A 54,037-nucleotide genomic window follows, 5' to 3' on the forward strand; every position below is an offset into this window, starting at 1 on the left:
ATGATATTTCCATTAAAATCATAGGTCAGGTTTTCGTTAAAGTTGTAGTTATACGGATTGGTAGATTCAGGTTCTGTATAGACAGCATCTTTTAGCCTATTCAGATTGTCATAAACATAGGAATACCTTTTCAAGGTACTTTCTGCAGCATTTTTCCAGTCTACCTCTGCAATATTCCCGTTGTATCTTCCCGAAGTTAGGTTGGTAAATTTAGGACTGTTATATCTAATTTCATATCCAAATAGTTTTCCACTCAGGTTGGCAGGATCATTAATCTGGGTCATCCAGCCTCTGATATTGTACTTATAATCGATCGTCTGGAGCCCCTGAGAAGAGGTTCCTCCCACTTTCTTGCTTTCCAGCTGAGAAAGTTCATTGTACTTATTCTGGGCCAGAATTTCCACGGGATTGGAGTCTACCTGATGCTTGTGTACCAGCAGCCTATTTTGGTGGTCATATTCGAAATTCTCTGTGATTATCCTTTCCGTATCCGTATTCAATCTTTTATGCTTGGTAACAACAGTTTGGGGAACTCCTGCAAAGTCCAGCTTGGACTCCGTCCTGGTATATCCTCCCAAGTGATTGATGGAATGGGTGGCAATGGCCCTGCCTCTGGTATCATAATAGGTATAGCTCTTTGTCCAGTTATCATCCTCAATGTTCTTCACCAGACTCATCACGGGAAGTCCCTTGGTGCTTTTCCCGTCAGTGGGAACATCCGTTAGAGGAGCTTCTCCCTGAATAGATTGTGGAAATGATGGATTGAAGCTATATCCCTGTGGGTAAGTATCATAATAATTGACACTTAGAATGGTTGGGATCTCTCCTACAAAATAGACATCTGTGTAATAGATTGTCATTCCGTTTCGGGTAAATCCTGTGGAACTTCTTTCTTCGGCAATCACCAGGTTATTGATCTCATTTTGCCTGCCTGCTCGTTCCCCGCCTGATGATAAAAGTCCTGTATAGGTAACCCGACCTAATCGATCGTACTTGGTAATCATCCATTTATTCTGGGCCTTAAGGTTGGTATCCTGGGTCAAAATCAGTCTATCTGATTTATCATACACCATATACTCCCAGCCTTTGCCTGGAAGTTTCTTTTCTACCAGTCTACCTTTTGTGTCATAGCGGTACTGGTAAACTAAAGCATTATGTTCTTCTATATTCCAGTTTGAAAGTTTAGAAACAAGAGGGGGGAGAACAAAAGCAAGCTGATTGTATTCATTATAGACGTAATAGGTATCGGCATTTTCAGTCGAGTTCACCACTTTTCTGACCAATAAGGTCTGCCCTTGTCCATTTTTAAATTCTATAGTTGAATTACCATCTTCATCGGTGACTGTATTTTTATACAATTCGCCCTCTCCATAGATTCCATTATTAACGATATCAGATTGTGTTGCATTGTTTACCCAAATGCTAGGAACAGTAAATTTTCTTACTTTGTCTGCTGTAGCATTGGCCTCATATTGAAACCTTACAGGTTTTGTATTCCAGTCATTTCCAACCTGTTTTTGCTCTAAAACTCTGTCTAAAGGTGATTTTTCCAATAATTTTTCCGAATAGACTTTTTCTGAACCATAAGGAGTATTAGTTACATTGGCTAACGGATCAAGAATAATGGCTCCATTCAGGGTTCCAGATTGTGGTACAGGAAGATAATCTTGAGCCTGTCTTCCAAATCCATCATAAAGGATGGGGGTGACAACATCCTTGCCTAGTGGGGATGCTTTTACATTAACTACTTGCTTTGGGCGCCCTAATCCATCAAAATACTGTACTGTTTCTAAGGATTTTGCAGGTGCTATACCATTATAATCCAAATATGTTTTTGTATAAATGTAATTTTCCGTATTGGAAAGCTGGGCATATGTTAAATTGGATAAAAGTAAAGTTCCTATTGGTATTATAAGTTTTTTCATCAATTTAGTTTTTATAGTTATATTTCATTTCCTTTACAACCTGTCCATTTACATCTACTATTTTCTGAAGTCTGCCTGTCGAATCATACAAATAGTTTTCTCTAACTCCTGAGGGAGGCGTAATACTAGTTACTCCAATCAAAGGATCATAAGTATACGTAGTAATTGGATAGTTCTTTAAGGAAGGATTATTTCTTATCGTATTTAATTCATCAATCAAACTTTGTTCAGAAGCTGCATCCACATCTGAATTAGATTTTGTCACAATACTGAGGTTTAAATAATCTGTAGAAGATGTCGGTTGTCCTAATATTTGCATGAATTGTACATAAGTAAGGCCTGTGATTTTCAAAATAGGGAATCTCTGCTTATAGCCATAAATAGTTACCGCTGGAATACCTGACTTATCTGTTACCTGAATATAATTAGCCTTATTATCAATTAAATCATAATTTATTTGATCAACAGTCTTATCCACACTAATCTTATAGTTTGTAAAATCTAAATCTGCATCTAGTTTAGAAGTTCTGATTTTTTTAGCAACAATTGGCAATTCATGAAAAAGATTTTCCTTTAGAGAATATTTATTATTCTCATTTTTTATAATTTCTATAACAGGATACCAGATATTTGATTCAACCATTTTTGAGTAATTAGCGAATTGGCCTCCTACAATAGTATTATCATCAGAACATGCTGTAAACCCTGGACATCCTCCTTTCAATTCATAGGGATATAAATACTTCTTAATACTTGTTCCTGATGATGTCGTATTCTCAATCTGTTCTGGATAAGGATGCCAGAAATCTTTGAATTCTCTATACTTTATATTTGTTTCTGCCGAAACTTTCTTATCATTAAAATAGTCAATTACTTTTTCTTTTTTCAATAAATAAGGAATAACGGGAACATACATGGTATAACTTCTCGTTGGCACTCCGTTTTGTATATGATTTTCCTCAATTTCTGTATAAACATAGTAATTTTGATCGGAAACCTTATAAATACTGCTGTCATAAAAACCTATAAAATCAAGTAGCTCACTTTCAGGCTTTAAAAAATTTTGATATTCATACTGGTGTTCTTTTAATAATTTATTATTAGAAGCATACTGCATTTTTTTCATTAATTTACCCCTCTCATATTCTCTGTTTCCTCCATAAAGAGTATAACCATAAATAGTATTATATCGTCTTACTGAGTTAATATCAGGATTGGTAATGAAGTCACTAAAATAATATTCTATATACCCTTTGTTGCTAATTTCTTCAGTTACCTGACTGAATTTTATTTTCGACCACGATTCTATTCCAGAACTAGTATTATCGCCAAGTTTATATTTATAATTGGTTGTATAACTATTCTGTCCGTCAAAGTCTATTTTGGAAGCAATTCTGGTAGTAGAACTATAAGCTGGGTTTGAATTAAAATTAATTACTTGAGGATTAAATGGAGCTGTATCAGAAATCCGATTTTGTTTAGAATAATCACTTTTTTCATAATTGAAAATAGTATATCCTTTAGTAGGATAAGTCACTTTTTTTAATAAAGCAACATCTAAAAAATTATTTGTATCTCCCGCACCCAAGTTGTTGGTTCCATTCCAAAATCCAAATCCATTGGTTCCATAACTAGTTTTTGTTGGTAGGTTGTCCGTTTTATAATAATCAAAAGAGTAAGTTTCGTTATTTTTACTGACAGATGTCAAAAAAAACCTAGAATTTACCCCTCCAAAAGGAGTTTGATTCAAAACTATATTTTCACTTCTTCCAAAATAATTTAAATTGATACCATTTAAATGTATAAGATTATTAGCATCCTTAAAATAAGTATAATTGATGTTTATATCTTTATTTACAACTTCTATACTTTGAAGTATTGCTCTTTTCGTATAGTTAACTGTGTTGATAATACTTTCTGTACTTCCTACATGATGTTCAACTGATTTGGTTGCATCAGTATTTGATGTAGCTAGTTGCTGATTAGTAGGGTAACCAGTTGAAAACATGGTGCCATTTGTAAGGTTTTGTTGCATAAAAGGATTAAAAACATTTGGATCACCTTGTTTATAATTTGCCAAAATAATGTCACCATTCCTTAATTCTACTTTTTTTAGAAACCATGATATTATATAGTTAGCTCTGGTTGCAGAATAATAACTTTGAACTATACTTCCCGAAGGAGCGCTGCCTTTATTAGTATATTCTGAATAATTAACATCTAAAGCATCATATGAACCACCAAAATAAAATGTATTTCCTTTATCATCTAGTATTCTAATTTGGCTAATATTTATATTATCAAATGGAATAGGGCTTCTTACAGAATAGCATTTAGAAGCGAAAGAAGCGGGCCCTAATATTTCCAATTTAGCATTCTCACAAAATACCATAGGTGTACCTCTATTATCAAATATAAAATACCCTTTATATCCAAAAAAATCAAAATAGAATTTTTCAGGTTTATAATCTGTTTTTACATTTGCATTAGGATTTTCTAAAATTTGTTTTTTTGTAGGTGTAAAACCATAATTGAGGTCTTGTTGCTGAATAATACAATCTGTTGTAGCTCTTGCTTTGAGCTCATCAGATGCGACAATTCCATAAAAGCCATTGAGAGGATCAGCAACAAAAAATTTTGAGAGTAAAAAATCTCCATTTACTTCTCTAGTAATGCTTCCTATTTGATTTCCATACCAGTTTAATCCAAAGATACTCTCATCAACTCTAGGTTTAAATCCTATTGCATTATTTGAAATTTCATTAGATAAGGTCAAATTTCCTACAGGAATATTGAATAGTGGAACAGTTGTATTAACAGCTCCATTATATAAATCATTATTAGTTGTTAAATTATTTATCATTGACAAGCTTTCTTGTGGTCGATCTTGTGCAATAACATTTGTTCCCAAGCATATCCCTAATAAAAGGATACTTAGTGTTATTTTTTTCATCGTGTTTTATTTTTTAATCAGCTTAGCATTCGCCGTTTTGTTATTATCAGTCTTTATCGTTACCAAATAAGCTCCCTGAACCAAAGCCTGTGTATTAATCTTCGTTACCCTATTTTTCGTTTTCAGGTTTTGTAATTGTCTTCCGCTCATGTCATAGACCAGAATATCAGCCTCCTTGAAGTCAAAGCCGATTTCAACATATGCATAATCGGATACGGGGTTGGGATAGATCTTGATGTCATATTTTTCAATTAAATCATTCACCTGCTTATCACCCAGCTTGACAATCTTCCAGTTCTCTTTTCCTAGTTCTTCAGCACTCGTTCCTGCCAGAATAATGGAACCATCTCTGTTGAGTCTTAGATCTGAAAGTCTTTCCTCTCTTTGTCTGGATTCTCCCTTGATGTGCTTTCTCCAATGCTCATTTCCATTTCCGTCCAGATACAGCATCCAGAATGTCTCATCATCCTTTTCCACTCTTCCCTCAGCCTGTGTATAGCCACCCAGGAGGATTCCCTTGGTTAGGTCTTGACTCTGGATTACATTCATCCCCATTAGAACATCCCTGTTGCCAAAGGTGTAGGACTTCTGCCATTGTTCATCCCCACGCTCATTTAGCGATATCAGCCAAAGGTCTGTTCCCTCTTCAACTCCCACGGTCTTGTTTCCTGACCTTTCCGATCTGGATTCCCCGCCAATGATGTAGCCATTGGAAGTCAATGCAAGGGTTCTGATGTGGTCGTCTCCCTTTCCGCCAAGGTTCTTTTCCCATTCAACCTTTCCGTTCTTATCGAGTTTGATGACCCAATAATCACCTTCTCCAAAGTTTTCGCTTTGCTTGGAGGTTGTAAAGGGGTGATTGTTGTTAGCCGATTTTTCATTTTCGGCATTGCCACCGTTATTGACAATTCCACTTCGGGAATAGACGCCCAGTAATGCGCCGCCATCTTTTGTGGGAATCATTTTTTCAACCTCGTCAAGACCTCTTCCGCCTAAAATAAGTTGGGAGATTTCCTTACCGTTTTTGTCGAGCTTAACCACCCAGACATCCTTAGAACCATATCCTTTAGGGGAGTTCTGGATATTTCCTGCCAAAATGAATCCTTGGTCCTTGGTTTGGATAATGGCCCTGGTTTCCTCATCCGAGGAACTTCCCATAGTTTTTTGCCACAGCTCATCTCCAAATTCATTGATGCGGATGAGCCATACATCTGAACCGCCTTTGGAATCATCCTTTTTATCAAGTCCCTTACCTGAATATGAGGTTCCCGCCAAGAGGAATCCTCCATCCTGCGTGGTTACAGTCGCTGAAAGGTAATCGTGGTTGTTTCCTGAGAAGTATTTTTCCCAGGCCTGCTCTCCCTGCTGGTTCAATTTGACCAGATGGAAGTCGTAGCCATTGTTTTGTCTGTTATTCTGTTGGAGTTTATTACTCTGAATGGAGCTTCCCGTGATAAGGTATTGCTGATCGATGGTGGTGGTTACCTGGCTTAGAAAGTCCTGGGTGGAGGACTTGATGTCCCTTTGCCAGATCACTTCCTGAGAATAAAACAGGCTAATAGTGCATATCGTAAATGCACTCATGTAGAGTTTTTTCATATTTGTGTTGTTTTTAAAATTTTTGTGAATATAATATAATTTTCAATACACTTTAAAACTTTTTCACTATCATATCTGTTTGGTTTATTAATAATATAGCAAAGGTGAATCTACAGAGCGACAAGACACGTCGTATTATAATTGATCTTATTTTTTTTAATGTCCGAAAAATTCAGTTTTTTTTTTGGGGGGGAAGATTAAATAAGTTTGAGATTGGTTTAGAGTATGATATAGGAGTAGAATAATTTAGTATATATAGGTACTATCTTGCAGATTCTTCGTCAACCCTTTTGTTAATAAGTATTTACAGAAATTAAAAGCATAGCCATCAATCCTTAGAAGTCAAGGCTCAGGTTTTTGCTACAATTTTATCAAGTCAACCCAAGCTCCGTTGCTTTTCCACTGAATCTGAGCTGCTGAAACTTTCCTGAACTCAAAACTTTGTGTTGTGGTTGTGATATTATATTTAACTGTGAAATTATATTGAGTACTGCTGTTAACCGTTTCGTCAACACTTCCACCATTCGGACTGGCTTTGATTGTTCCCGTCATACTATGCTCACTTACGTTGGTAAGCAAGATAAAATCATCTGCTGTAAATCTGTAGAGCTTATTTGTAATAGTACCATTGGTTACACCCCAAGTGCCTTGAATCCATACTGGCGGATGAAAATAAGGGGTAACTTGCGGATTAGATGGTTGTGGATTGTTTACAGGTGTATCATCATCGTTATTGCTATTAGAGCAGTTTACAGTTAATGATGATAGTGCTGTTAACAATAATGCTGTTAGAATTGTTGTTTTTTTCATAGTATTAAGTTTAATATGCTTCAATATCTGTTTTAAGAACCCAACCTTTGCTCGTTATACCGTCTGTATTCGTAAAAGAGGTATATGCAAAATATCGGGTTTCATTTGAGACAAGTATTTTTGCACCATATAATAAATAAGTGTCTTTTCTGCTGTTCTCATTAGGTTTTCGATGGAAATATGCTTTTGGTTGAATTATAATATATTCCTGATTATTACCGAATGGTTGTTGTTCTTCACTGTGATTGTTATCTGCGTTACGGTTGTTTTGATTGATACCTAGCAAAATTTCCCTTCTTTCACTGGCTTTTGCATAACTATCAAAAGTTAGAATATATCTTTTGTCAACGTGCTTTAACTCAAGATCAATCATAGCTTTTTGCTGGGCTTCGTCTATTATTTTATATTCTTCATCTTTGTTCATAAATACATCCGTTTCAAATATCCCTGTAATTACTTTCTTTTGCCCTTCATAAGAAAAAAAGCCATCCCCCTCAAAAATCACAAAGGAATGCTTTTTAGGCTGTATTTTCGGCTTAGGTGGATTTGGTGATGTTGAATTGTTTTGAACTGCTGTATCGCCTTGTATTGCTGTTGTGTAAGCTTTTTCCTGCACGATCTTATTATCACAGCTCATAATGCTGATCGGGAGTATCAAAATCAAAACCTTTAGACGGTATCTCTTGAAAAACAAAACGATTAGCGTGTATGCTAACCAAAACAGCAGCAGATATTTGTAATCGTTGAATACGGCTTTTGCATACAATACAACTTTATTAGAGTATTTTCTGAAATCGGAATCAAACAGTAGCTCACTGCACATCATTCCATTTGTCGGTAAATCTATCTTTGTTCCAAAAGGAGTTGTTTGGTACAATGCACCTACAGGTGTTGTGCGGGTGTCATACTCACCGCTTATCACAATCTTATGACCATAATCTATGGCAGGTTTACCAAGTTTGGGGATATAAGAAAATGTACTGAAATGCTGGATTACAAAAACAGTTACAAACGATAATACAAAACCTATCAATACTGATTTGGGTATACTACGGTCTACCTGAATAGTTTTCTTTTCCATAGGATTATTGGTTTTTGAGTTGCGTAATCATTTCTAAAAATATCTCAAAGTAATCTGAGTTTTTCATAAAAGTTTCTCGGGATATATTGTAGATATTTTGACGATACATCTCGTAATGACTTTCTGTTCCGAATTTGTGGTCGGCATAAGCTGCGTTAATACAAACTTGTTTTAGACTGTTTTCGTTATAAACTTGAGATATGACTAGCGGTAATACCTCTCTGCCGCCTCATTAGTGGGCTGTTTTTTGATGTCTAAAATAATAGAAGTGCTAATTCAGGCTGAAAGGAAGTCTATGAAGGGGATTTGAAAAGAAAACGGAATCCTGATTTCTCTTCTAATAACAAAAAAATCATCCCTAGGAACCAAATTATCGATTGGTCTAAAATTGAACTTTTCATCCAATTTTGCCGCACTTCGCAAAGCCTTTTTCCGTTGATTTTGCAAAGCAAACAACAAAACCCTACCCTTCGACCAGCTCAGGATAAATTCCATCTTCGTTCTGCAAATACAGATTTATCATAGAAATATTTTAAAGAGATAGAAGAGACTTTCATAAGAGTCTCTTTTTAGTGGGTGATGATGCACGAATCGTTACATTTCCACAAAAAATAAACTGTCATATAATTACAAAAATTCATATCTTCGTAGCTCAAATTTTATCGATAACGAAAAAGCGTTAATAATTATTCTGTTACTGGAATCTGGTAAATTCAAAATGTGATGCAGAATGATAAGTTGAACGCTCACGTCCATATATTACGGGGCGTGGGTTTCGCTTATTTACATCACAGGTTTACCAGAACCTCAGTAATAAATAAGAGTTACGAGCCTACGTCCTTTTCTATATAATAACCAAACAATACACTTTAGGCTCGGGTGATACAAATCGCTCATGAAAAAAGTCTTTATTTCTCTCCTGCTGTTTACAAGTATAACAGTATTCTCACAGGAAAAATTCGAATGCAACAATCTTTCTAAAACAGATTATCTCAAGAAGTATCGTGAACTCCGAAGTTACGGACTTGATAAAATCACCCTCAAAGGCTGTAATGAGCTCGACATTTTAAGTTTTTAGGATTTTTAGGGAGTTGTGCAACGGTTACGCTTGTTAGTAACAGTTATTTTCAGTTTTTAATTGTTCGTTTAAAAAATTCGTCATATCGTCTGTTTCCAATGTTAATGATAACTAAGTTTTGTCTGCAACGTGTAATTGCCGTGTAAATTAGTTCGTCTGTTGTAAACTCGTGTTCTTCATCACTTTCATTTTCTACAAGCAAAAATAAAGTTGCAATTTCCCAACCTTTGAAACTGTGGGTTGTAGAAAGTTTTGTTGTTCCCGAATTCATCCAAAAGTTAAACTTTTTATTTCGTCTTACAATTTCAAGCTCTTTTTTCAATTTTTCTCCATCAGTCGCAAAGTCAGCTTTTAGTTTCTCATAAACTTCAAGAGTTTCAAACATTGTGTTTGTTTTCTTGTGTAATCTATCCCGAATATCTTTATCAATAAGGCGTAAAATATCAACTCGTGAAGATTGAAAACAAACATCATTGTCATGAATTGCTGTTTCAGTAATGACTGAATTATAGATGTTCATAATTGCTGGAATGTCAGCCGTGTCCAAATAGTGATATTTGATTAAAGATGTGTCAAATAAACTTCGTTGAACTTGTATTTCATCATAGTCATACTTTTCGATGAAAAAAGTTCGTTGAAATTGCGTAGCAAGATTAGCGATGTCAGTTGTTACACGAAAAGATTTTTTTAATATGTTCCATTGTCCACCAATACTTGTGTATGGCTTTTTTTCTTCTAATGCTCTTTGATAGATATTTTGTTTTTCATCTCCGTAAACAACAAATTCTCCGCCTTTTACTAAAAACTTTTTGACGTTTGAAATCCATTCTCTTTGATAGTCTTGAACTTCGTCTATAATAATTGTCTGAAAAGTTGTTCCGTCTGGATTTGTTGTTTCATCTTCATCTATTTTGACAAAATTTACGTTATTGTTATGAGCTTTGATGAAATGATGATAATGAAGAATGGTAAAATTTTTCCATTCAAAGTTTTCTCTAACTTCGCTAATTCTATCGTGTATGTAGTTTCGTAACGAAATGTTGAAAGTTAGTATTAAAATTTTGCCTTTATGTCGCAAATGTGCATTTACAGCTCTTTTTGCCAAGGCAAGTGTTTTTCCGCTTCCTGCAACGCCTTTAACTTTTTGTTGGCTTCCTGCTTTACTTTCAATTATTCTTTGTTGTTCATCGGTATAAGTAATGGTTTTACCTTGTTCAATACTATGCGTTGATGGTTTCAAATATCGCTTGAAACTTTTGTAAAGTTCTTCATCAAAGAGAAATGATTTTTTGTCAAGCCACCTTTTGGAAATAATTTTTTGAAAGTTATCTTTTGACAAACTGTCAAAGCCCAAAATTTCAAAATGCGACAAAAATTTCAAGTAACTTTCTTTGTCTTGGTTTCCGTTAGTCAGAAATTTGTCAATTTGATTTTTACTTGCATTGTGAAAATAAACTGCACAAGTTACGATTGACAAAAACTTGGGATTTTTAATTCTCTTTTCTAAAAGTGTGTCAATATGAAGATTGTATAAATTCTCTTTATATTCAAATACTTGTTGAATTGGCGACTTTACTATTTGCTTTTTGCCAATTGGATTATTTACATTTTTGAGTTGCCAATGTCTATTTAGGCTTAATTGATAGCTGTCTAAATCCCAATCTTTGACTTCAATAATCATAACGCCCGAATTTTCTCGTAGAATTATGATGTCTGGGTTGTCGCCATTAAGAAACGGTTGAAAATATACTTCATATTTGTCGTCAAGTTTTGAGTTTAGGAAATGAAGAAGTTTCCGTTCTCCGTCAGTCGGCTTTACTTTTAATAAATCAATTTGTTCTAATGTCGGGAAAATTTTTGCCATAGACGTTGGTCACTATAATTACTGCTGACGGTTTGCGGCTTGGCGTAGTGGCGGATTTTTAGCACAAAAGTTCAATCGAAGAACTGCATTTGAATCTACCACAAAACTGTCATACGAAGCACAGCCATTACGCTAAATCGATGTTGCCAGCCTTTATTTTTGTTCTGCCATCACAGCTTCTTTAACTTCCATTGTGTCCATTTCGTCAAATGTCACACCGTTTAATTTTGTTTTTAAGTCAGTCAAAATGTTGTTTACTCGACTTTCTATAAACTGGTCAATTGCATTGTCATGAAAAGTTCCATTTCTCGCCCAATCCAAAATGTCGCTTGAAAGTAAGTGTGAAGGCAATATTTCTTCAAACTCAGGCTTGTCATAGTCCTTCATATACTCAAGCGGATTTCTGTTTGTAATGTCAAGATTTGTTATCTGAGTTATATAAGCAATGTTCATCAAACTGTCGCTTGTAATTTTGTTTTTGTGTTGATTATTCAGAACATATTCTGAATTGGTTGGAAAAATGTGGTGCAAGTTTGGTTTGTCTGTTGAGAAGAAGAAGTTTTGAACCAGTACTTCTCTGTCGCAATGTTCCCAATCCTTTGGTTGAGCACTTGAATACAAAGCCAAAACAGCTCTACTCATTCGCCCTTTTGAGCTGTAAGTTGCTGTGCGAAGTTTTTGCTTGTCAATTAAGAACCTATCAAACATAACTGGCTCGTTGGCTTTTCCTTTATTCAAGAAATCTATGTGTTGACCTAATTGAGTTGTATTACTCAACAAGTCGTCATTATGAAAACTGTTGAACCAAAAATATTTTTTGAGTAAGCCATAGTCAGGCGAACTGTTTTTATAAAAGTATGCGGTAATTGTAAAATAGAAATAGCGGAAAGGAACTAAATAAGGTGTTTTTATATGCAAATGATTTTCAAAGAAGTCAAATGTTTTAAGCATTGCTTTTTTAGTCTCTTCCCAAACCGCTAAAATGTGGTCAGTCTTTATCTCATTTAGGTAACGGTCTGTAATGTTTCTTACTCCGCTATTCGGAACATTATGATTGATAATTACTGCTAAAATTTGCAGATAGTCAAGGTCGTTGATTTTTAAAAACTCGCTGTTGTTGTGATTTCTAAAATCATCAATCAAATCACGTAGATAAAATCCGTTGTCGGCTGGTGTGGTTGCTATTTTTTGAGTTGCAGGTTTGAATGTCTTAGCTACTACAATATCAAAAATATTAAGAGGTTTACCTGCTTGATTTATTCGTTCAAAGATTTGGCAAACTTCTGAAACTTGAATGCCTTTAACTTCTATAAATGAAATACGGTAGTTGTCAAGAACACCCTTAATTTTTGAGAGTTCTGCTAAAATTGGGTGGTTAAAATCTTTATTAACTGTGTCGCTGTTAAATACACTCGTCTGAATAGTTGTAAAATTGTTTTTTATGTCAATCAATTTCACAATCAAACCTTCGTCAAATCTTTTCTTCTTACCAATATTCGGTCGAATTTCTCCATTACGGTCATCAATTTCTGTCCAAAACAAAAAACGGTTGCGATAGCTTTCATCATCCGTATCGCTATCAATTGGAACAGTTAGGTCAACGTAAAGCAATGGGTTAAATGCTGGTCGCCCTTCAATGCTACCGCCATACAATGAAGTAAGAAGCGAAGTCGTTCTTTGCTGTCCGTCAAGTATGTATTGGTATTCTGTCCGACTGAAGTCTGTATCAGTGATTTGGTGTCCACCGATTTGTCTGTGGTTTTGAAGTTTTAAATCTGTTTTCCAAATCAAGATACTGCCCAAAGGATAAAACTTGTAAATGCTGTCCCAAAGTTTTTTTACGTTTTCTTGTTCCCAAACAACGTCACGCTGAAATGTCGGGATTTGATAATTCTTTGCTATTAACTCGTCAAGGTAAGTTGTTAGTCCTTTGTTTGTTGGAAATATCCTGTCTGTATAATTCATATTTTCTGCTTTTCGTTTTTAGCTGTGTCGTATTTTATAATGGCTGGTAACGCCTTAATTTACGCATTGTGTCGATAATAACAATATATATTGCGCCAATTTTTAATCTTTATGAATTAACTTTTGTAATAATTTGATTTTCAGGGATAAAATATGCATTTTTTGTATGTGCGCATATTATGTTATTTATGATTAAAACACGCTAATGGAAATTATATCATATCTGTACTGTGAGAAACTGAGAATATGACTGTATCTGCAAGAGTTTTATAATAATTTACAATTTCCTTTGTTTATACATTCGCTGTAAACTACAAAATTTGATTACATTTTGTAAATTGTTACAAGTCTATCGTGACTTAGGTAAGTAATCTTTACGGTTGTGACGGGGTGTAAAAAATAGGAATCATAACAAGTGTACTTTTGTCAATATATATCTACCTATTTACCCCAAAACGAAAAAAGTCCCTCAATGAAACGAAAGACTTTGAAAACACAAATGATGCAACTTTTTGTTGGTTCGTGCAATCTTAACGTGTAATCTTTGCAAACTACTATAAACAGATGGGTTTTCAGCGTTTCTGCAACATATTACCAATATATACTATAATTATTCTATTAATTATTCTATTAATTATATCACTCTCTAACAATCTTAAATAATATTTCTGGGTTTCTTTGGGGTAAACAATATGTGGTGTATTGAGTAGGGTAAAGTTTTTTTTCTATTGCGGGCTGAAAGACAAAGTGTATAATACTTAGTTTGTTATTTACACCAACCCAATCAATATCTGTTATAAAAAGTACCCCCGTATTTCACAATCAAAGTTTTTATATATGTATCGGGTCTATACCTACTAAGTAGATTTCGTACCCCCTCAAGGTTCTTTTTTCGAAATACCCCCGCTGGAAGGTTCTTGTTTTTCTCAAACTTGTTTTACTTTTCTTGTGCTTCGAGTGGTTAAAAAGTTTTTAACAAGCGTTGATATTTGGGTTAAAAACTGTTTATAATCCTTGTGTTTATCAGCTTTTTGTTGTATATTTAATACAGCTTTACAAGCTATTTTCTACCAAATAATACCTTGTTTCTATGTGTACAAGGTTCGATATAAAACAAAAATGCCTAGAAGTGCGGGAACACAACTAGGCGACATCAATAAATTTTAACATACCTAAAACTTATCAACATGACAAAGTTAACAAATTGTCTTGATACTGCTAGTATCTACGTAGGAACGTACGCAAAGTACAACAACGGCTCACTATTTGGGAAATGGCTGAACCTTTCCGATTATTCTGATTATAACGAACTGCTCAGTGCAATGTATGAACTTCATAAAGATGAACAAGATCCTGAATTTATGCTACAGGATTATGAATGTCCAATTCTGGAAAAGCTGGGATTATTGAGTGAATGTTATATATCAAAAGATATTTATGATGTTCTGGAACAAATTAATGATTCAGGGCATGACGTAGAGGTGTACGAAGCCTGTTTGGATAATCTTGGGAAAATGGATTTTCAAAGCTTGTATGAATATGTAAACAATTTTTATTACGGCGAATATGATAGCGATGAAGATTTTGTACAATGGTTGTATGAAGATGATATGTTTAATATTCCAAATTGCATTGTAATAGACTGGGAAGCTACAGCAAGAAGTATAATGTTTGACTATTATTATTTTAAATCGTAGTATATTTGCATTATAATAAACTCAGTTGTAACTCTTAAAGTTCAAATAGGTTTAATTAAATTCAAACAGATTCAAAAAAGCATTTTTCAAAAGTTTGAGTACAATTTTGGGTACAAAAACAAAAAAAAGAAAATGTAATTATTTAATTTTCAATAATTTGCAAATTCTCTTTGATTTGAAAAGTGGAGAATACGGGATTCGAACCCGTGACTTAGTAAAAGCTATAGGTTAACCTTAGCGTACGATCTTGAAAATATTGAACCCTATTTGGCGCATCAGATTTTCTCTCTATTGAGATCAGAAAGCCTTTTTCATCGTAAGTCATTTCCAGTTCACTTACTTTTTGACCACTCCAGATATCTTCCATTAGAGTAAGGTTCTTGTTTTTATCATATGTATATTTTTCGATTTTGGACTCAGGGCTGGACGGTGCATCTGTGAGTTGTAGCAAAAGACCATCCTTGAATTGATATATTTCAGAGGGTAATTTTTTTGCAGCACAGCCGTCATGTAGAAACAAACCTGCGGGAAATCCATTCAAATAGTAATAAGTCCTTTTTTGATAGCAAGTTTCTACATCACCACTTTTTTTCTGAAAATTAAAATGTTCTGTACGTTCTTCTGCCTCAAATTTATTTTCGGTATAATAGCGATATTGCCAGGAAGAAAATTCATTTTCAGCAGTCATTTTTTTCCAAAGACTTTCATTGGGCAACGATCCCTGAAGAATCATTTTGTCTACATCGGGAACTGGCTCTCCCTGCCAGTCACTGTTTTGTTGCCTATTAGGCATTTGAGAATTTAATGAGAAGATTCGGATGATATCAATTTTGTTTTTATTATTGTATTGGTAATTGCTGACTTTTACAATGCCATCTCGATAATCTATTCTTGTTTTTTTATCAATTAATCCTGATTCTTTGTAGTAATATCTTGTATAAAAAGCCGTATCTGTTTTTTCTTTATCATGGCGTATGGTGGTCATACTCTCTATAAAACCGCTAGAATTAAAATTGTAGATGTATTTTGTCCCAATTTTTTCGTCACTCTTAAGCAGAATACTTTTTACTTTATTATTCTTCATAAAAACAGGGTTGAACGGAAAAACCGTTTTTGTGAAATAATCATCGTCTTCAAATGGTGAAACGGTATAGAAAGCTGTTACCTGCGCTTTGCCTATAATCATGGTACAACAGAGCAAAATGAGAGTTAAAAAAGAGGACAATTTATATTTTGGATATATCATACTATTTTTCATATTCTTTATTTAAATCATTGTAAAATTTAAATTAGTATTTTCAAGCATATTGCAAGCAACATTAAATTCAAATATAGTAAAATAAAGAGCTGTTATATTGTTATTTCTTTACCCTTAAATGAGATAAGATATTTAGAATTAATGGGATGAGGTTTCTTTTAAATATACTATTCATATTTAATTTAAGCCTAAAATATAGAATACCTTTTATTCTAAAGAAAATTTCATCAAAACATTTGCATATACCAATTAAATACTTACTTTTGTACCACTTTTAAAACGGGGGATTGGCGCAGTTGGCTAGCGCGTTTGACTGGCAGTCAAAAGGTCACGGGTTCGAATCCCGTATTCTCCACTTTGTGTAAATGAAGAAGTCTTCAAAATATGCTAAAAGCCGATTAATCCTGCAAAATTTATTTTTTTGCAGGATTTTTTTTGAAATAAGTAAATAAAAAATTTCACTAGGTTTATCTATAGGGAAGATTTGAAGCTCTTCATAGTATATACATCTCTGATTGTAGATAGCCATGTCTCTATGATTTCAGGGGTAGCACGGTCGGCTTTATCAAAAAAGAAATGCTCTTTGACCTGAAAACCACAATAAGTATAGATACCTTTATCGGAAGTTAGCAATAACGCCTTGTCCATCCCGATAGAAGTATATTCTTCATTAGATTTTCCATGAGTGTTTAGAATTATCGCCTGTTTTCCAGCTAATAATCCTTTCTGTATTCCCTGATCATAACGATAAGCAAATCCATAGCTAAATACCCTGTCAATGTATCCTTTCATAATTGCGGGCATACCTGTCCACCAAATCGGGTAGATAAAGGTGACTATATCTGCCCACATAATATATTCCTGTTCTATTTTGATAAGCTCATTAACAGTGCCTTTTCGCTGCCCTGTCATATCTTCCAGAGACAACACGGGATCAAATTTCTGACTGTAAAGATCTCTGACTATTACTTCCTGTTCCTGCTGTTTTAGAATTTTTTCAATTGATTGTTTGAACTGTTCATTCAGACTTTCCTGATTGGGATGGGCATAAATAATAAGGTGTTTCATTTTGTTACTTTTAATTGATTGAACAATACAAAAGTAAAATAGGGTACACCGGAAAAATTGTAAGAAAACGAAAATGACTATTCGTTGGTTGCTTGGCAGATGTCCTGCTGGAACTTTAGGTAATTTTTAGGAGAAAGATTGATGAAATGCTTAAAATCATGAATAAGTTGGCTTTGATCATAATAGCCACACTGATTGATGATATCAAACCAGTTTACTTTTTCGTTTGTAAAATCTATCTGATGAATCAATTCAATGGCTTTTAAAAAACGTTGATACCGGTTGATTTCTTTTGCACTGAATCCAAAGTGTTTTTTATGTATTAGCTGAATATTTCTTTCACTTTGCTTAACTTCTTCAGCAATGGATTTAATTGGATTTATGCTATCCGATTTGAAGTTAGCCAATAGGCTAGAGGTACTATCTTGCTGGTCGAGGTATGGCTTGCAGAAATTGAGAATATGATTTACTTTTTCTTCTACCGTATCAATATTATTTAATTGTAGCCATAAGTGATTAAAACAATTTTCCCCCATAGCTTCGTCGGGATGGATTGGCAAATGATCAAAGAGAAATATTTTACCAAAAAAACGATAAAATGCATCATCCTTGAAATTGGAAACCAAAATCTGTGCATTTGGAGGAAGATTGTATTCAAATGCAGATTTAATAGGACCAAGGATTATACATTTATTTACCTCAATTCTTATTTTTTGTTTAGAAACCAGATAAGCTTGAGTCCCAAAATTAAAAACCATAATTGTTTGAAAAGAAAGTAGGAGAGTTTTGGTTATTGTTGTTTCAGAATTATTTTCAGCAAAATAAAAATGAGAAAATATCATTTCAAACTCTTGAGGAGAGGGAATTCTGTAGTCATGATATGTTAATTTATCTTGTCTCATCTTTATATTTTACAATTTAATAAAAAACAAATAAATTTTAGAACCATAATCTAACTTATTTATAATTACCCTATGAAGTCTATTATTTTAGAATGAGAAGCAAAACTGGGGACCAATTAAAGCCATTTTATGTTTTAATTATAAATTATTGATTTTCATTAATTTAAGTATATTGTTTCTTTCGTTGTTCTTTAAATTAATTTGCCATACATTTGAAACATAGTCTTTTAAGAGATTCTAAGTATAACAATTACGGAAACTTAGTTTTATATAATGAAGAATAACAATACAACAGATCCTATAGAAATGCGTAAACAGCGGATAGCCAGGCAAAAAGGAAGTCAGGGTGCATTGTTAGGTATTTTGATTGGACACGCGATGATCTTATTGGGCGGAGTATTGATAGCCCGTTCTATATTTGGCTTTTTAGAGCAGGATATGACAAACTCAGATGAGCCTCCCTTAGCAATCTTTGGAATGATTGTCGGGCTGCCATTCATTATTTTTGGTTTCTTTGTACATACTGGTGCCTGCCGTAGATTCACTGGGAAATTACTTTCATCTCCTTTTGTAGGACCTGTGCCTGTTCTTTTTATAGGATTTGCCGTTGGTGCATGGTGGGGTTTACTATCTTTATCAGCAAAGGGAATATTCTGGCTTATTCCAACAATCTTGAGTATTATTGCCATATTACTTTTGTTAAGTAATATTTTATTAAGAAAAAGTCGATCTGCGAAGTATAAAGTTCTTACCCGTATTATAACTGAGGGAAAAATAACTCCAGCACTCATTACAGATATCCCGGAAATCGATCCTAGCTCAGGCGGTCTCATTGGAACAATTACTGTAAAATTCACTGACATGGCTGGCGTTGATCGTTGGGTACAGAAAATAGGTCAATGGAAGCGTAGCGATTTGCCAAAGACTGGTGATGTTGCGACTATACTTTATGATCCGCAACATCCGGAAAATGTTTCTACAATCTGGGTAGGGCCTCAAGGCTCAACTACAATAGCAGATTTTACTCTTTGGCATTCATAAGTTGTATGCCTATTCTACTGTAAACTCAACTCACAAACGTGTAATTTAAATAAGCCTTTCAGAAACTAACATTTGAGCTTTTTAGAAAGTAAAACTTATATTTTATTTTCTGAAATTTGTACTCTAATATTTTACTAATGGATATTTTAAAAATAAGTACAGAGTGGGCAAGAGCAGAGCTATTCTCAGCGAAAATAGTGGGACTGCTTAGTCTTATAGTCTTGTTAACCGCTGTTGGATTTGCTTTGTGGGGCAAAACAGTAATGGCAAAAGCATTTATAATTCCAATGATTGTTGCAGGGCTCTTTCTTCTAGCCGTAGGAATTGGTTTGTATGCAGCCAATAAACCTCGTATTGAGCAATTTAAAACCGAGTATAACACAGATGCCAATAGCTTTGTACAAAAAGAGATTGCCCGAACCATAAAATCACAAGGTGAATTTCAGACAGTATTTAAAGTTTTGCCTGCTATTATCATTGTAGCTGTTATTTTACTAATGCTTTTTCCAGCTGCTAATTGGCGGGCCATAACACTTACTATTATTATAACTTCTGCTTTTTTAATGCTTATTGACAGCAATACAGAAGCCCGTAATACTAATTATCGCGAACAACTTTTAAAATTTAAAAAAGTATGACCAGCGTGATACCACAGACCGATGATTCGTTCGTTTATTCCTGTACTTCAAAAGACCAGTGGGGATACGAACAGTTTGTATCAGAACATATTTTGGCATTCCAGTTGTCGGGTGAAACACATATTTTTCATCAGCAAGGAACCTTTATATTGAAGAAAAACCGCGTACTCTTAGCCCATCGAAATCAGTTTGCAAAAACACTGAAAGTAACAGCTTCAGATATCGAATACAAAGCTGTTTCCATTATTCTGAAAACGGAAGACCTGAAAAAATTTGCGACACTCAATAATATTGTTTGTGATAAAAAATATTCAGGAAAAAACAATATTGTATTAAAGCCGGACAATTTTCTCAAGAGTTATTTTCAATCCTTGGTTCCATATCTGGAGCAACCGGAAGATGGCAACAAAAGAATGGTATTTTCCAAAATTTCAGAGATTGTAGAGCTATTACTGAACATCAATCCTGAATTTAAAAGCTTTCTGTTTGATTTTAGTGAACCACATAAAATAAATCTCGAAAAATTTATGCTGGATAATTATCATTATAATGCTCCGATTGAAAATTTTGCAAAACTTACAGGCAGAAGCCTCGCATCATTTAAACGTGATTTTGCAGAGACGTTCAATACACCTCCTGCAAGATGGTTGAAAGAAAAACGTTTGGAAGAAGCCTATCAGCTTATTCATCAGGAGAACAAAAAACCGGCTGATATTTATTTGGAATTAGGTTTTGAAAACCTGTCACATTTTTATACATCATTTAAAACTAAATATGGCGTAACGCCAACCGAAAGTTTAATCATTAAAAAATTATAAATGAATATTGAACAAAAAATAATAGAAGCAGAAGACAGACTTGCCATTCGTGAATTGGTAGACCGCTATGCCTATTGCGCTGACACAAGAGATGCACAAGGGCAAATGGATCTGTTTACAGAAGATACCAATTTTGAAGTGTACTATGATCCAAAATCAGGGGTGCCATCTCAGGTTGTGAGCAGCAAATCAGAATTGTTTCCTGTATTTGATAATTTGAATTCTTACGATGCTACAATGCATTTCAACGGACAAAGCACCGTAAAATTAAATGGCGAAAATGCTACAGGAATTGCCTATTGTATGGCTCATCATTTAACACTTGAAGATGGTCAGCAAAAATTTATGGTTGCAGCCATCCGTTACGAAGATAAATTTGTAAAGGAAGACGGAAAATGGCTTTTTGCAGAACGTAAATTGTTGGTAGACTGGATTGAAAATAGATAAGTAAGTTTAGGTAATCAAGTATATATAACCATTTCGGAGCAATCGGGATGGTTATTTTTTATGATAAATTTATGAGCCGTACAAAAACTAATCTTTGAGCCATACAAAAAGCAGTTTGAGATTGATATTTTGGAATTTTGTAAGACAAAATGAATTATAAAATGAAGACAATTAATAAAATTTATGTCAATGGCGAATTTGTTACGCCACACGGCACAGCCACTTTCGACTTAATCAACCCTACTACAAACGAAAAAACAGCAGAGGTAGTTTTAGGCGATGAAATTGATACACAAAATGCAGTAGCAGCTGCCAAAGAAGCCTTTAAAACATTCTCTAAAACAACTAAAAAAGAAAGAATTGTTTATTTGGAAAAATTACGTTCTGCAGTTGACCGCAGAAAAGATGAATTAATTAATGTAATGATTGATGAATACGGTGGAACACATCAGTTTAGTTCAATGGCAGTTCAGTTTGCCATAAACGACTTTACAGCGATGATTGATACGTTAAAGAATTTTGAATTAGAACCCAACGTTGGAACTTCAAAAGTACGATTAGAGCCTGTAGGTGTTGTGGGGATCATTATTCCGTGGAATATGAGCAACGGATTTATTTGTACCAAAATTTCTACAGCTATTGCCGCAGGTTGTACGGCTGTAGTTAAGCCAAGTGAAATGAGCGCCCAACAGACCCAGATACTGGCAGAATGTTTCCACGAAGCAGGTCTACCCAAAGGTGTTGTAAATTTTATAAATGGTTTAGGAGATGTTGTGGGTGCAGAAATGACCCGTAATCCTGATATTAACAAAATTTCATTCACTGGTTCTACCGTAGTGGGAAAAATTATCGCAAAAGGTGCTGTGGATACAATGAAAAGAGTTACACTGGAATTAGGTGGAAAATCACCAAACATTATCTTAGACGATGCCAATTTGGAAGAAGCTATTCCGACAGCAATTATCGCTGCTTTTCTGAATAGTGGACAAGCCTGTGCTGCAGCAACAAGATTACTTGTACCAGAAAATAAACTGGAAGAAGTAAATATTATCGCTAAAAATTTTGCAGAAAATTTAAAAGTAGGAAATCCGAAAGACTCCGATACGGCAATTGGCCCAATGGTAAGCCAAAAACAATACGAACGGGTTTTAGATTATATAAAAATTGGAGAAAAAGAGGGCGCAACATTGTTAACAGGCGGGACTGAAAAACCGCAAGGGCTGGAAGCCGGAAACTTTGTAAAGGCAACTATTTTCACGAATGTAAATAATAATATGCGAATTGCCCGGGAAGAAATTTTTGGTCCTGTTTTGTCCATTATTCCATATAAAGATGAACAAGATGCTATTGCAATAGCCAATGATACTCCCTACGGATTGTCCGCTTATATCAGTTCTTCCGACAAGGAAAGAGCTAATCGCGTAGCTTCTCAAATAGATGCGGGAAGGGTTTGCATCAATGGACTTTCACACGATCCACAAGCGCCATTTGGAGGTTTTAAACAGTCTGGTATTGGTCGTGAATACGGTGTATTTGGTTTGGAGGCCTATCTTGAACCGAAAGCTATTTTGGGATAATAATCTATTCGCTCTCCTGCTAATTATTTGTCAACTTATAAATCCTGTAATTCTTTAGAAATACAGGATTTTTATTTTTAAAGAAATCAGGAGATAAAAGTACTATATTGCTATATAATGTAACTGTTTTATTGAGCTTTCCTGAAATAATACATTAAATTTTTTCCAAGCTTTTTATAAAAACTGAGGGGGTTACCACCATTTCTTTTTTAAAGGCCTCAATAAATTTACTTTGTGTTGAAAAACCAGCTAATTCAGCTAAGCTCACTATTTTATATTTCAGATATTGAGGCTCTGTCCTGATTTTGTTGACCAAATGCTTTATCCTCAGTTCATTAATGTAATTGTTGAAGTCTTTTTGTTTGTGAGCATTAATAACTATAGAAAGATATTTTGTATTGGTATCACAGTAGGTAGCCAATGCAGATAGAGAAACATTTTTTTTGAGAAACATTTCAGAATTCTCAAATACTTCCAGTTTTTTCAGGATTTTTTTTTCAACATGAGGCTTTATCGTTTTGATATTTTCCGTAGTCTTGCGGTTCACTTTAGTCATATTCTTTAAAGAACTTTCTAACTGTGAGATTTTTGATTTTACAAGATTACTTTTTTTATAATAAAAGAAAGATAAAATACCTAATAGAGTGAGGGTACCACCAGAAGCTAGGATTAAAAAAAGGTTATTCTGATGCAGAGTTTTATTTGTATCCAATAATTTGGTTTGTTCACTATTAATAAAAGTATTTTTTTTCTCCGAAATAGCTTCAGAAATTACATCTTCTTTCTTTTTTAATTGACTGAATTTTTCAATATTATGTTCTAAAATATAGTATTCCTGGGACGTTTTATAAATTTCTTTTTTCAAATCCAGATACTGGGTTTTTTCAGCAATCTTTTGGGTAAGGTTAATATAGTTTTTGGCCTCCTTGATATTTCTTTTTTTGATGTAGACAGCAGATATTCCATTGTATATAAATCCTTTCAGAAAATTATCCGGAAATTTATTCAACAGTTTCAATGCAGTAGTATAATGATGGAGAGAAGCATCATATTCTGTCAGATAATAGAGGCAATCTGCTAGCAGTCTCTCATTACTTGCTAAGAACAACTCTTTGTTTGCTTTATTCTTTATGAAGCAAGCCTGGGACTTTTCAATTAATAGTATTGCTTTTTTATAATTCTTTTGATCAATTTCATAATTGGCATGTTCCTGCATTATTAACCCGGTAATAGTATTCCTGACGTTAGTATCTTCTATATACCCTGCCTGCTCCGAGGCTTTCTGTATATATGAAATGGATTGGTCATAAAGCTTTAATCTGCGATACTGGGTTGCTAAGAAGCCATAGATTTCAGCACTTTGTACATGATCATTAGAGTTTTCGCATATTTCCTCTGCCTTTGAGGCATAATCTACTGCTTTTTTTACTTCACCAGCTTCCTGTAGGAGGGTAGCCGAGAGCATCAGGCTTTTAGCTTTAAAATAAGGTTCTTCAGAAGCTGAATACAAGGAATCCGCAATACTCATTGCTTTTTTGAAGTCGTTATGAGAAATCTTTATATAAGTCTTTGAATAAACCTTATTAAAATCATCTCTGTTTTGAGCAGGTAAAGCAAATGATGCTAAAAAAAGAAGAATAAAAAGTATAGACTTCATATAGAGGGATCATAAGGTACTTGATAAAAACTAATTATCAGCTGAATAACAAATATAGCAAATTAAAGTATCCATCTGTAAATAGCTAAAAGTATTTCTTTTCAATTTTGATGATTATTCTGTTATAGGCTCTGATTTTTTCGATTAATCAAAATGGTACAAATTTGCATTTTACTTCAAGTTAGATGAGTATAGTCAGGTTTGAATCGACTTTGATTTTAAAATTATATTTCATAATGTCAAAAACATACAACATGTTGAAATTCAATACAATATCGTTTGTTTTGTTATTCCCTTTTTCCGGAAAAAGGGAAGATTATTGTTTTTATCTGATATAATATCACATTAGGTTTGGGGGAAGATATTATACGTTGACATATTAATTGAAAAAACATAAGCTGAATAGTTATAGCTATTCTCGTTTTGCTTGTCAACAATAATTTAGGTTAAGAAATTATATATGCATATTATGAAAAAGTTATTATTTTCTTGTTTTATGTTACTGACAATTGAAGCACAAGCGCAGTATAACACGAGTCAAAATTTCAATAACAGCCTTTCGGGTGTCTATTATTTTGGAGGAGGGAGCGTTACAACCAATGCAAATTCTTGTAGTGGAACTTTATCATATGCAAAAACATATACTGTAAGTGCACCGGAAGGGGGAGTATACATTTCTCCTTCAGATTTAGGGCAGACCAATAATGGAAAAGCAGTTAAAGTGACCTTTAAATTAAAGAAGACAGGCACAATGGTCGGTAAACTTTTATTGTTTATAAGAACAAAAACAGGTAGCACGTGGGGAAATGCAGTCTATTATGCTCTTGATGGCTCAGACACTAACGCTCTTAGTCCGAATGTAACTTCCGCTGCTGTTGATTGTACCACTTTCACAGGAACCATTCCTGAGGGTGAACTTGTAGTAGGCACTCAATATGGTATTGGTGCAGATTTTTATAAAACAAGTGCCGGAAACGGAGGGCTTAGTATTGATGATTTAGAAATTGTACAGGAGGATGCAAACCTTTCAGTATCAGAAGTAAGTAAGGTGAAGACTTTTGTATATCCTACACCTTTCCATGATGTGGTTAATATTTCCAATGTAGAAAATGTAAAGTCCATCACTATTAATGATGCTGGAGGAAAGCTTGTGAAATCTTTTCTGCCAAGCAAAGAACTTAACTTGAGTGAACTTAATGAAGGTCTTTATTTCATCAACCTTTTCATGCAGGATGGAACAGTTAGGAACTATAAAACATTGAAGACAAACTGATTTTTAAGATGATTTAGTAAAGCTGGATAAATATTTTCTAGAATTTTTTTGATTGAAATTTAGTAAATTGTATTATTATTTAACGATTATGAATAATCAATTTTATACAATTTTAGGATGGGTAGCAACTGTGACTGCAGTAGCTATGTATGTTTCATATATTCCTCAGATCAGTAATAATCTTAAAGGAGATAAAGGAGATTGGATACAACCTTTAGTTGCTGCTATAAACTGTACTTTTTGGCTTACCTATGGATTGCTTAGAAAGCCGAAAAGAGACTGGCCGGTTGCAATTGCAAATTTGCCAGGTATTATATTTGGTATTACGGCATTTCTTACCGCTCTTTAATTCAAGTATTTGTAATCCAGCTTAAACGCAGCTTGAATATGTGACATCAATTCTCTATCTGAACTCAAAAAATTGATAAAAAAAGTATTAGTAAAATGATCTTAAAATATTCGGATATAAGGTCATTTTAATAATTGTTAATTCTGGTTAATGTAGAATATGCCTATCCTTTTTTATGTAAATTGGTATAATAACTATTACATCTAATTAAAAAAATATATAAATATGAGCGATAATTTAGAAGCTAATTCACAAAACCGACCTATAACTATTTTTGGTGCAGGTACCTTAGGTCGTCGTATTGCCCTCATGTTTTCTACGCAGGGTGGCGAAGTTCGTATCTATGATAAAAACAATGATGCGCTCGCAGCAGCAAAAACATTTGTAGAAGAAAACCTGCCGGACGTTGTTAAAACTGTTCCTAACGGAAAAGCGGGTACGCTGACAACCTTTACAGACTTTGATCAGGCAATTGATCAGGCATGGCTGGTGGTTGAAAGTCTTCCTGAAATTCCGGAACTTAAAATCGAAGTTCTGGGACAACTGGATAGCGCAGTAGCAGAGGATACAATTATTGCCACCAATTCATCTTCTTACCGCTCGAGTGATTTGGCAGGTAAAGTAAGCCATAAAAACAGGCTGCTTAATATGCATTTTATGATGCCACCCATTGCCAGAGCTGTAGAGCTAATGACATGTGGTGAAACCGATAGAAATATCATTGATTTCCTAGCCCATAAATTAAAAGAATACGGGCTTTCCCCTTATGTTGCAGAACAAGAAAGCGTTGGGTTTATTTATAACCGTATATGGGCTGCCATAAAAAGAGAATCCCTATACGTTGTTGCCCAAGGAGTAGCATCTCCACAAACGGTGGATGATATTTTTAAGGAAACCTTAGGGGCTAAACAAGGACCATTCCGTTCCATGGACCAAGTAGGATTGGATGTTGTTCTGGATATTGAAGAACATTATGCTCAGGAGCGTCCGGGGATTCCGGAAGAACCAAGGGAACTTTTAAGAAAAATGATTGCCGAGGGAAAACTGGGGGTAAAATCAGGTGAAGGCTTCTATAATGATTACAAGAAGTAACAGCAACATGAAGTTCCTGCTATGTTTAGAAGCTTATCCTCCGCAAATTGTGAAAATATCACTGGAGGATGGAACGAAAGAAACACTCCTGGAAATTACCAATGGTACTCCTGACGGGATATGGATAGACCGGAATACAGGCAAGATTTACTGGACTATTATGGGTAAAATGACTGATCCACCGGAAGGTTATTTTGCAAAAGATGGGACTATAGAATGTTGTAATCAAGATGGAAGCGAGCATGCGGTACTTGTTGGAAATGGCAGTATTACGACTCCAAAACAGATTACCGGTGATGAAAGGACACATCGTCTATACTGGTGTGACAGAGAAGGAATGGCTGTAATGTCTTCCTTTGCAGACGGCTCAGGTCTTGAGGTTCTGTTGCAACATGAGAAAGATGATTCTAATTCTAACGAAGTGGAGAAACATTGTGTGGGTATCGCATTGAATCCCCAGAAAGACTATTTATACTGGACACAGAAAGGACCAACTAAAGGGGGTAAAGGTAAAATTTTCCGCATGAAATTATCTCAGAAACACCCTGTAAGTGATTCGGACATAGAATTGTTAATGGATCACCTTCCTGAGCCTATTGATCTGGAATTTGGGCATAAGACCGGAAAGTTATACTGGACAGATCGGGGAGCGGAACCAGAAGGAAATAGCCTTAATTGTGCAGAAGTTTCCGGAAACGGAGACCTTACTAATCATAGAATTATAGCAAAAGGCCTAAAAGAAGGTATCGGGCTTGCTCTGGATGAAAGTGAAAATATTGCCTATACATCTGATCTGGGTGGATATATCAGGAAAATAAATCTGACGGATGGCTCAGAAAGTATTATTTTGCAGCAAGGTCCCATGACAGGGATTGCCTTGTTATAACAAAAAATAGAATTACTTTTTTCAAAACTTTCCACCAAAATTAAAGACGGGCTCTGTTTAGAAATCAAAAATGGTCGGAATTTATTCCGACCATTTTTTGTAACATCCCATCTTAATTTAGTCCCTTAATATGGGGATTTTAACAAAACTATCGTTGTACCATTTTACTTTTAATGGTTCTTTAGCGTCTTTTATACTTTCCTCGGTCACAGTTTTACCTGTTCCGTAATTTAATTCAGAAAAAGGATTTTTATTTACATTTAGATAAATTAATAATCTGCTTCCTTTACTAAGTCTTTTGCTTACTAAGTGTGTATTAGAGAAAGGAATGCTCTCAATTACATTTGGCTTTAGTAATTTTCTTTGTGTAATATCATTCGCATAGCTAGCCCGTCCAATAAAATAAGATAAGTGAAAATATTCTCCATTGGGCATTACTTCATATAAGGTTACCCCAATATCCATATCTAGTTTGTTAATGCTTGCTTTAATGGTTCCTAGAAATGAGCCATTTATTATCATAGATTCTTTTAAAGGTTCACTAATAAAATTAAATCCATTAGCCGTATCAATTTCTTTACGAATAAGGGGTTCTGGATAATAATCATTATTTGTTGTCTCTCTGTCTGCAAAATCAACTTCTTGCGATAAATAACTTTTTTTAACAGGTTTCTTTGAATTCAAAGTATAGAATTTGCCAGACTTGTCATCGGTTAGGTAGAACGTTAAGAAATCATTGTTCATTTTATCAATTGATGGGGCACTTCGCCATTTGTTGTCACCCATTACCTCATAATTGATTTTGTCCTTTAGGATTTCCGGTTTAGTGCCATTTTTTAGAATATAATCAAACCATTGATAAGTGATTTTATTAATATCAAACAGTGCAACGGGATCTACCTTGTATTCATACAAGACACTTTCTCCGCCACTCTGTGTACCAAAATGTCCGTATGGTCCAATGATAAGATAGGCAGGAGTTTGCGGACTGTACTTTTGAAGTTCTCTTAGATAGTACAACCCAGAACTTTGTCCATCATTGTAATACCCGTCAAATGCCAAAACCGGAATTTTTATTTGTGCAAAATCTTTTTTATATGGCGTCATTTTTTGCCAATAACTATCAAAAGATGGATGGCTTATCCATCGTTGAAACCATTTGTTAGGAACGCCATCTATGCTATCTAGTTTTTTGTAGGCAGCCCCTGTTTCCCACCATTTATTTTGCATTTGACGAAACCGTTTTCTGTCATTTCCGGCAATAGTATCCAGATACTTATTATTTCCAACATAAAATGACCATTCGTAATTTGGGTTGACGAAAATATTATTTTCTACAGGTAATCCTTGCCCTGGCCGTGCGGCTACTGAAGGGACGATTGTTTTGAGGGCAGGATGTAGGGTTTTGGATGCTGCCCATTGAGTAAAGCCATTATAACTGCCGCCATACATCCCAACACTTCCATTGCTCCATTTTTGCTTACTGATCCAATCAATAACATCATAAGTATCATTGGCATCATTTTCATATGGAAATATTTCGTCAGGACTAAATTTTTTTCCTCTTGCATAGGCAATAACGCCCACGTAGCCATTGTCTACAGATCTTTTTAATGATGCGATATCTCTACCAGTATCTCTAACATAAATAGTGGATTGAAGGATGACGGGTTTGGGATTTTCATCTCCCTTTTTTCTTACAACCATTAAAGATAGTGTTGCTCCGTCCCTTGTTTTTACAGAAACACTATCTTGTATATTATAGATACTTTTTAAATCTTTCGATTTTACTTTTTTAGTTTGTTGTGCCGAGCCAATGAAAAAGGCCAGAAATAGAATAGTGAAATTCAAAAATACTTTCATGAGTTATTTTTACCTTGTTTTTAGATTTATTATCCACTGTTCTATGCCTGCAGCTCATTGATTTATACATATTAGAAAACAGTCTATTACTTTTTTAATTGATTCAAAGTAATTAGTTGATTTTTTGAAGCACTAATGTACTGGTAATTTATAAATATCCTTTGTCTATTTTTTATCAAAAGACTTTACTATCTATAAAAATGATAATGCAATCAATTATTTATGGATTCAGATCAATAGAAATTATAGTGATTCTATTGCAGAATAATATTCTGAGCTTTATGATTTTGATGCTTAGGATAAGTTTATTGAAGAACTTATAACTATAGAATAAAAAAAGCCGCAATGAGTATTACGGCTTTTTTTTATTAGATATATTGTATTATAAAGTTCTTGAACGTGCTACTGAAAGAAGGTATACTAAGTGGGCATACATATTTCGTTTTACAGATTCTAGCTTGATTTCTCCGGTTGTTGGGTTAATCGTGGCTACCAGATCAGCCGTACATTGCTGCCCGGCGAGAGAAGAGCTTGCCAGATAATTAGAGATGTTGGCATTGGGGTACGAAATTCTTGGGTAATCGGGAACCGGCTGGTTGGGTATGGACGAACTGTTTGTAAATCCTTTATTGTCAATATATCGGGCACTCCATACGCCGGAAAATTGCCCGTTTGCTGTATTGAGGTTTTGTCCCACTACAATTTTGGTTTCTACCGGAGTATTAAAACCGGCACACGAACTGTAATGATTTAAAGAAACTGTACATGAAGAGGCATTATCTGTAGGCTGAAAGCATTTTCCCTCATAGATTGTAGATCTTTGCTCTGCGCCATTTGTAGAAGTATTGAGTATCGCTTTTGGAGAGAAAATTTCCTCCGGAGACATTAAGCTGAATGTACCATCAGAATCCGCTGTAACAATCTTTTGTTCTGTATTTGACAGGTTTCTTACTCTTACCGATCCATTAATATCCAATGTGCTTGTGGGAGTTGTAGTATTTATTCCTACTTGTGCGTTCATATAGCTGCAAAAAGCAAGCGCTGTCAAAAAAAAAGTCTTTGTTTTCATGGTATAATTTGAATAACGTTTAAATTTTTCACTAAGGTAAGAAATATGTATTGATTGAGAATAAAAAACTTATTAAATATATATTACGCCATTATATTTAATATTAATTTAATTTATTGGTGAAAATTTTAAACTATCCGAATTAGATATTAACTTAAAGTTTAAGCTTCATGATTTTGTTTGAAAAATATTTGTATTTTAGCCAAAATATGTTGTTTTTTAATAAACATATTGGGCACTAATTAAAATTCAGATAATTTGAATTAAAAAATTAGTAGATTTGCACGGACAAAAAAATAATAAATAATAAGCTCATTCTTTATTACATGGCTTTTGGAATGTATGTAATAAGGAATAACATGATTTTTAGGTTATAAACTACTGAAACTATGAAGAAACTTTTTTTACTTTTATTAACGGCATTTTTATTTATCGGTTGCAGCTCTGATGATGAAACGATCTATGATTACATAGGAACATGGTCGGGGACATATGAAGGAGGTGATAAGGGAGTCTGGAATTTTGTGGTAGACAATACCGGTAAAGTGTCAGGAACAATGCATTCTGATGTTAATAATACAAATTACAATATTTCCGGTAATTTAAGTAATACAGGAGATCTGACTGGAACAGTAGGACTTCCGTCAAAAGGAGAGTTTAAAGGAAAACTTAATCCGGATAAAAAAGGAAACGGAAGCTGGGGCAACCAACTTCCAACACCAGCACAATACGGAACCTGGAAAGGAGAAAAGAAATAAAAAATAGAAAGTCTGCAAATCTGCAGACTTTTTTATTTATACAAACCCCATTTGGAGAATTTCATTATTTTCATTCTTTAATGCCACGAAATAGAGGAGGGGATCTTTCTTTTCAAAATGTTCTTTAAAGGACGTCTCTTGGCTTTCATTCAATATCACTTCATCTTCAGCATATTCTGTCATCATATTTTCAGAGTCTAGTTTTATGGTAAGGATTGCTGCTTTATCAATTTGTTTTTTTCCGTTTACTAAAAGAACCTGATTTTTAACTTCAACAGTGGACCTTACATTTTCTATCGTTCCAAACTGAAATTGTCTAAGAAGCTTTTTCCCGATTTCAGTTTGTAATCCATTTTCAACCGTTCGTTTACCTCGCTCAGAAACTGTATCCAGATCCTTTATTTCTGTCATCAGTTTTGCAAACTTCTGGTAGAGGAGAGGATCACCTGCTTTTTTGATGTAAAAATCGAGACTAGCCCTAATGGCCTTCCCCACTTTGGAACAGTGACCAAATTCAGAGCTGTTTTGCCTTACCTTTTCATAAGACGGATTCTTCTTAAAAGCCGTTTTATTGAAACCACTTTTCTTCCGAACCACATTTTTCCCATTCAGATTATAAAAGACAAGGTCACCTACAGCCCCTGTGATCTTGATTACACTTTCATATGTCGCCATATTGTAAATATTGAACTCAAAGATAGCAATAAATAATGTAAATCAAAATTTTAACATATATTTATCATATAGTTGTAGTATAGTTTTATTATAATTAAAATATAAAATGTATATTTGTCTATCAATTGTTAATCAGGTAAAAATCAGAGGAATATGAGAACGGGATTATTTGAAAATAGAATAAGCATAAAGCAACTGTCTGTATTACTTATTGCATCTGCTTTTGTAGTGTCCTGTGGGAGTTCGAAGAAAGTGTCTTCCAATAAAAAATCAGGAAATAAAACTGTTGTAAAGTCCGAAAACCTTAGAAAACTGGATTCCAGATTTGACGGTAAGGTTCCAAGATCTATCAATGATGTTTTGAAAGACGCTGAGAAATATATTGGAACTCCTTATAAATTTGGAGGAAATACATCATCAGGATTCGATTGTTCCGGATTTACTGTAAAAGTATTTGAAGAAAATTCGTTCAATCTTCCCAGAAGATCTTCTGATCAGGCAGAATCCGGAAAAAATATTGATATTACTGATGTAAAACCTGGTGATTTATTGTTTTTTGCCACTGCAGGAGGTAGCCGCGTTTCTCACGTAGGAATTGTTCATGATATTGGCCCCGATGGAGAAGTGAAGTTTATTCATGCTTCCACATCCAAAGGAGTAATCATTTCATCATTGAACGAAAAGTATTGGAATAAGGCTTATCTTCATGCTCAACGTGTTTTATAATAGAATACTATACCATTTATAGGCTATCATGGAAAATCGAACCTTTGCCTTTGTTAAAACAGAGAAAAAACTGGTAAAGCTTTTTTATAAAGATATTACTATTATCAAAGGATTGGGCAACTATGTGGAAGTTCACACCCTGAACGGAAAAAGATATGTCTACTACAAACCTCTCAAAGATCTTATTGATAGCCTGCCTGACGAATTCATGAGGGTACATAATTCTTATATTGTCAATTTAATCAATATCGACTCTTTTGAAGATAATCAGCTTTTGTGTGGTGATATAAAAATAGCAGTCGCCAAAAGCTATAAGGATTGTCTTACCGAAGCTCTTAGCAAAATGATGCTGTAAAAACACTCTACATCAATAAAACACTTACTCACATCACATTTGTGTTCCTGTACATAAAAAAGTTTTTATTCAGTTTCTCTTATCATAGTTTTACAAAAACTTATTATAATGAATAAAGACGAAGTACTGAATTATATCAAAACAAATAACCTTATCGGAATCAAAGCAGGATCAGAAAGAACTGATTTTCTGGAAATATGGATGGTTGTTGTTCAGGATAGAATATTCGCCAGATCATGGGGACTGGCAGAAAGAAGCTGGTACAATACTTTCTTAAAAGACCCAAATGGCCAAATCCAATGTGGAAATTCAATTTTCAACATAAAGGCAGTAATTCCCACTGATACTAATGAACTTACAGATGAAATCAATCAGACGTATTTAACGAAATACAATATAGGCAGGAACAGAAAATATGCAAAAGGTATTGTTCAGGAACAGCATGTTGAAAAAACAATGGAGTTTATTATTTGTGAAGCAAAATAATGTAAATATGTAAAAGCTTTTGTGCTTTCTATACGTAAAGAAAATCATTGCAATAGCATTGCATTCCAAAACAGATGAATTTTGTACAAAACTTTTACGCCATGACAGATTTTATCCGATTCTTTATTCCATTTTACTTTATACTATTTTTTCTTGTTTCATTTGTAGGAATTAGTTTTACTGTTGCCAAAAGAATTGGTAAGAATCCTAATGTTCTTCCTAAAGATGATTCTGCATATGGACTTATAGGTTGGTATTTTAAACTGACTTTATTCTTCCTGTTTATGTATACAATTCTGTTTTTTTTATCTCCTAATATAATAGGACAGTCCTTTATAATAAGCTTTCTGGACAATGATTTCTTCCGGTATTCTGGCGTAGTTCTGATGATTATTGCACTGATTTGGGTTTTCATAGCTCAATGGCAAATGAAAGATTCCTGGCGAATCGGAATTGATAATGATACAAAAACTGAGCTTGTCACCCAAGGTCTTTTCAGATTTTCAAGAAATCCGATATTTCTGGGAATGACTGTGAGCCTTGTAGGTTTTTTTATGGCTTTTCCAACTGTTATTGCATTGACGTTTTTACTGATCGGTAGCATTTTAATGCAAATTCAAATCAGGCTCGAGGAAGAGTTTTTACTGAAACAACATGAACAAATATATCTTGCTTATAAAAAGAGGGTAGGACGTATGCTGGGCCTTTATTAAAAGCATCATGTTTGAAATTATTTTGCTGAACTTTTTTGTATCTTTGGCCGGTATAATTTTTCAAACTAATTTAAATAAGAAACATGTCGTTACAACAAACTATTGAAAATATCTGGGACAACAGAGAATTATTGCAGAATGAAGACAGCCAAAAGGCAATCAGAGAGGTTATTTCTTTAGTTGATAAAGGTGAACTTCGTACTGCAGAACCTACAGAAAACGGATGGCAAGTAAATGAATGGGTGAAAAAAGCTGTAGTATTGTATTTCCCGATCCAGAAAATGGAAACTATTGAAGTAGGTCCATTTGAATTTCATGATAAAATGCCTTTGAAGAGAAACTACGCTGAAAAAGGGGTGAGAGTTGTACCACATGCAGTGGCGAGAGAAGGAGCTTACATTGCTCCGGGTGTTATTTTAATGCCATCTTACGTGAACATTGGTGCTTATGTAGATTCAGGAACCATGGTAGATACTTGGGCAACTGTTGGAAGTTGTGCACAGATCGGTAAAAACGTTCACCTGAGTGGTGGTGTTGGGATCGGTGGAGTATTGGAGCCATTACAGGCTGCTCCGGTAATCATTGAAGACGATTGTTTCATTGGTTCAAGATGCATTGTTGTAGAAGGAGTTCACGTAGAAAAAGAAGCTGTATTGGGAGCAAATGTTGTATTAACAGCATCTACAAAAATTATTGACGTAACGGGAGATACACCAATCGAAATTAAAGGAAGAGTTCCTGCACGTTCTGTAGTAATCCCTGGAAGCTATACAAAGCAGTATCCGGCAGGAGAATATCAGGTTCCATGTGCATTAATCATCGGTCAGAGAAAGGAATCTACAGATAAGAAAACATCTCTGAATGATGCATTGAGAGATAATAATGTAGCTGTTTAAGATTCAATTTTTAAGCTAATACCACACAATCTTGAAAGAGAAATTTCTTAAAATACTTTTAAACCCTAAATATATATTTGGGGTTTATCTTATTATATCGGTTGTTACCGCAATTTCCAAATACCTTAGAGGAGATTATGCGATCAATAATTATTTGATCTTTAAAAATGTATTCTTTAATACCATTCATCAGAAGAATTTATTCATCCATTATCCTGATCTTTATTTTGATTTAAATCATTATGGAGTTTTCTTTAGCGCATTAATTGCTCCATTTGCAATGATGCCCGACTGGCTGGGAATTTCCCTTTGGAATGTTGGTAATACCTTTATTTTTGTCTATGCAATTTATAAACTGCCGTTTTCAGACTCCAAAAAAGCAATTTTCGGATTGCTATGTCTTCAGGAATACATTACCGCAGCCTTAAGCTTACAGTTTAATGTAGCACTCACAGGTCTTTTATTGTTATCCGCAGTCTATATCTACGAAAGAAAAGAAGTAAAATCAGTAACGTCCATCTTAATAGGGATATTTGTGAAAATCTATGGAATTGTAGGCCTTACACAGTTTTTCTTTATTAAAAATAAGACTAAATTCATTCTTTCAGGAATTGTTATTGCCGCAGTGTTTTTTGCACTTCCAATGGCGTATTCAAGCCCGAAATTTGTAATTCAGTGTTATTCAGATTGGTTTCAGTCGATTGTAGAAAAAAATAGTGAAAATCAGGTACTTGGAAATATGCAGGATATTTCATTGATGGGATTTGTCAGAAGAATTTTAGGGGATGCTTCCATTTCTAATCTTGTGTTTTTAGCATTTGGATTGCCGCTTTTTGCTCTGCCTTATATCAGAATTAAGCAATATAAGCATTACGCATTCCAATTAATGATCCTGGCGTCAACATTACTATTTTTAGTATTGTTCAGTTCCAGCTCAGAATCTCCAACATACATCATTGCAGTGGTGGGAGTTTTAATTTGGTTTTTCCTACAGAAAGAAAGAACACCGCTTATTATCGGATTACTCGTTTTTGTCATTATTTTTACATGTTTTTCAACTTCGGATCTATTTCCGAAATTTGTAAAAGAAAATTATATTATTAAATACTCCTTAAAGGCAGTACCTTGCATTGTAATTTGGCTAAGGGTAACCTACGAGCTTTTAACCAAGGATTTTGATAAAAATTACAGCCTGAATTAATCAATATGAAGAAAATTTCAATTGTAATACCCGCCTATAACGAAGAAGGAAACGTAGCCATGATTCATCAGAAAATCAAGGAGGTTTTTGACGGGCTAAGCAACTATGACTTTGAAATCATATTTGTAAACGATGGAAGCAGAGACAATACACAGCAAAAACTGGAAGAACTTTCCAGTAGATATGATGAAGTAAAATTCATCGAATTCTCACGAAACTTTGGTCACCAGCCTGCTGTAAAAGCGGGAATGGATTGTGCTCAGGGAAATGCAGTCATCTCTATGGATGGAGATCTTCAGCATCCGCCTGAACTTATCCCTGAAATGATAAAAAAATGGGAAGAAGGGTATGATGTGGTTTTTACGGTAAGAACTTATCCCAAGGAAATTTCTTATTTTAAAAGAAAAACATCGGATCTTTTCTATAAGCTATTATCAAGCCTTTCTGATGTTAATTTAACGAAAGGAGGAGGTTCAGATTTCAGATTGATGGATGCAGCAGCAGTTGAAGTGATGCGTAAATTCAATGAAGATGATTTATTCCTGAGAGGATTAACAAGCTGGATGGGATTCAAGCAAATCGGAATAGATTTTACAGCAGCAGAAAGACTCTATGGAAGCAGTAGTTATAATCTTAAAAAGATGTTCACCTTTGCATTCACAGGAATCACTGCATTCAGTGTAAAGCCTCTTTATCTTGCTGCTTATCTGGGTTTTTTGTTTTCAGCGATCTCAATTACTGGTTATGGAATTTATGTAATTCATTCCTTTATAGCTCACACAGAAATCTCAGGTTGGGCATCCTTAATCATGACCATCGTGTTCTTTGGAGGACTTCAGCTGATCATCTTGGGAATTATGGGAATTTATTTGGGTAAAATCTTTAAACAGGTGAAAGACAGGCCTAATTATATTATTAAAAACAAAAATTTTTAAAATGGTTTTATTGAGTTTTGACATTGAAGAATTTGATATGCCATTAGAGTATAAGGGTGAAATTCCCTTTGAAAAGCAAATTTCAATTTCGCAAACAGGACTAGAAAGGATCTTGAATATCCTTAAAAAATATAACGCTAAGGCTACTTTCTTTTCTACGGTAGTCTTTGCAGAAAACAGCAAGCACCTTATTGAAAGGTTATTAAATGAAGGGCATGAATTAGCCTCACACACTTGGTTTCATTCAGAATTTGAAGAAAAACATCTGAAAGAATCAAGAGAAAAGCTGGAAGAATTATTTTCAACAAAAGTAACAGGATTAAGAATGCCGAGAATGATGCCTGTCAACGAAAAAGAAGTTGAAAAGGCCGGATATTCCTACAATTCGTCCATAAATCCTACCTTTTTACCGGGAAGATATAATAATCTAAAAGTATCGAGAACGTATTTTAAAGAAGGAAACGTAACACAGGTACCGGCATCCGTGTCTCCAAACTTCAGAATTCCTTTATTTTGGCTAAGTTTTCATAATTTCCCATTATCATTTTACAAAAAATTGGCTGCTGATACCTTGAAAAAAGATAACTATCTGAATATCTATTTCCATCCATGGGAATTTGCAGAAATTAAAGAAGAAGCTTTTAAGCTTCCGGGTTTTACTGTAAAAAACTCAGGAAAAGATATGGTAGAAAGATTTGATTCATTTGTTGGCTGGTTGAAAGACAAAGGACATACATTCGGTACATTTCAGGAATTTCAAAAACAAATACAACGATGAAGATTGCCTTTGACGCAAAACGTTTTTTTCATAATACGTCCGGCCTGGGCAATTATTCAAGGGATCTTGTAAGAATACTTTCCGAGTATTACCCTGATCATGAATATCTACTGCTTAATAAGAATAAATCTGAGCGCGGAAAGGATATTCTGGGACGTTCTAATGTCAAATTTATTGAAACCTCTAAAGGTAAATTTTCCCGACAGTTAAAGATGGGTAAAGATGCCCAAAAGCAAGGTGCTGATATTTTCCACGGTTTATCAGGTGAACTTCCTTTGAAATGGGACCAAAAACCTATTAAAAAGATTGTTACCATTCATGATCTGATTTTTGTAAGATATCCGCAATATTATTCTTTTTTCGATAGGAAAATACACTTATGGAAGTTTAAGAAAGCTGCGAGTATGGCTGATAAAATTATTGCCATTTCAGAACAGACCAAAAGAGATATTGTTCAGTATCTAAACGTTCCTGAAAGCAAGGTTGAAGTCATTTACCAAGGCTGTCATAAGGCTTTTAAAGAACAACAATCTACCGAGCTTATTCAGGCAGCAAAAGATAAATTTAAACTTCCTGAAAGGTTCATTCTGAATGTAGGAACCATTGAAGATCGTAAGAATCTGTTGAGCGTTGTAAAAGCAATCAATGGAACTGAAATTCCAATGGTCGTTGTAGGCAGAAAGACAAAATATTATCAGAAAATAGAAAAATTTCTGAAAAAAAATAAAATGGAAAAACAGATCATATTCCTGGAAGGAGTTTCCATGGATGAGCTGGCTGTGATCTATAAACTGGCAGATGTTTTTGTTTATCCAAGCTTTTTTGAAGGCTTTGGAATCCCTGTTATTGAGGCCCTTTTTTCAAAAACTGTAGTCATAACAAGTAATACAAGTTGTCTTCCTGAAGCAGGAGGAAAAGACTCTGTTTACATTGATCCTAAAAATGATTTGGATATCAAAGCCAAAATACAATTTCTATGGGACAATGAATCTGAAAGAAAACGCCGTGAAGAAAAGGGTTTTGAGTTTGTTCAGAAATTTAATGACGAGCCAATTGCCAATGAATTGATGAATCTTTATCAAAAAATTATCTAAAAAAACTTTGCATTTTAAAAATAAATCCTACATTTGCATCACAATTCAATACAATGAAACCAATATTTTTAGCATTACATCATTATTATCATCATCTCTGTTAGGCGGAATTGATTGATATATGTGTATGCTAAAATCAAAAATAATTAAAAACCGTCTGAGTAAATAGACGGTTTTTTTGTTTCCTGAATTCACCTCAGAAATCTTCAATAGATCAGTTTTATTTGCTCAGACTCAACAAAGACGAAATGAGTAAATTAAAAATTGCGATCCAAAAAAGCGGCCGGCTTTATGAAGAATCCTTACAGCTCCTTAAAGATTGTGGAATCCTCGTTAACAACGGGAAAGATCAGCTTAAAGTTTCCGTAGATAACTTTCCGATGGAAATCATGTATCTCCGGAATTCAGATATTCCACAATACCTTGAAGACGGAGTGGTGGATATTGCCATTGTAGGTGAAAATCTATTGATTGAAAAGCAGAAGAACATTCAGATTGTTCAGAAGCTTGGGTTTTCAAAATGCCGCGTATCCATCGCTGTTCCAAAAGATATTGAAACCGATGATCTGGCCTATTTTCAAGGCAAAAAAATTGCAACTTCTTATCCCAATACCCTTAGAAACTTTTTAGAAAAAGAAAGTATTACATCAGATATTCACGTTATTTCCGGTTCTGTGGAAATAGCTCCAAATATTGGTCTGGCAGATGGAATCTGTGATATTGTAAGCTCTGGCAGCACTCTATTCAAAAACGGATTGCGAGAAACTGTTACTTTACTGAAATCAGAAGCTGTTTTAGCTCAAACACCAGAATTATCGCAGGATAAAACGACTATTTTAGATAAGTTTTTATTCAGAATTAAGTCAGTTTTAAAAGCAAAGAACTCAAAATATATCCTGATGAATGTTCCCAATGATAAAATTCAAAAAATAGCAGAAGTACTTCCTGTACTGAAAAGTCCCACAGTTATTCCATTGGCAGAAGAAGGATGGAGCAGTATTCATTCTGTGATTGATGAAGAACGTTTTTGGGAAGTCATAGATGAGCTAAAAGAAAACGGAGCACAGGATATTCTGATTATTCCAATTGATAAAATGGTTATTTAAAAAAATACAAATGAAAATATATAGATATCCACAACAGGAAACCTGGACTGAATTGGTAAAACGTCCAACCCTTGAGCAGAATGAAATTTCAGAACTGATTGCTGAAATTTTTAAAAAAGTTGAAGATAATGGAGATCGGGCTTTAATAGAGTTCAATAAGAAATTTGATAAGGCCGAAACAGAGAATATTTCTGTGACAGATGCAGAAATTGAAAAAGCAGAAAATCAAATCAGTGATGAATTAAAAATAGCAATTCAGGAGGCAAAGGAGAATATTTCTAAATTTCATACTTCTCAAGTTCCGGAAATTCAAAAGGTTGAAACTACAAAAGGAGTGGTTTGCTGGAGAGAGAATAGAGCCGTAGAGAAAGTGGGAATCTACATTCCTGGGGGAACAGCCCCTTTGTTTTCGACAGTATTAATGCTTGCTGTACCTGCAAATCTAGCCGGATGCAAAGAAATTATTCTTTGTACACCACCAGATAAAGATGGGAATATCAATCCTGCTATTTTGTATGCGGCAAAGCTTTGCGGAGTCTCAAAAATCTTTAAAACAGGTGGAGCGCAGGCTGTAGCTGCCATGGCTTTAGGAACTGAAAGTATTCCCAAGGTATACAAGATCTTCGGTCCCGGAAATCAGTTTGTGGTGGCTGCAAAAGAATATGCCCAACGTTATGGAGTCGCCATCGATATGCCGGCAGGTCCAAGCGAGGTTCTTGTAATAGCAGATGAGCAGGCGATCCCGGAATTTTGTGCAGCAGACCTTCTTTCACAGGCAGAACACGGAAGTGATAGTCAGGTTGTATTTCTTACGACTGATCTTAAAGTTTTTGATGAGACAATTAGTGCTGTTGGAAAGCAAATCAGAGACTTACCTAGGAATGAATTTGCAAATCAATCGCTTGAAAATAGCAGCTTTATAGTAATGAATAGTCTTGAAGAAGCTGTTGAATTCAGTAATCTTTATGCTCCGGAACACCTCATTTTAGCGATCAATGATTTTGAAAAATATATTCCGATGATTCAAAATGCAGGGTCTGTTTTCCTTGGAAACTATTCCTGTGAAAGTGCCGGAGATTATGCCAGCGGAACCAATCACACGCTTCCTACCAATGCCTACGCAAGAAATTACAGCGGAGTATCTCTAGATAGTTTTGTAAAGAAAATAACGTTTCAACACTTATCAAAGGAGGGACTTCAGAATCTAGGAAAAACAATAGAAATAATGGCAGAAGCAGAAGGTCTGTTTGCCCACAAAAATGCAGTATCAATCAGATTAAAATAATAAAAATGAATACAATAAGTATCAATAATTTAGTAAGAGAAAATATATTAAAATTACAGCCTTATATCAGTTTTAGGGACCATAATCAATTTAATAATCCTGCCTTTTTAGATGCCAATGAAAGTCCTTTTGGAGAATGTAACCGCTATCCGGATTCAACGCAGAGAAAGCTTAAAAACAGATTATCAGAGCTTAAAGATGTTTCCCCATCACAGATTGCAATAGGAAACGGAAGTGACGAACTGATTGATTTAATCATTAAGATTTTTTGCGAACCTAAAAAAGACTCCATTCTGATGATGAACCCGTCGTTTGCCATGTATGGTTTTTATGCTACCATTAATGAAAACAAGGTTTTACAGATTAATCTGGATGAAAATTTTGATATTGTAAAAGACGATTTTTTAAGAATTGTAAAAGAGCAGCCCATTAAGGTTTTCTTTCTGTGCTCCCCCAATAATCCTACTGGAAATAGTGTAGATGATATTGAATTCTATCTTCAGAATTTTGATGGAATTGTTGTGGTAGACGAAGCCTACATCGAATTTTCCGGAAAGAAGTCAAGTCTGGAACTTTTGGCTAAATACCCCAATCTTATTGTTCTTCAGACCTTTTCAAAAGCATGGGGAATTGCAGGTGCAAGAGTGGGAATGGCTTATGCTTCGGAAGAGATCATTAAACTGATCAATACGGTAAAAGCCCCTTACAATGTCAACGTATTAAGTCAGGAATTAATTTTAAAAACATTGGATGAAGAAACTAAGCTTCAGGAAAATGTAAGTAAAATTTTGAAAGAAAAAGAATGGTTACAGGAACAATTTAAAGATATCGAATGTATTGCAAAGGTATTTCCAACGGACGCCAATTTCTTTTTAATTAAAATGAAAGATGTAGGGAAAGTATACGAAATGATGCTTGAGCAGGAAATCTTAACCAGCAGAAGAGATCCGGCTATTCCGGGATGCATCAGAATTAATGTAGGAAATCGTCAGGACAATGAAAAGCTGATCAATCTTTTAAAAAACATATAAGAATGAAAAAAGTACTGTTTATAGATCGGGATGGAACGTTAATTATCGAGCCACCCACAGATTTTCAGGTAGATTCACTGGAAAAACTTGAATTTTATCCAGGTGTTTTTCAAAATCTGTCCAAAATAGCCAATGAGTTAGATTATGAGCTGGTAATGGTAACCAATCAAGATGGTTTAGGCACTGAAAGCTTTCCTCTGGAAGACTTTATAAAACCGCAGGAAAAGGTGCTCAAAACGCTTGAAAATGAAGGAATAATTTTTAGTGATATTTTAATAGATAAAAGCTTTGAACATGAAGGGTTACCTACCAGAAAACCTGGAACTGCAATGCTTGGGAAATACATCTATGGAAATTACGATCTTGAAAATTCCTATGTAATTGGTGATCGAGTTACGGACATTCAATTAGCTAAAAACTTGGGATCTAAGGCTATTTTTCTAAACCAAAGCTTTAATGATGAAGTAAGCCTTGTTACAACAGATTGGAATGAGATTTATCGCTTCTTAAAAGGTGGAATGAGAAAAGCCAGAGTATTCAGAAAAACCAATGAAACAGAAATAGATGTTGAAGTTACTATTGATGGAAACGGTAATTCTGAAATTTCAACAGGGCTTCATTTCTTTGATCACATGCTGGAACAGATCGCCAGACACGGAAATATGAACCTTACGATCAAGGTGAATGGAGATCTTGCTGTGGATGAGCATCATACCATTGAAGACACAGGAATTGTACTGGGAGAAGCTATTGTAAAGGCATTGGGAAAGAAAAAAGGTATTGAAAGATATGGTTTCTTACTTCCTATGGATGATTGCCTGTCGCAGGTGGCCATTGACTTTGGAGGAAGGCCGTGGCTAGTTTGGGATGCTGAATTTAAAAGAGAAAAAATAGGAGATGTTCCTACAGAAATGTTCTATCACTTTTTCAAATCGTTTACAGATTCCTCAAGGTCTAATCTGAATATCAAAGCAGAAGGAGACAATGAACACCACAAGATAGAATCTATTTTCAAGGCGTTTGCAAAGGCAATTAAAATGGCCGTCAATCAATCAGATACCAATTATGGTTTACCCTCAACAAAAGGAAGTTTATAACATATGATTGCAATAATAAAATATAATGGTGGTAATGTAAGTTCTGTACAGAATGCTTTAAACAGGCTTCAGGCAGAATCGATTATTACAGATGATCCCGAAGTCATCCTAAACGCAGATAAAGTTATTTTTCCCGGTGTAGGCGAAGCATCTTCCACCATGAGATTATTAAAGGAAAAAGGCCTTGATGTGCTGATTCGGAGTCTGAAACAGCCTGTTTTGGGAATTTGTCTGGGAATGCAGTTAATGTGTAAAGCTAATGAAGAAGGAAATACTGAGGGAATGGGAATTTTTGATATCGCTGTGAAAAAATTTCCACCTCAGGGTCTTGTGCCGCATATGGGCTGGAATACTGTTGTGGATCAAAACTCCTTATTGTTTTCAGGTATTGAAAAAGATGATGATGTCTATTTTGTACACAGTTACTATTGTGAACTGTCAGACTTTACCACTTCGGTTTGTGACTATATTCTGCCATTCAGTGCGTCTTTACAGAAAGATAATTTCTATGCGATGCAGTTTCACCCGGAAAAATCAGGAACCATTGGTCGTCAAATACTTAAAAACTTTATAAACTTATCATAATGAAGATTATTCCGGCTATTGATATTATTGATGGAAAATGTGTGCGTTTATCAAAAGGTGACTATAGCACAAAGAAAATATACAATGAAAACCCCGTAGAAGTTGCCAGAGAATTTGAAGACTTTGGAATTAAATATCTGCATTTGGTTGATCTTGATGGCGCAAAATCAAAACATATTGTAAATCAAAATGTGTTGGAGGATATTGCACGTTCAACTTCACTTCACATTGATTTTGGAGGTGGATTGAAAACAGAACAGGATATAGAAATTGCCTTCAATTCCGGTGCAAAACAGATTACCTTAGGAAGTATTGCTGTTCAGGATCCTGAGTTTTGTTATCGCGCCATCAAAAAGTACGGTCCGGAAAAAATCATCCTTGGAGCAGACTGCGATAACAGAAAAATTAAAACCTCCGGATGGCAAGAAGAAAGTAATGAAGATATTATTGATTTTATTCTTCAATATCAGGAAAAAGGAATTCAGAGCACAATATGCACTGATATTTCAAAGGATGGAATGCTGGAAGGCCCCTCAACAGGCCTGTATATTGAAATTTTATACAAAACTTCAGTTCAGTTGGTAGCCAGCGGTGGTATTTCTGGCATCATGGATGTCCATAAAATGAAAGATGTCGGCTGCTCCGGGACAATTATAGGAAAAGCTATTTATGAGGGAAAAATAAGCCTCCAACAACTTCAAAATTTTATTGAAAATGCTTAAAAAAAGAATTATTCCGTGTTTGGATATTAAAGATGGTTGTACGGTAAAGGGAATCAATTTTGAGGATCTGAAAAATGCAGGCGATCCGGTAGAGCTGGCAAAAAAATATGAACAGGAGGGAGCTGATGAACTTGTTTTTCTTGATATTACTGCAACCCTTGAAGATCGAAAAACATTTGTAGAATTAGTAAGAGATATTGCCAAAGAGTTAAGCATTCCTTTTACAGTAGGTGGAGGAATTTCGTCTATTGAAGATGTCAGAAAGCTTTTAGAAGCAGGGGCAGATAAGATTAGTATCAATTCTTCCGCAGTGAAAAACCCAAAGCTTATCTCTGATTTGGCAAATGAATTTGGGAGCCAGTGTATTGTAGTTGCTATTGATACAAGATGGGTTGGGGGTGTTGATCTTGTTCACATTAATGGAGGTAGAAAGGCTACAGAACTTACTACTGTGGAATGGGCAAGACAGGCAGAAAATTTTGGGGCCGGTGAAATCCTTTTAACTTCTATGGATGGTGACGGAACAAAAAATGGCTTTGATTTACGGATTACAAAACTTGTTTCAGAAAACGTAAGTATTCCTGTCATTGCTTCTGGAGGTGCAGGTGCTACAGAGGATTTTGTTGAAGTATTCAATGAAACCAAGGCTACGGGAGCATTGGCAGCCAGTATATTCCATTTTAATGAAATTGGAATTCAAGATTTAAAACAACAATTAAAAATTCAAAAAATAGAAGTACGATGAACATTAATTTTAATAAAGATAATGGCCTTATTCCGGTAGTTATTCAGGACAACAGAACATTACAGGTTTTGATGCTGGGCTACATGAATGAGGAAGCATTTGAAAAGACAAAAAAAGAAAAAAGGGTCACTTTCTTCAGTCGCTCCAAAAACAGATTATGGACAAAAGGAGAAGAATCTGGTAATTTTCTAGAAGTGAAAAGTATAGATATAGATTGTGATCAGGATACTATATTGATTAAGGTCATTCCAACGAATGTGGTTTGCCATAAAGGAACTTTCAGTTGCTTCGGTGAAAAAGATCCCAAGGGATTTTTATATGAATTGGAAGAAAAAATATCTCAAAGAATTGATAATAAAGTAGAAAGTTCTTATACATATTCTTTATATCAGAGAGGGATTAATAAAATGGCTCAAAAAGTAGGAGAGGAAGCTGTAGAAGTACTGATTGAAGCTAAAGATAATAATGATATACTTTTTAAAAATGAAGCCGCAGATCTTCTATATCATTTTCTTATTCTATTGAAAGCAAAAGACTTTTCGTTGGAAGATATAGAAAAAATTCTTCAAGAAAGAAATAAATGAGGCCTTTGAAAATTTCAAAGGCTTTTTTTATGGTGAAAATAATACGTCATGTTTTGTCGCTTCATGAAAATATCTTTGTGTTTAGATAATATGGAATGATAAAATATATTCATAGGTTATTTTTATATCAAATCCCTTTAATAAAGGTTTTAAGTCATAAAAAAAGTTAAATTTGTGGCAAAATAATAAAACTAATCGCTAACCTAAAAATACAAGAATGAAAAAGATTTATCTCGGTGCATTTACCTTATGCACTGTGCTGGGTATGTCTGCTCAGGAAGTGATCTGGCAAAAAGACATCCAATCTTCTACCCAGGACTTTCTAAGCGAGGTGACCACCACCATCGATCAGCAGTATCTTATTACAGGAAGCTCCATCCAGAGCGATAAACTCCAACAGAACAACAGGCAAAACAATGGCTACGACTTCCATCTGGTGAAACTGAACCAACAGGGAGAACAGGTTTTTGAAAAATATTTTTCAGGAAACAACCACGATTACCTTTCAGCGACTGTAACCACGCAGGATGGCGGATTCCTCTTGGCAGGAACCTCGTATTCAGGCAAAGGATTGGATAAAAAGGACGACTCCAAAGGCGGTTCAGATGTTTGGTTAATCCGCATCAATGAATTTGGGGATGAGCTGTGGCAAAAAACTATGGGAAGTTCTTCGGATGAGGAAGCCAAGGCAGTGATCCAAACTACGGACCAGGGATTTATTGTAGCAGGAAATATCCAGAACTCACCCAAGGGACATGGCTCCAAGGATGTATGGGTTGTCAAACTCGACAAAAATGGCAAGGAAATTTCCCAACTCATTTTGGGTGGAAGAGGTCTTGACGAGGTTGAAAAAATGATTCCCACAAGAGATGGCGGCGCATTATTGGGAGTCTATTCCCGAAGTGGAATTGTCAATAATGGTGGCAATGCCTCAAATGAAAAATCGGCTAGCGACAACCAACCCTCTACAACCTCCAAGCAAAGCGAAAACTTTGGTGAGGGTGATTACTGGATCATCAAGTTTGATAAGAACGGCAAGGTTGAATGGGAAAAGAATCTTGGTGGTAAGGGAGACGATCACATCAGAACTTTAGCATTGACTTCCAATGGCTACATTATTGGCGGGGAATCCAGATCAGAAAGATCAGGAAACAAGACCGTAGGGATTGAAGAGGGAACAGATCTTTGGCTGGTATCCTTAAATGAACGTGGAGATGAGCAGTGGCAGAAGTCCTACACCTTTGGAAACCGTGATATTCTGATGGGTATGAGCGTGATTCATTCAGCAGATGCTAAATCCTCCAAAGGCATTCTGTTAGGAGGTTACACTCAGGCTGAGGGAAGAGTGGAAAAGAATGATGAGACATTCTGGATGCTGTACCTTGACGGAAACGGAAATGAGCAGTGGAGAAAGCACATCAAGGGAGAATCCAGGAAAAAGGAGGAAAGACTTTCAGACTTAAGATTAAACAAAGATGGTTCCATTATTCTGGCAGGAACGAGTGCTGAGGAACTAGGAAAAGAGAACTGGAAGATTGTCAAGCTGGGTGACAAGCAGGTGAATGATTTAATTGAAAAATATGATATTAAGATCTACCCGAACCCTGTATCCGACTATGCCTACGTAGAAATAGGTTTTGACTTCAAGGAGGCTGACATTCTACTCTATGACATGAGTGGAAGACAATTGCAAAGCCTGAAAACCAAGAACAGGGTAACTAAGATCAATACACAGGCCCTGGTTCAGGGGGCTTATCTGGTAACGATAAAGACTGAAAATAAAAAGACGGCGAATGCTAAGTTAATAAAGAACTAAACAGAGATGAAAAAATACTTAATTCTAACAAAAATAATTTTTATTACCCTTTTTTCCTATTTGAGTAGCATATTGTATGGACAGGCAAATTACACTAACTACTATTTTCCTGAACCTCCAAAGGCTCCCTCAAGTCAGACATTTTTAAAGTATGGAGACATAAATAATAATGAATATTTAGGAAGAAATAATCCAAGCATAAACCTTTTTAATTTAAGATCAGGAGATGTAAACTTACCAGTAAGCCTAAATTATATTTCAGGTAGTGGTATTAGAGTAATGGATGAGGCAGGACAGGTAGGACTTGGGTGGGATATAGGTTTTCCTACAATAGTACAAAATATATACGGATATGATGATTTTGGTGATAATATACGCTATAGACTGGATTTTGCGAAATCTTCGCTCCCGTATGCAAGCACATTTTCTTTAGCCAATGGACCTACCAATTTTAATGATTCACCATCCTTTAACACGTATGGCTATTATATTGCTACTAATAATAATGTGCCAAGAAATGGAATGTACAGCAGTCTTTCTTCTAATTTTGATGCAGTAGATATGCAGCCAGATATTTTTGTTATGAATTTATTTGGAGAAAAAGTTGAGTTTTTAATTTCGAATTTTGAAAATTACAATGCAAATAATAATGGTTCTATAATATTTACAGCATTAAATAAAAAAGGGTACAAATTTGAAAAAACAAGTTTAGGTTTTACAATTAAAGATCCAAAAGGTTTTACTTATAAATTTAATAATGTTGAAGATATTATTAATAGTTCAAAAACCGTTGGAAGAAATTTTCATATAAGTGAAATTATTGATACAAATAATAAAAAAATATTATTTCAATATATAAGTACTTCATTAGTTTCAAATTTAGGAGGAACCACTTGGTTTTTAAATTATACAACAAATTATAGTAATAATAATTGCAAGCAGGGATCATCAAATTATTTGGATTTTTACAATACCAATGATCCTGCACCAGTTCCCAATCCAAATCGATTCGGAGGGTTAAATGATTTTGTAGTTAACTCATCAGGAAGTGATTCACAACAAAAGTACTTATTCCCATCAAGTATAATAAGTGACAATGGTAAATTAATTTTTAGTTATTCTGACAGAGTTGATTTTAATACTAAAAAATTAGACAAAATAACATTATCAACCAATAATGATGTAACTGTAAGCGAATACAAATTCCAGTATGATTATTTTTCGTCTCAAGTAGTTGATATGTCCAACCTGATGAACAATTCCTTTAACTCAGAACGAAATAAAAGGCTTAAACTTAATTCTATACAAAAAAACAATGATGAGAAATATACCTTTTATTATAATGAAACATTGCTGCCACCTAAAATATCTTATGCTGTAGATTATTGGGGATACTCTAATGGAGGCTTTACTAATAAAACTATTCACCTTAATCCAACTGATTTCAATTATAGTATTAATATACCTGTTACGGAAATAAATAATAACAAAAAGATTCCTGATATAAACTACACCCAAAGTGGAATGTTAGAAAAAATAGAATACCCTACAAAAGGTTCATCTGTTTTTATTTATGAACTTAATGAAGCTTCTAATCTATTCTATCTTTATAATAAATACAAGTACAATAAAGGGAATGGATTAAGATTAAAGGAACAAAGAAATTATGATATCAACAATCAACTTTTGACAACTACTGCATTTGAATATCAAAATGGGCTAACACCGAATCCTATTAATATGATAAGAGAAGATAATGGAGAAGCTTTTTTTGAAATAGGTGATTGTGTAGGGAGACCTGTAGTAAAAACTAGACAAGGATCTTTTGTTTCTATGCAATCAAGCTCAATATCGAGTACCTTTAGTCTTTCATCAGGAAATAATGTAGGCTACTCTAAAGTGATAAAAAAAGAAATAGATTCAGCAGGAAACACTAAAGGTAAAACAGAGACATTGTATTCCAATAATGAAGATATTCATTTTGGTATAGCCGCTTATAACAGACCTATATTTTTACCATCGGTAAAAGGTAATAAAATAGAGAATGGAAGTATATTACAAAATAATTATTTTAATAGCAATTCTTTAAAGTTAAAAAAAGAAAAGTATCATTATCTGATACAAAACTCTCCATTCAGTTATGGTGTTACTATGGTACACCCAATGTTTTATGTATATGCTTTAAATACATTTGAGACAGGTAGTGATCCCTCATTTGTACAACACTATAAATCAGCTGTAGGATATTATCCCATATATTCAACTGAAACAATATTAAAGAATAAAGAAACTATAGATTATTTCGGAGGAGATTCTTTAGTGATAAAAACAAATTTTGATTATAATTCTAATAATCAGATTAAATCCAAGTCAACCCAGTTTGCAGATGGAAAAAGTAACATAGAAAATATTAAATATTCTACTGAAAAAAATAATATAAAGTTACTTAATGCAAATATTTTAAATATTCCACTTGAGACAGAAGTTATAGGAAATGTAATTAATGGATCTCCAAAAAGGAAGTCATTAATAGAAACTAAATATGATAATCCTAATCATTTGAATCCTACTTCTATTTTATCGTACGATATATCAAATAATGTTCCCACTACAGAAGTAACCTATGATATCTATGATAATGGAAATGTATTGCAATACACAACTAAAAACAATATTCCAATTACAGTTATTTGGGGGTATAATAAAACACAGATTATTGCAAAAATTGAAGGGGGAAGTTATTCACAAGTAATGCAAGCTTTTGGCTTAGATCCTAGCAGCAGTAATTCTTACTTACAATTAGACATTGTAAAGAAATCTGATTTGGATATTGATGACTTGACAGAAAATGATTTGCTTTCTAAGCTAAATGACTTTAGAACTAAGACAGAATTCAAAGATTTTCAAATTACCACATATACCTATGATCCTTTAATCGGAGCTAAAACAATTACCTCAGCTTCTGGATTTAAAGAATACTATAAATATGACTCATTTAATAGACTTGAAAGAGTATTAGATTCTGAGAATAAGATTATAAAAGAATATAAATATAACTATGCTCCAAAGAAGTTTTATAATTCTATCAAAAGCCAACCTTTTATAAGAAACAACTGCGGTTCTTATGCAATAGGAAGTAGTTATATTTATACGGTACCAGCAAATACTTACTCCTCTTTCATAAGCCAACCTGATGCAGATCAACAAGCACAGAATGAAATCAATTCGAATGGACAGAATATAGCTAATTTAAATGGGACATGCACAGCTTTAAATTGTAATGTAAGTGTGTTTATTTCTGGTGGTGGTGGTATATCATTAGCAAATACAACAAACTATAGAATTCAAATGGGCTTTTCTTCAGGCGTTGGAAAGCCTTGGACGACTAGTGGAGTTATTGTTGGGAAAATAAACGGTTCCTGTCTTCCTCAGACTGAAAAAAGTTTAAGTACATATAGTAATGGATTTCTTTGGAGCATATTCATTCGAACCAATGGAGAATTGTTAGTGAAAAAAGTTGAGGGCTTAGGTGTAACTGGTGTACCAGATAATACTTCCTATAATTTAGATTTTACCTTTCCGATAAATTAAACAAGATGAAAAAAATAATAATCCCCATAGGGATGCTGCTGATCACCCAGTCGGTGCAGGCACAGCTTACCCCTACAGAAAACTATATACAATCAAGGACTTACCTTGAGGAGAAAACCCAGAGTGATGCCAATGCCAAGCAGGTAGAAACCGTTCAGTATTTTGATGGATTAGGACGTCCAAAGCAAGTGGTGAACGTAAAAGCTTCCCCATTAGGAAGAGACGTTGTCACCCAAATTGTATATGACGATTTTGGAAGACAGGTGTTGGATTACCTGCCTGTTCCACAGGGAGGCACTTCAAACGGCGCTATTGTTACAGATCCATTATCCAATGCCACGCAACCCAATATTTACGGCTCAGAGAAGATTTACTCGGAAAAGAAGCTAGAAAGCTCACCCCTGAGCAGAATCCAGCAACAAGTTCAGGTGGGTACCGACTGGGCTAATAAACCTGTAAAGTTCCAGTATGAAGCCAATACCGCAGGAGAGGTAAAAAAGTTTACCACCACTACCACATGGCCTGATGGAGCCTCCTTGTCAGAATTAAAGCCAGCCACGGATCCTGACTCTGAAAACGGATTCTACAAAAGCGGACAGCTCTACAAGAATGTAGTGACCGATGAAGATGGTAACAAAACTATCGAGTTTAAGAATGGCAAGGGACAAACCATTTTGGTAAGAAAGGTCCTCAGCGCTACGGAAAATGCAGATACCTATTATGTTTACAACGAGTATGGTCAATTGGCTTTTGTCATTCCCCCATTGGCATCGGTCTCAGTATCTTTGGACCCATCTACCCTTGACAGATTGTGCTACCAGTACAGCTATGATGGCAAAAACCGACTGGTTGAAAAGAAACTTCCGGGCAAGGGAAAGGAATATATGGTATATGATAAGGCAGATAGACTGGTTCTAACCCAGGACGACAACCTTAAGGCTCAAAGTAAATGGATCATTACCAAGTACGACCGATTAGGGCGGGTTGCCTATACGGGATTTCTATCAACCGGTGGGGGGAGAGCAGGCAGACAAAATGAGATCAATAATATAACCATTGCTGAAGAAAGAAGCTCTACAGGATTTACTCGAAATGGAATGACAATCTATTACTCTGATGTTTATTTTGTAGGAGAAATCCCAACCATCCTAAGTGTTAACTACTACGATACTTATCCACAGGGATCACCAGCGGCCAGCAGCCAATTTTCACAGGAACTGCTTACTGACAACCCGTCCCAACCTAAAAGTACCAAGGGACTTCCTGTTGCCTCCTATGTAAAAAACATTGAGGATGACAACTGGACAAAGAGCTACACCTATTATGATACCAGAGGCAGGGCCATTGGAACCCATTCCATCAATCACTTGGGAGGATATACTAGGACGGAGTCCAAGCTGGACTTTGCAGGGGTTTCCCAAACTGTTGTTACCAAGCATAAAAGATTGAATACGGATACGGAAAGGGTAATCACGGAGAACTTTGAGTATGACCACCAAAATAGGCTGCTGGTACATAAGCATCAGGTAGACTCCAATCCCGTGGAAATTCTGGCCCAGAATAAGTACAATGAACTTTCTCAGTTAGAAAGCAAGAAAGTAGGGGGAATAAATGTGGCTTCATCATTACAGCAGATCGATTACAAGTACAATATCAGAGGGTGGATGACTAAGATTAATGATCCAGTCACTTTGAATGGAAAACTATTTGGATATGAAATTAGATATAACAGTCCTAAATTTACCAACCTAACTTCGGGAAGATACAACGGAAATATTGCAGAGGTAGACTGGAAAAATGCTGCAGAAAGTACCTTGAAACGGTATTCCTATGTTTATGACAATCTGAATAGGCTAAAAGATGCTGTCTATACAGAACCTGAATCTACCAATCCGTATAACTACAACTTTAACGAAAACCTGACCTATGATTTTAATGGAAATATCAT

45 protein-coding genes and 1 tRNA gene are annotated in these 54,037 nt (G+C 34.7%); 32 read left to right on the forward strand and 14 right to left on the reverse strand.

Annotated elements, in window-relative coordinates; translation table 11 throughout:
- The 7 genes from C1638_RS21090 to C1638_RS21130 form a co-directional block, all read right to left on the reverse strand.
- Positions 1-1,925: DUF6443 domain-containing protein (locus C1638_RS21090; RefSeq protein WP_228428241.1), on the reverse strand; the 1,925-nt coding region annotated here is incomplete at its 3' end.
- A gap of 4 nt (positions 1,926-1,929) precedes the next feature.
- Positions 1,930-4,878, reverse strand: a complete 2,949-nt coding sequence (locus C1638_RS21095) for a hypothetical protein (protein WP_123838418.1) — start codon at positions 4,876-4,878, stop codon at positions 1,930-1,932.
- Between the two features lie 6 nt (positions 4,879-4,884).
- Positions 4,885-6,477 (reverse strand): T9SS type A sorting domain-containing protein, encoded by a 1,593-nt coding sequence (locus C1638_RS21100; RefSeq protein WP_109623913.1) that lies wholly within the window; start codon positions 6,475-6,477, stop codon positions 4,885-4,887.
- Between the two features lie 360 nt (positions 6,478-6,837).
- Positions 6,838-7,287 (reverse strand): hypothetical protein, encoded by a 450-nt coding sequence (locus C1638_RS21105; RefSeq protein ID WP_109623914.1) that lies wholly within the window; start codon positions 7,285-7,287, stop codon positions 6,838-6,840.
- 10 nt (positions 7,288-7,297) lie between these two features.
- Positions 7,298-8,368 carry a hypothetical protein gene (locus C1638_RS22650; RefSeq protein ID WP_228428243.1) on the reverse strand — a complete coding sequence of 357 codons (1,071 nt, stop codon included), beginning with the start codon at positions 8,366-8,368 and terminating at the stop codon, positions 7,298-7,300.
- 1,127 nt (positions 8,369-9,495) lie between these two features.
- The gene (locus tag C1638_RS21125) at positions 9,496-11,310 is read right to left on the reverse strand and encodes an NERD domain-containing protein (RefSeq protein WP_109623916.1); all 1,815 of its coding nucleotides are present in this window, start codon (positions 11,308-11,310) and stop codon (positions 9,496-9,498) included.
- 153 nt (positions 11,311-11,463) lie between these two features.
- Complete coding sequence (locus C1638_RS21130) at positions 11,464-13,275, reverse strand: DUF262 domain-containing protein (protein WP_109623917.1); 1,812 nt, start codon at positions 13,273-13,275, stop codon at positions 11,464-11,466.
- A gap of 1,187 nt (positions 13,276-14,462) precedes the next feature.
- Here C1638_RS21130 and C1638_RS21135 point away from each other — a divergent pair.
- Entirely contained in the window at positions 14,463-14,972 is a 510-nt protein-coding gene (locus C1638_RS21135) for an antirestriction protein ArdA (protein ID WP_109623918.1), read from the forward strand.
- 211 nt (positions 14,973-15,183) lie between these two features.
- On the opposite strand, the gene C1638_RS21140 is transcribed toward C1638_RS21135, so the two are convergent.
- On the reverse strand, positions 15,184-16,158 hold the full coding sequence (locus C1638_RS21140; RefSeq protein WP_109623919.1) for a hypothetical protein: 975 nt from the start codon (positions 16,156-16,158) through the stop codon (positions 15,184-15,186).
- A 353-nt stretch (positions 16,159-16,511) separates the two neighbouring features.
- On the opposite strand from C1638_RS21140, the gene C1638_RS21145 reads away from it, so the two are divergent.
- Positions 16,512-16,585 (forward strand) — tRNA-Ala (locus C1638_RS21145).
- A 116-nt stretch (positions 16,586-16,701) separates the two neighbouring features.
- Here the strand turns inward: C1638_RS21145 and C1638_RS21150 are convergent.
- A complete protein-coding gene (locus tag C1638_RS21150; protein WP_109623920.1) occupies positions 16,702-17,298 on the reverse strand; it encodes an NAD(P)H-dependent oxidoreductase in 597 nt (198 codons plus the stop codon).
- Between the two features lie 77 nt (positions 17,299-17,375).
- On the reverse strand, positions 17,376-18,200 hold the full coding sequence (locus C1638_RS21155) for a helix-turn-helix domain-containing protein (protein ID WP_109623921.1): 825 nt from the start codon (positions 18,198-18,200) through the stop codon (positions 17,376-17,378).
- Between the two features lie 273 nt (positions 18,201-18,473).
- On the opposite strand from C1638_RS21155, the gene C1638_RS21160 reads away from it, so the two are divergent.
- The 5 genes from C1638_RS21160 to C1638_RS21180 all read left to right on the forward strand — a co-directional run bounded on the left by C1638_RS21160 (position 18,474) and on the right by C1638_RS21180 (position 22,721).
- A complete protein-coding gene (locus C1638_RS21160; protein WP_109623922.1) occupies positions 18,474-19,241 on the forward strand; it encodes a hypothetical protein in 768 nt (255 codons plus the stop codon).
- 137 nt (positions 19,242-19,378) lie between these two features.
- A complete protein-coding gene (locus tag C1638_RS21165; RefSeq protein WP_109623923.1) occupies positions 19,379-19,879 on the forward strand; it encodes a hypothetical protein in 501 nt (166 codons plus the stop codon).
- On the forward strand, positions 19,876-20,697 hold the full coding sequence (locus C1638_RS21170; RefSeq protein ID WP_109623924.1) for a helix-turn-helix domain-containing protein: 822 nt from the start codon (positions 19,876-19,878) through the stop codon (positions 20,695-20,697). Before C1638_RS21165 ends, C1638_RS21170 begins: the two co-directional genes overlap by 4 nt.
- The gene (locus C1638_RS21175) at positions 20,698-21,144 is read left to right on the forward strand and encodes a nuclear transport factor 2 family protein (RefSeq protein WP_109623925.1); all 447 of its coding nucleotides are present in this window, start codon (positions 20,698-20,700) and stop codon (positions 21,142-21,144) included.
- 161 nt (positions 21,145-21,305) lie between these two features.
- On the forward strand, positions 21,306-22,721 hold the full coding sequence (locus tag C1638_RS21180) for an aldehyde dehydrogenase family protein (protein ID WP_109623926.1): 1,416 nt from the start codon (positions 21,306-21,308) through the stop codon (positions 22,719-22,721).
- A gap of 154 nt (positions 22,722-22,875) precedes the next feature.
- Here the strand turns inward: C1638_RS21180 and C1638_RS21185 are convergent, their stop codons facing one another.
- On the reverse strand, positions 22,876-24,378 hold the full coding sequence (locus tag C1638_RS21185; protein WP_109623927.1) for an AraC family transcriptional regulator: 1,503 nt from the start codon (positions 24,376-24,378) through the stop codon (positions 22,876-22,878).
- A 469-nt stretch (positions 24,379-24,847) separates the two neighbouring features.
- On the opposite strand from C1638_RS21185, the gene C1638_RS21190 reads away from it, so the two are divergent.
- The 4 genes from C1638_RS21190 (at position 24,848) to C1638_RS21205 (ending at position 27,978) form a co-directional block, all read left to right on the forward strand.
- Positions 24,848-25,651, forward strand: a complete 804-nt coding sequence (locus C1638_RS21190) for a T9SS type A sorting domain-containing protein (RefSeq protein ID WP_165826572.1) — start codon at positions 24,848-24,850, stop codon at positions 25,649-25,651.
- An 88-nt stretch (positions 25,652-25,739) separates the two neighbouring features.
- On the forward strand, positions 25,740-26,000 hold the full coding sequence (locus tag C1638_RS21195; protein ID WP_109623929.1) for a SemiSWEET family transporter: 261 nt from the start codon (positions 25,740-25,742) through the stop codon (positions 25,998-26,000).
- A gap of 225 nt (positions 26,001-26,225) precedes the next feature.
- On the forward strand, positions 26,226-27,092 hold the full coding sequence (locus C1638_RS21200; protein ID WP_109623930.1) for a 3-hydroxyacyl-CoA dehydrogenase family protein: 867 nt from the start codon (positions 26,226-26,228) through the stop codon (positions 27,090-27,092).
- Entirely contained in the window at positions 27,076-27,978 is a 903-nt protein-coding gene (locus C1638_RS21205; RefSeq protein ID WP_109623931.1) for a hypothetical protein, read from the forward strand. The genes C1638_RS21200 and C1638_RS21205 overlap by 17 nt, the downstream gene beginning before the upstream one ends.
- A gap of 117 nt (positions 27,979-28,095) precedes the next feature.
- Here C1638_RS21205 and C1638_RS21210 read toward each other — a convergent pair whose 3' ends face one another.
- Positions 28,096-29,841, reverse strand: a complete 1,746-nt coding sequence (locus tag C1638_RS21210; protein ID WP_109623932.1) for a CocE/NonD family hydrolase — start codon at positions 29,839-29,841, stop codon at positions 28,096-28,098.
- Positions 29,842-30,223: 382 nt separating this feature from the next.
- Entirely contained in the window at positions 30,224-30,910 is a 687-nt protein-coding gene (locus tag C1638_RS21215; RefSeq protein WP_109623933.1) for a hypothetical protein, read from the reverse strand.
- Positions 30,911-31,299: 389 nt separating this feature from the next.
- Between C1638_RS21215 and C1638_RS21220 the strand changes: the two genes are divergently transcribed.
- Positions 31,300-31,668 (forward strand): hypothetical protein, encoded by a 369-nt coding sequence (locus C1638_RS21220; RefSeq protein ID WP_109623934.1) that lies wholly within the window; start codon positions 31,300-31,302, stop codon positions 31,666-31,668.
- A 36-nt stretch (positions 31,669-31,704) separates the two neighbouring features.
- On the opposite strand, the gene C1638_RS21225 is transcribed toward C1638_RS21220, so the two are convergent.
- Positions 31,705-32,343, reverse strand: coding sequence for a hypothetical protein (locus C1638_RS21225; RefSeq protein ID WP_109623935.1), 639 nt, complete (start codon positions 32,341-32,343; stop codon positions 31,705-31,707).
- A gap of 153 nt (positions 32,344-32,496) precedes the next feature.
- Here C1638_RS21225 and C1638_RS21230 point away from each other — a divergent pair, with 153 nt between their 5' ends.
- From C1638_RS21230 to C1638_RS21325, 20 genes are all read left to right on the forward strand, one after another.
- On the forward strand, positions 32,497-33,069 hold the full coding sequence (locus C1638_RS21230) for a C40 family peptidase (RefSeq protein WP_109623936.1): 573 nt from the start codon (positions 32,497-32,499) through the stop codon (positions 33,067-33,069).
- A gap of 28 nt (positions 33,070-33,097) precedes the next feature.
- Positions 33,098-33,424, forward strand: coding sequence for a LytR/AlgR family response regulator transcription factor (locus C1638_RS21235; RefSeq protein WP_109623937.1), 327 nt, complete (start codon positions 33,098-33,100; stop codon positions 33,422-33,424).
- Positions 33,425-33,532: 108 nt separating this feature from the next.
- On the forward strand, positions 33,533-33,910 hold the full coding sequence (locus tag C1638_RS21240) for a DUF2255 family protein (protein ID WP_109623938.1): 378 nt from the start codon (positions 33,533-33,535) through the stop codon (positions 33,908-33,910).
- A 101-nt stretch (positions 33,911-34,011) separates the two neighbouring features.
- Positions 34,012-34,623, forward strand: a complete 612-nt coding sequence (locus tag C1638_RS21245; RefSeq protein WP_228428245.1) for a methyltransferase family protein — start codon at positions 34,012-34,014, stop codon at positions 34,621-34,623.
- 83 nt (positions 34,624-34,706) lie between these two features.
- Positions 34,707-35,519, forward strand: a complete 813-nt coding sequence (locus C1638_RS21250) for a 2,3,4,5-tetrahydropyridine-2,6-dicarboxylate N-succinyltransferase (RefSeq protein ID WP_109623940.1) — start codon at positions 34,707-34,709, stop codon at positions 35,517-35,519.
- Between the two features lie 31 nt (positions 35,520-35,550).
- Complete coding sequence (locus C1638_RS21255) at positions 35,551-36,720, forward strand: glycosyltransferase family 87 protein (protein WP_109623941.1); 1,170 nt, start codon at positions 35,551-35,553, stop codon at positions 36,718-36,720.
- Between the two features lie 5 nt (positions 36,721-36,725).
- A complete protein-coding gene (locus C1638_RS21260; protein ID WP_109623942.1) occupies positions 36,726-37,655 on the forward strand; it encodes a glycosyltransferase family 2 protein in 930 nt (309 codons plus the stop codon).
- A gap of 1 nt (position 37,656) precedes the next feature.
- Positions 37,657-38,433 carry a polysaccharide deacetylase family protein gene (locus tag C1638_RS21265; RefSeq protein WP_109623943.1) on the forward strand — a complete coding sequence of 259 codons (777 nt, stop codon included), beginning with the start codon at positions 37,657-37,659 and terminating at the stop codon, positions 38,431-38,433.
- A complete protein-coding gene (locus tag C1638_RS21270) occupies positions 38,430-39,527 on the forward strand; it encodes a glycosyltransferase family 4 protein (protein ID WP_109623944.1) in 1,098 nt (365 codons plus the stop codon). Before C1638_RS21265 ends, C1638_RS21270 begins: the two co-directional genes overlap by 4 nt.
- A gap of 248 nt (positions 39,528-39,775) precedes the next feature.
- Positions 39,776-40,633 (forward strand): ATP phosphoribosyltransferase, encoded by an 858-nt coding sequence (gene hisG, locus C1638_RS21275; RefSeq protein ID WP_109623945.1) that lies wholly within the window; start codon positions 39,776-39,778, stop codon positions 40,631-40,633.
- Between the two features lie 10 nt (positions 40,634-40,643).
- Positions 40,644-41,918 carry a histidinol dehydrogenase gene (hisD, locus tag C1638_RS21280; RefSeq protein ID WP_109623946.1) on the forward strand — a complete coding sequence of 425 codons (1,275 nt, stop codon included), beginning with the start codon at positions 40,644-40,646 and terminating at the stop codon, positions 41,916-41,918.
- Between the two features lie 5 nt (positions 41,919-41,923).
- The gene (gene hisC / locus C1638_RS21285; RefSeq protein ID WP_109623947.1) at positions 41,924-42,949 is read left to right on the forward strand and encodes a histidinol-phosphate transaminase; all 1,026 of its coding nucleotides are present in this window, start codon (positions 41,924-41,926) and stop codon (positions 42,947-42,949) included.
- Positions 42,950-42,951: 2 nt separating this feature from the next.
- On the forward strand, positions 42,952-44,046 hold the full coding sequence (gene hisB, locus C1638_RS21290; protein ID WP_109623948.1) for a bifunctional histidinol-phosphatase/imidazoleglycerol-phosphate dehydratase HisB: 1,095 nt from the start codon (positions 42,952-42,954) through the stop codon (positions 44,044-44,046).
- 3 nt (positions 44,047-44,049) lie between these two features.
- Entirely contained in the window at positions 44,050-44,631 is a 582-nt protein-coding gene (gene hisH / locus C1638_RS21295; RefSeq protein ID WP_109623949.1) for an imidazole glycerol phosphate synthase subunit HisH, read from the forward strand.
- Positions 44,631-45,353 (forward strand): 1-(5-phosphoribosyl)-5-[(5-phosphoribosylamino)methylideneamino]imidazole-4-carboxamide isomerase, encoded by a 723-nt coding sequence (gene hisA, locus C1638_RS21300; protein ID WP_109623950.1) that lies wholly within the window; start codon positions 44,631-44,633, stop codon positions 45,351-45,353. Before hisH ends, hisA begins: the two co-directional genes overlap by 1 nt.
- Positions 45,346-46,098, forward strand: coding sequence for an imidazole glycerol phosphate synthase subunit HisF (hisF, locus tag C1638_RS21305; protein WP_109623951.1), 753 nt, complete (start codon positions 45,346-45,348; stop codon positions 46,096-46,098). The genes hisA and hisF overlap by 8 nt, the downstream gene beginning before the upstream one ends.
- Complete coding sequence (hisIE, locus tag C1638_RS21310) at positions 46,095-46,682, forward strand: bifunctional phosphoribosyl-AMP cyclohydrolase/phosphoribosyl-ATP diphosphatase HisIE (RefSeq protein ID WP_109623952.1); 588 nt, start codon at positions 46,095-46,097, stop codon at positions 46,680-46,682. The genes hisF and hisIE overlap by 4 nt, the downstream gene beginning before the upstream one ends.
- A gap of 217 nt (positions 46,683-46,899) precedes the next feature.
- Positions 46,900-48,498, forward strand: coding sequence for a T9SS type A sorting domain-containing protein (locus C1638_RS21315; protein ID WP_109623953.1), 1,599 nt, complete (start codon positions 46,900-46,902; stop codon positions 48,496-48,498).
- A gap of 6 nt (positions 48,499-48,504) precedes the next feature.
- Positions 48,505-52,089 carry a DUF5977 domain-containing protein gene (locus tag C1638_RS21320; RefSeq protein WP_123838420.1) on the forward strand — a complete coding sequence of 1,195 codons (3,585 nt, stop codon included), beginning with the start codon at positions 48,505-48,507 and terminating at the stop codon, positions 52,087-52,089.
- A 5-nt stretch (positions 52,090-52,094) separates the two neighbouring features.
- Positions 52,095-54,037: DUF6443 domain-containing protein (locus tag C1638_RS21325; RefSeq protein ID WP_228428247.1), on the forward strand; the 1,943-nt coding region annotated here is incomplete at its 3' end.

The organism is Chryseobacterium oncorhynchi (assembly GCF_002899895.1).
Classification (GTDB): Bacteria; Bacteroidota; Bacteroidia; order Flavobacteriales; family Weeksellaceae; genus Chryseobacterium; species Chryseobacterium oncorhynchi.

Coding starts and splice junctions, on each gene's coding strand:
- C1638_RS21095 (WP_123838418.1), bottom strand. CDS start 4,878: ATGAAAAAAATAACACTAAGTATCCTTTTATTAGGGATATGCTTGGGA.
- C1638_RS21100 (WP_109623913.1), bottom strand. CDS start 6,477: ATGAAAAAACTCTACATGAGTGCATTTACGATATGCACTATTAGCCTG.
- C1638_RS21105 (WP_109623914.1), bottom strand. CDS start 7,287: ATGAAAAAAACAACAATTCTAACAGCATTATTGTTAACAGCACTATCA.
- C1638_RS22650 (WP_228428243.1), bottom strand. CDS start 8,368: ATGGAAAAGAAAACTATTCAGGTAGACCGTAGTATACCCAAATCAGTA.
- C1638_RS21125 (WP_109623916.1), bottom strand. CDS start 11,310: ATGGCAAAAATTTTCCCGACATTAGAACAAATTGATTTATTAAAAGTA.
- C1638_RS21130 (WP_109623917.1), bottom strand. CDS start 13,275: ATGAATTATACAGACAGGATATTTCCAACAAACAAAGGACTAACAACT.
- C1638_RS21135 (WP_109623918.1), top strand. CDS start 14,463: ATGACAAAGTTAACAAATTGTCTTGATACTGCTAGTATCTACGTAGGA.
- C1638_RS21140 (WP_109623919.1), bottom strand. CDS start 16,158: ATGATTATAGGCAAAGCGCAGGTAACAGCTTTCTATACCGTTTCACCA.
- C1638_RS21150 (WP_109623920.1), bottom strand. CDS start 17,298: ATGAAACACCTTATTATTTATGCCCATCCCAATCAGGAAAGTCTGAAT.
- C1638_RS21155 (WP_109623921.1), bottom strand. CDS start 18,200: ATGAGACAAGATAAATTAACATATCATGACTACAGAATTCCCTCTCCT.
- C1638_RS21160 (WP_109623922.1), top strand. CDS start 18,474: ATGAAGAATAACAATACAACAGATCCTATAGAAATGCGTAAACAGCGG.
- C1638_RS21165 (WP_109623923.1), top strand. CDS start 19,379: ATGGATATTTTAAAAATAAGTACAGAGTGGGCAAGAGCAGAGCTATTC.
- C1638_RS21170 (WP_109623924.1), top strand. CDS start 19,876: ATGACCAGCGTGATACCACAGACCGATGATTCGTTCGTTTATTCCTGT.
- C1638_RS21175 (WP_109623925.1), top strand. CDS start 20,698: ATGAATATTGAACAAAAAATAATAGAAGCAGAAGACAGACTTGCCATT.
- C1638_RS21180 (WP_109623926.1), top strand. CDS start 21,306: ATGAAGACAATTAATAAAATTTATGTCAATGGCGAATTTGTTACGCCA.
- C1638_RS21185 (WP_109623927.1), bottom strand. CDS start 24,378: ATGAAGTCTATACTTTTTATTCTTCTTTTTTTAGCATCATTTGCTTTA.
- C1638_RS21190 (WP_165826572.1), top strand. CDS start 24,848: ATGAAAAAGTTATTATTTTCTTGTTTTATGTTACTGACAATTGAAGCA.
- C1638_RS21195 (WP_109623929.1), top strand. CDS start 25,740: ATGAATAATCAATTTTATACAATTTTAGGATGGGTAGCAACTGTGACT.
- C1638_RS21200 (WP_109623930.1), top strand. CDS start 26,226: ATGAGCGATAATTTAGAAGCTAATTCACAAAACCGACCTATAACTATT.
- C1638_RS21205 (WP_109623931.1), top strand. CDS start 27,076: ATGATTACAAGAAGTAACAGCAACATGAAGTTCCTGCTATGTTTAGAA.
- C1638_RS21210 (WP_109623932.1), bottom strand. CDS start 29,841: ATGAAAGTATTTTTGAATTTCACTATTCTATTTCTGGCCTTTTTCATT.
- C1638_RS21215 (WP_109623933.1), bottom strand. CDS start 30,910: ATGAAAACAAAGACTTTTTTTTTGACAGCGCTTGCTTTTTGCAGCTAT.
- C1638_RS21220 (WP_109623934.1), top strand. CDS start 31,300: ATGAAGAAACTTTTTTTACTTTTATTAACGGCATTTTTATTTATCGGT.
- C1638_RS21225 (WP_109623935.1), bottom strand. CDS start 32,343: ATGGCGACATATGAAAGTGTAATCAAGATCACAGGGGCTGTAGGTGAC.
- C1638_RS21230 (WP_109623936.1), top strand. CDS start 32,497: ATGAGAACGGGATTATTTGAAAATAGAATAAGCATAAAGCAACTGTCT.
- C1638_RS21235 (WP_109623937.1), top strand. CDS start 33,098: ATGGAAAATCGAACCTTTGCCTTTGTTAAAACAGAGAAAAAACTGGTA.
- C1638_RS21240 (WP_109623938.1), top strand. CDS start 33,533: ATGAATAAAGACGAAGTACTGAATTATATCAAAACAAATAACCTTATC.
- C1638_RS21245 (WP_228428245.1), top strand. CDS start 34,012: ATGACAGATTTTATCCGATTCTTTATTCCATTTTACTTTATACTATTT.
- C1638_RS21250 (WP_109623940.1), top strand. CDS start 34,707: ATGTCGTTACAACAAACTATTGAAAATATCTGGGACAACAGAGAATTA.
- C1638_RS21260 (WP_109623942.1), top strand. CDS start 36,726: ATGAAGAAAATTTCAATTGTAATACCCGCCTATAACGAAGAAGGAAAC.
- C1638_RS21265 (WP_109623943.1), top strand. CDS start 37,657: ATGGTTTTATTGAGTTTTGACATTGAAGAATTTGATATGCCATTAGAG.
- C1638_RS21270 (WP_109623944.1), top strand. CDS start 38,430: ATGAAGATTGCCTTTGACGCAAAACGTTTTTTTCATAATACGTCCGGC.
- hisG (WP_109623945.1), top strand. CDS start 39,776: ATGAGTAAATTAAAAATTGCGATCCAAAAAAGCGGCCGGCTTTATGAA.
- hisD (WP_109623946.1), top strand. CDS start 40,644: ATGAAAATATATAGATATCCACAACAGGAAACCTGGACTGAATTGGTA.
- hisC (WP_109623947.1), top strand. CDS start 41,924: ATGAATACAATAAGTATCAATAATTTAGTAAGAGAAAATATATTAAAA.
- hisB (WP_109623948.1), top strand. CDS start 42,952: ATGAAAAAAGTACTGTTTATAGATCGGGATGGAACGTTAATTATCGAG.
- hisH (WP_109623949.1), top strand. CDS start 44,050: ATGATTGCAATAATAAAATATAATGGTGGTAATGTAAGTTCTGTACAG.
- hisA (WP_109623950.1), top strand. CDS start 44,631: ATGAAGATTATTCCGGCTATTGATATTATTGATGGAAAATGTGTGCGT.
- hisF (WP_109623951.1), top strand. CDS start 45,346: ATGCTTAAAAAAAGAATTATTCCGTGTTTGGATATTAAAGATGGTTGT.
- hisIE (WP_109623952.1), top strand. CDS start 46,095: ATGAACATTAATTTTAATAAAGATAATGGCCTTATTCCGGTAGTTATT.
- C1638_RS21315 (WP_109623953.1), top strand. CDS start 46,900: ATGAAAAAGATTTATCTCGGTGCATTTACCTTATGCACTGTGCTGGGT.
- C1638_RS21320 (WP_123838420.1), top strand. CDS start 48,505: ATGAAAAAATACTTAATTCTAACAAAAATAATTTTTATTACCCTTTTT.